This window comes from Marinovum sp. (genome assembly GCF_034669705.1).
Classification (GTDB): Bacteria; Pseudomonadota; Alphaproteobacteria; order Rhodobacterales; family Rhodobacteraceae; genus Marinovum.
The window spans coordinates 1-42,755 of record NZ_JAXMOR010000040.1 but is presented as its reverse complement, the minus strand read 5'-3'; the positions used below and the strand labels follow the sequence as shown (position 1 = coordinate 42,755).

41 protein-coding genes are annotated in these 42,755 nt (G+C 66.9%); 13 read left to right on the top strand and 28 right to left on the bottom strand.

Annotation, left to right across the window (positions count from 1 at the left end; translation table 11 throughout):
* The first annotated feature begins 400 nt into the window (after positions 1 to 400).
* Positions 401 to 3,625: a reductive dehalogenase gene (locus VOI27_RS20445; protein WP_323768024.1), complete on the top strand. Its 3,225-nt coding sequence runs from the start codon at positions 401 to 403 to the stop codon at positions 3,623 to 3,625.
* Between the two features lie 80 nt (positions 3,626 to 3,705).
* Positions 3,706 to 5,778, top strand: coding sequence for an FAD-binding protein (locus VOI27_RS20440; RefSeq protein WP_323768022.1), 2,073 nt, complete (start codon positions 3,706 to 3,708; stop codon positions 5,776 to 5,778).
* On the opposite strand, the gene VOI27_RS20435 is transcribed toward VOI27_RS20440, so the two are convergent.
* The 8 genes from VOI27_RS20435 to VOI27_RS20400 all read right to left on the bottom strand — a co-directional run bounded on the left by VOI27_RS20435 (position 5,760) and on the right by VOI27_RS20400 (position 14,582).
* Positions 5,760 to 6,764, bottom strand: a complete 1,005-nt coding sequence (locus VOI27_RS20435; protein ID WP_323768021.1) for a LacI family DNA-binding transcriptional regulator — start codon at positions 6,762 to 6,764, stop codon at positions 5,760 to 5,762. The genes VOI27_RS20440 and VOI27_RS20435 overlap by 19 nt on opposite strands.
* 67 nt (positions 6,765 to 6,831) lie before the next feature.
* Entirely contained in the window at positions 6,832 to 7,149 is a 318-nt protein-coding gene (locus tag VOI27_RS20430) for a Dabb family protein (RefSeq protein WP_323768019.1), read from the bottom strand.
* Positions 7,146 to 8,738, bottom strand: coding sequence for a GMC family oxidoreductase (locus tag VOI27_RS20425; protein WP_323768017.1), 1,593 nt, complete (start codon positions 8,736 to 8,738; stop codon positions 7,146 to 7,148). The genes VOI27_RS20430 and VOI27_RS20425 overlap by 4 nt, the downstream gene beginning before the upstream one ends.
* A 25-nt stretch (positions 8,739 to 8,763) precedes the next feature.
* Positions 8,764 to 10,257 (bottom strand): GMC family oxidoreductase, encoded by a 1,494-nt coding sequence (locus tag VOI27_RS20420; RefSeq protein WP_323768015.1) that lies wholly within the window; start codon positions 10,255 to 10,257, stop codon positions 8,764 to 8,766.
* Entirely contained in the window at positions 10,258 to 11,370 is a 1,113-nt protein-coding gene (locus VOI27_RS20415) for a sn-glycerol-3-phosphate ABC transporter ATP-binding protein UgpC (RefSeq protein WP_323768013.1), read from the bottom strand.
* A 103-nt stretch (positions 11,371 to 11,473) separates the two neighbouring features.
* A complete protein-coding gene (locus VOI27_RS20410; RefSeq protein ID WP_323768011.1) occupies positions 11,474 to 12,355 on the bottom strand; it encodes a carbohydrate ABC transporter permease in 882 nt (293 codons plus the stop codon).
* Positions 12,355 to 13,167 (bottom strand): sugar ABC transporter permease, encoded by an 813-nt coding sequence (locus VOI27_RS20405; protein WP_323768026.1) that lies wholly within the window; start codon positions 13,165 to 13,167, stop codon positions 12,355 to 12,357. Before VOI27_RS20405 ends, VOI27_RS20410 begins: the two co-directional genes overlap by 1 nt.
* A gap of 173 nt (positions 13,168 to 13,340) precedes the next feature.
* Positions 13,341 to 14,582: an ABC transporter substrate-binding protein gene (locus tag VOI27_RS20400; RefSeq protein WP_416374701.1), complete on the bottom strand. Its 1,242-nt coding sequence runs from the start codon at positions 14,580 to 14,582 to the stop codon at positions 13,341 to 13,343.
* 274 nt (positions 14,583 to 14,856) lie between these two features.
* Here VOI27_RS20400 and VOI27_RS20395 point away from each other — a divergent pair, with 274 nt between their 5' ends.
* Positions 14,857 to 15,879, top strand: coding sequence for a LacI family transcriptional regulator (locus VOI27_RS20395; protein WP_323768007.1), 1,023 nt, complete (start codon positions 14,857 to 14,859; stop codon positions 15,877 to 15,879).
* Between the two features lie 91 nt (positions 15,880 to 15,970).
* On the opposite strand, the gene VOI27_RS20390 is transcribed toward VOI27_RS20395, so the two are convergent.
* From VOI27_RS20390 to trmD, 11 genes are all read right to left on the bottom strand, one after another.
* Entirely contained in the window at positions 15,971 to 17,497 is a 1,527-nt protein-coding gene (locus VOI27_RS20390) for an aldehyde dehydrogenase family protein (protein ID WP_323768005.1), read from the bottom strand.
* A gap of 3 nt (positions 17,498 to 17,500) precedes the next feature.
* Positions 17,501 to 18,268: an enoyl-CoA hydratase/isomerase family protein gene (locus VOI27_RS20385; RefSeq protein WP_323768003.1), complete on the bottom strand. Its 768-nt coding sequence runs from the start codon at positions 18,266 to 18,268 to the stop codon at positions 17,501 to 17,503.
* Entirely contained in the window at positions 18,265 to 19,836 is a 1,572-nt protein-coding gene (locus VOI27_RS20380) for an acyl CoA:acetate/3-ketoacid CoA transferase (RefSeq protein ID WP_323768001.1), read from the bottom strand. Before VOI27_RS20380 ends, VOI27_RS20385 begins: the two co-directional genes overlap by 4 nt.
* Positions 19,833 to 20,834, bottom strand: a complete 1,002-nt coding sequence (locus VOI27_RS20375; protein ID WP_323767998.1) for a Gfo/Idh/MocA family oxidoreductase — start codon at positions 20,832 to 20,834, stop codon at positions 19,833 to 19,835. Before VOI27_RS20375 ends, VOI27_RS20380 begins: the two co-directional genes overlap by 4 nt.
* 86 nt (positions 20,835 to 20,920) lie before the next feature.
* A complete protein-coding gene (locus VOI27_RS20370) occupies positions 20,921 to 23,140 on the bottom strand; it encodes a hypothetical protein (RefSeq protein ID WP_323767996.1) in 2,220 nt (739 codons plus the stop codon).
* Between the two features lie 105 nt (positions 23,141 to 23,245).
* On the bottom strand, positions 23,246 to 24,031 hold the full coding sequence (locus tag VOI27_RS20365; protein WP_323767994.1) for a division plane positioning ATPase MipZ: 786 nt from the start codon (positions 24,029 to 24,031) through the stop codon (positions 23,246 to 23,248).
* Positions 24,032 to 24,230: 199 nt separating this feature from the next.
* On the bottom strand, positions 24,231 to 25,439 hold the full coding sequence (locus tag VOI27_RS20360; RefSeq protein ID WP_323767992.1) for a multidrug effflux MFS transporter: 1,209 nt from the start codon (positions 25,437 to 25,439) through the stop codon (positions 24,231 to 24,233).
* A gap of 100 nt (positions 25,440 to 25,539) precedes the next feature.
* Positions 25,540 to 25,761 (bottom strand): 50S ribosomal protein L31, encoded by a 222-nt coding sequence (gene rpmE, locus VOI27_RS20355; protein WP_048530142.1) that lies wholly within the window; start codon positions 25,759 to 25,761, stop codon positions 25,540 to 25,542.
* Positions 25,762 to 25,772: 11 nt separating this feature from the next.
* Positions 25,773 to 26,159, bottom strand: coding sequence for a 50S ribosomal protein L19 (gene rplS, locus VOI27_RS20350; RefSeq protein WP_323767989.1), 387 nt, complete (start codon positions 26,157 to 26,159; stop codon positions 25,773 to 25,775).
* A gap of 344 nt (positions 26,160 to 26,503) precedes the next feature.
* Complete coding sequence (locus tag VOI27_RS20345; protein ID WP_323767987.1) at positions 26,504 to 26,710, bottom strand: cold-shock protein; 207 nt, start codon at positions 26,708 to 26,710, stop codon at positions 26,504 to 26,506.
* Between the two features lie 208 nt (positions 26,711 to 26,918).
* Positions 26,919 to 27,719, bottom strand: a complete 801-nt coding sequence (gene trmD, locus VOI27_RS20340; RefSeq protein ID WP_323767985.1) for a tRNA (guanosine(37)-N1)-methyltransferase TrmD — start codon at positions 27,717 to 27,719, stop codon at positions 26,919 to 26,921.
* 81 nt (positions 27,720 to 27,800) lie between these two features.
* Between trmD and VOI27_RS20335 the strand changes: the two genes are divergently transcribed.
* Entirely contained in the window at positions 27,801 to 28,673 is an 873-nt protein-coding gene (locus VOI27_RS20335) for a hypothetical protein (protein WP_323767983.1), read from the top strand.
* Here VOI27_RS20335 and rimM read toward each other — a convergent pair.
* The 7 genes from rimM to VOI27_RS20300 all read right to left on the bottom strand — a co-directional run bounded on the left by rimM (position 28,670) and on the right by VOI27_RS20300 (position 33,824).
* On the bottom strand, positions 28,670 to 29,200 hold the full coding sequence (rimM, locus tag VOI27_RS20330) for a ribosome maturation factor RimM (RefSeq protein WP_323767981.1): 531 nt from the start codon (positions 29,198 to 29,200) through the stop codon (positions 28,670 to 28,672). The genes VOI27_RS20335 and rimM overlap by 4 nt on opposite strands.
* Positions 29,201 to 29,354: 154 nt before the next feature.
* Positions 29,355 to 29,984 (bottom strand): 5,6-dimethylbenzimidazole synthase, encoded by a 630-nt coding sequence (gene bluB, locus VOI27_RS20325; protein WP_323767979.1) that lies wholly within the window; start codon positions 29,982 to 29,984, stop codon positions 29,355 to 29,357.
* A gap of 17 nt (positions 29,985 to 30,001) precedes the next feature.
* Positions 30,002 to 30,367 carry a 30S ribosomal protein S16 gene (gene rpsP / locus VOI27_RS20320; protein ID WP_323767977.1) on the bottom strand — a complete coding sequence of 122 codons (366 nt, stop codon included), beginning with the start codon at positions 30,365 to 30,367 and terminating at the stop codon, positions 30,002 to 30,004.
* A 50-nt stretch (positions 30,368 to 30,417) separates the two neighbouring features.
* Positions 30,418 to 30,714, bottom strand: coding sequence for a chorismate mutase (locus tag VOI27_RS20315; protein ID WP_323767975.1), 297 nt, complete (start codon positions 30,712 to 30,714; stop codon positions 30,418 to 30,420).
* A 33-nt stretch (positions 30,715 to 30,747) separates the two neighbouring features.
* On the bottom strand, positions 30,748 to 31,299 hold the full coding sequence (locus VOI27_RS20310) for a GNAT family N-acetyltransferase (protein WP_323767973.1): 552 nt from the start codon (positions 31,297 to 31,299) through the stop codon (positions 30,748 to 30,750).
* Positions 31,300 to 31,302: 3 nt separating this feature from the next.
* Complete coding sequence (ffh, locus tag VOI27_RS20305; RefSeq protein ID WP_323767971.1) at positions 31,303 to 32,814, bottom strand: signal recognition particle protein; 1,512 nt, start codon at positions 32,812 to 32,814, stop codon at positions 31,303 to 31,305.
* Between the two features lie 461 nt (positions 32,815 to 33,275).
* The gene (locus VOI27_RS20300) at positions 33,276 to 33,824 is read right to left on the bottom strand and encodes an FMN-dependent NADH-azoreductase (protein WP_323767969.1); all 549 of its coding nucleotides are present in this window, start codon (positions 33,822 to 33,824) and stop codon (positions 33,276 to 33,278) included.
* Positions 33,825 to 33,941: 117 nt separating this feature from the next.
* On the opposite strand from VOI27_RS20300, the gene VOI27_RS20295 reads away from it, so the two are divergent.
* Together VOI27_RS20295 and VOI27_RS20290 are read left to right on the top strand one after the other, a co-directional pair.
* On the top strand, positions 33,942 to 34,838 hold the full coding sequence (locus VOI27_RS20295; protein ID WP_323767967.1) for a LysR family transcriptional regulator: 897 nt from the start codon (positions 33,942 to 33,944) through the stop codon (positions 34,836 to 34,838).
* Positions 34,831 to 35,733, top strand: a complete 903-nt coding sequence (locus VOI27_RS20290) for a DMT family transporter (protein ID WP_323767965.1) — start codon at positions 34,831 to 34,833, stop codon at positions 35,731 to 35,733. The genes VOI27_RS20295 and VOI27_RS20290 overlap by 8 nt, the downstream gene beginning before the upstream one ends.
* Before the next feature lies 1 nt (position 35,734).
* On the opposite strand, the gene VOI27_RS20285 is transcribed toward VOI27_RS20290, so the two are convergent.
* Positions 35,735 to 36,124, bottom strand: coding sequence for a metalloregulator ArsR/SmtB family transcription factor (locus VOI27_RS20285; RefSeq protein ID WP_323767963.1), 390 nt, complete (start codon positions 36,122 to 36,124; stop codon positions 35,735 to 35,737).
* A 236-nt stretch (positions 36,125 to 36,360) separates the two neighbouring features.
* Between VOI27_RS20285 and VOI27_RS20280 the strand changes: the two genes are divergently transcribed.
* From VOI27_RS20280 to VOI27_RS20260, 5 genes are all read left to right on the top strand, one after another.
* Complete coding sequence (locus tag VOI27_RS20280) at positions 36,361 to 36,702, top strand: AtpZ/AtpI family protein (RefSeq protein ID WP_323767961.1); 342 nt, start codon at positions 36,361 to 36,363, stop codon at positions 36,700 to 36,702.
* Positions 36,692 to 37,459: a F0F1 ATP synthase subunit A gene (locus VOI27_RS20275; RefSeq protein WP_323767959.1), complete on the top strand. Its 768-nt coding sequence runs from the start codon at positions 36,692 to 36,694 to the stop codon at positions 37,457 to 37,459. The genes VOI27_RS20280 and VOI27_RS20275 overlap by 11 nt, the downstream gene beginning before the upstream one ends.
* 129 nt (positions 37,460 to 37,588) lie before the next feature.
* Entirely contained in the window at positions 37,589 to 37,813 is a 225-nt protein-coding gene (locus VOI27_RS20270) for a F0F1 ATP synthase subunit C (protein ID WP_090027589.1), read from the top strand.
* Positions 37,814 to 37,897: 84 nt separating this feature from the next.
* Entirely contained in the window at positions 37,898 to 38,443 is a 546-nt protein-coding gene (locus tag VOI27_RS20265) for a F0F1 ATP synthase subunit B' (RefSeq protein ID WP_323767954.1), read from the top strand.
* Between the two features lie 3 nt (positions 38,444 to 38,446).
* Complete coding sequence (locus tag VOI27_RS20260) at positions 38,447 to 39,004, top strand: F0F1 ATP synthase subunit B (protein ID WP_323767952.1); 558 nt, start codon at positions 38,447 to 38,449, stop codon at positions 39,002 to 39,004.
* Between the two features lie 72 nt (positions 39,005 to 39,076).
* On the opposite strand, the gene VOI27_RS20255 is transcribed toward VOI27_RS20260, so the two are convergent.
* Positions 39,077 to 39,850 (bottom strand): FadR/GntR family transcriptional regulator, encoded by a 774-nt coding sequence (locus tag VOI27_RS20255; RefSeq protein ID WP_323767950.1) that lies wholly within the window; start codon positions 39,848 to 39,850, stop codon positions 39,077 to 39,079.
* Positions 39,851 to 40,098: 248 nt separating this feature from the next.
* Between VOI27_RS20255 and VOI27_RS20250 the strand changes: the two genes are divergently transcribed.
* Together VOI27_RS20250 and VOI27_RS20245 are read left to right on the top strand one after the other, a co-directional pair.
* Positions 40,099 to 40,389 (top strand): hypothetical protein, encoded by a 291-nt coding sequence (locus VOI27_RS20250; protein ID WP_323767948.1) that lies wholly within the window; start codon positions 40,099 to 40,101, stop codon positions 40,387 to 40,389.
* A 152-nt stretch (positions 40,390 to 40,541) separates the two neighbouring features.
* On the top strand, positions 40,542 to 42,755 hold a 2,214-nt coding region (locus VOI27_RS20245), incomplete at its 3' end, for a chromosome segregation SMC family protein (RefSeq protein ID WP_323767946.1).

Here is a 42,755-nt window from a genome sequence, read left to right as displayed (position 1 = left end):
TCAGGCTCATAACCTGAAGGTCGTAGGTTCAAATCCTACTCCCGCAACCAAATCTACACCACCAATCGCAGCCTACACAGGGTTACACACGCTCCACTGAAGCGTTTGCCGGACACCCTCCGCCGCGTCAGGCTCATAACCTGAAGGGCGGCGCGTCCCGCAGATTGTCCAGTGGACGAACCCGGCGCTGACCGCTCGGAGCCCAGGCGCAGGTTCAAATCCTACGCCCGCAACCGAACCTCACCCCCTTCCACCAGCTCCGATCGCGCCGAGACCCCACGAAACCGTCAGCAGTGTCGTGCACGCCCATACCTTGATCCTCCCATCGATCGGTGTTTCAAATCCCTGCCGGACCTGCCTGTGCGACCTCGCGCAAGCCCGGCGTGGCAGGGAGACCGCAATGACCGCCCAGATCTTCTCGACCCGCAGCCGGCCGTTCCATCTCGGGCCGTTTCCGCTGGAACGGCTCGCTCGGCGCGCGGGCAGGGCGGACCTCTCGGACATACCGCCGAGCCAACCGGTCGATTTCGACCGACGCAGCGCCCCGGCCTCGCTGGTCAACGCGATGCGCGATTACCAGGCGCTGCTCGACGTAATCCGCGGCGGTCTGACGCCCGGGATCAAGGCCGGCTGCCCGGACGATCCCGAAGAGCGCGCGCGCCACATCAAGTCCTTCGGCTACTTCCAGGACGCGCCGATGGTGGGGATCGGGCACTTCGATCCTTCGATGAAGCTCGAGACCCCCATTGCCAACCCCGACATCGACCGCCTTGCCAAAGACGTCATGACCCGGCAGGTCAGGTCGCTGGCGGCGGGGATCGACGTGATCATGGCCGATCTGCGCGAAAGCATTGCCGCCCCGCCGCAACCGGTCGACGGGCACAGCCATGCGATCGTCTTTCTCTACAACCACAACCGCGATCCCGCCCCGGACGAGCCCGGCCATCCCTGGATGCGCGATGCGCAAGCCCAGCGCGCCTGCCTGCTTGGTGCCGAGACGGCGGTGGTGATCGCCAGCTACCTGCGGATCCTGGGCTACGACGCCAAGGCCCATAGCGGGGCCGCCAGCGATGTCGATCTCAACGCGCTGGCGGTGGCGGCCGGGCTCGCGGTGGTCGAGGACGGGCGGTTGGTCAATCCCTTCGTCGGCACGCGCTTTGGCCTCGCCGCGATCACCACCAATTTCGAGATGGCCACCGATGCGCCGCTGGCGCCGATCAGCGCGCAGCCGGCGGACCTTACCCATGGGTTGGCCTGGCGGCTGGGCCGTGGCTCGGCCAAGAACGGCCGCACGCTCGACCCCTATGCCCAGCGACGCTACACCGACGGGCCGCATCCGTTTGAACAGCTCAAGCGCGTCGACACACCAACCACCTTTATCGACGAGGCCCGCGTGCCGCGCGTGCCGAAACGCACCGATATGTTCGCCCGCTCGCAGTTCGGCGACATGGGAAAGGCCAACCAGGAGGCGGCCACGGGGGGCTATTTCGCCCGCAAATCGCCGATCAGCCAGGCCACCCGCCGGCCGATGGGCGGCTTTCACCTGTTGCAGGACAGCCCCGGGGCCGAGACGGTAGACGACAGCGCCCGCGACGCCAGGACCAACCACGAGGCGATCAAGGCAATCGGTTATTTCCTCGGCGCCGATGCCATCGGCATCTCGCGTTGCCCGGAGTGGGCCTGGTATTCGCATGACGCCCTGGGCGAGCCGATCGTGCCCACCGAGGACAATGCCATCTGCCTGATCATCGATCAGGGCTTCGACACCACCGAAGGCTCTTCCGGCGATGACTGGATCGCGGTGGCGCAGTCGATGCGGGCCTATCTGCGGTTCTCGCTCTTGGGCGGGGTGATCGCCCAGCAGATCCGCAACCTCGGCTATTCGGCCAAGTCGCATACCTCGATGAGCAGCGAGGTGCTGCATCCGCCGCTCCTGCTACTGGCGGGGTTGGGCGAGGTCAGCCGGATCGGCGAGGTGATCGTCAACCCGTTCCTCGGGCCGCGGCTGAAATCCGGTGTGATCACCACCGACATGCGCCTGACCCACGACAAACCGGTCGATTTCGGCATGCAGGCCTTCTGCGAGGCCTGCAACAAATGCGCCCGCGAATGCCCTTCTGGCGCGATCACCGCGGGGCCGAAGCTGATGTTCAACGGCTACGAGATCTGGAAATCGGACAGCCAGAAATGCACCACCTACCGCATTACACAGAAGGGCGGGGCGATGTGCGGCCGCTGCATGAAGACCTGTCCTTGGAACATGGAAGGGCTGGCGCATGAAAAGCCGTTGCGCTGGATCGCCACCAACGTGCCGGCAATGGCCGGGGTGCTGGCCAAGGCCGATGACCTGGTGGGCAATGGCCGGATCAATCCCAGGAAACGCTGGTGGTGGGACCTGAAATGGTACCCTGATGGCCGCTGCGAGATGGTGGCGCCGGAAGAGACCAACATGCGCGAGCTGCAGACCGACCTGAAGCTCGACTACGCCGACCAGACCCTCGCGGTCTATCCTGCCAATCTCGCGCCGCACCCCTGGCCGTTTCCGTTTCCGATGGACCGTGAAAAGGGCATCGAGGCCTATCAGGCGATGATCACCGCCAACGAATACCAAGCCCGGCTCGACCGGGGCGAGACCGAGGGGCTGGCGCATGAATATACGCTCAGCGGTGCGGCGCCGGTGATCCGGGTCGAGGTGACGCGCGCCGAAAGGCTGACCGACGGGATCACCCGCTACGAACTGGCATCGCTTGACGGCGAACCGCTGCCGGAATGGACGGCGGGGGCGCATCTGGATGTGGTGGTGGCGCCGGAGTACTTCCGGCAGTATTCGCTCTGTGGCGACCCGGCCGACCGCACGCGCTATCAGATCGCGGTGCTGCGTGAGGCGGCGGGCCGTGGTGGGTCGGCGCTGATGCACCGGATCTTCACCGAAGGGCGCAAGGTCTTCATCTCGCGGCCGATCAACCATTTTCCGCTGGCGCCGGATGGGGTGAAACACCTGTTGCTGGGCGGCGGCATCGGCATCACGCCGATGATCGCCTTTGCCCATGAGACCCATGCCAAGGGCGTGGATTTCGCGCTGCACTATTCGGTCTCGCGCCGCGAGGAGGCCGGGTTCCTGAAGGATTTGCAAGCGGTTGACTGGGTGGACAAGGTGCAGCTGCATGTCTCGGATGAGGGCAGCCGCGCTGATCTCGACACCATTCTTGCCGGATACCGGCCGGGCTGGCACGTCTATACCTGCGGGCCGGAGCGCTACATGTCGGCGGTGATGTCGGCGGCCGAGCGACAAGGTTTCCCCGAGCAGGCCCGGCACCTGGAGTATTTCTCGGTGCCCGAACTGCCGGAGTACGAGAACCACGCCTTTACCCTGCGGCTGGCGCGGTCCGGTCGGGAATTTACCGTGCCGGCCGACCGCAGCGCCACCGATGTGCTGCAGGAAAACGGCGTGCAGATCGACGTCAAATGCGCGGACGGGATTTGCGGCGTGTGCAAATGCGGGCTGGTCTCGGGCGAGGCCGAGCATCGCGATTTCGTGCTGTCAAAGGCGCAGCGCGAAGGCGCAATCATCCTCTGCCAGAGCCGCGCGGCCCAGCCCGGCGGGGTGCTCGAGGTCGATCTCTAGACAGCTGCCGGCGCGACTTGACAGGGTTGGACCGTTCCAATAGGAGTGTGTGGAACGTTCCAAGACGGTGCCGATCCGCGATGACCCAGACCATTCCGCAAGCCATCCTCGACGCGCTGACCGATGTCGACATGCCGCGCCTGGCGCCAGAGCCGGGCTTTGCCGAGACCTGCATGCTGGCCGGTCACAGCATCCCGGTCCACCGGGCCGGGGCCATCGTGGTGGGCAGCGGCGCGGCGGGGCTGCGCGCGGCGGTGGAGCTGAAGCGGCGTGGCGGCGATGTCTGCATCGTCAGCCAGAGCGCCTGGGGCGGCACCTCGGCCTGTTCCGGCTCTGACAAGCAGACGCTGCACACCGCCAATACCGCCGACCAGGGCGATGATTTCAAGGCGATGGCGCGGGCGATCCGCGGGGGCGGCGCGATGGACGAGGACACCGCCTATATCGAGGCGGTGGGCTCGGTCCGCGCAATGGCCTCGCTGCAGTTTCTCGGGCTGCCGCTGCCGCAGGACGCGCTCGGCGGCACCCTGCGCTATCAGACCGATCACGACGAAACAGGCCGCGCCACGAGCTGCGGGCCACGCACCTCTCGGCTGATGGTCAAGGTGCTGGCGCAGGAGGCGCTGCGGCTGGGCATTTCGTTCTTCAACCAGACCACCGCCGTGCGCATCCTGAAACAGGCGGGCCGCGTCACCGGGTTTCTGGCCGTCCGGCCCAAGGACCGCTCGGAGGACAACCCCCTCGGCCTCGCGCTCTTTCGCTGCGAGGCGCTGGTGCTGGCGGCCGGGGGCCCGGGCGAGCTCTACCGCGACAGCGTCTTTCCCAACGGCTGTTTCGGCTCGCTGGGTCTGGCGCTCGAGGCCGGAATCACCTTGGTCAATATTACCGAGAGCCAGTTCGGCATCGGCACCCGGCGCGAGGGCTTTCCCTGGAACCTCTCGGGCACCTATGTGCAGGTCATCCCGCATATCTACTCCGTCGATGACGCGGGCAGGGAGCATCACTTCCTCACCGACTACTACCGCAGCACGCAGGAGCTGGCGTCGAACGTCTTTCGCAAGGGCTATCAATGGCCGTTCCACGCGTCGCGGATGCTGGACTTCCGCTCGAGCCTCGTCGACCTCGCGATCTTTCGCGAAACGCAGGCGGGGCGACGGGTGTTCATGGATTTCAACCGCAACCCGCTGCCGGTGCCGGGCGACGTGCCGTTCAGCCTCGACCGGCTCGATGATGACGTCAGCCGTTACCTGCGCAATGCCGGCGCCGATCACGCGCTGCCGATCGACCGCTTGCGCCACATGAACCCGCTCGCGATTGAACTGTACCGCCGCTACAAGGTCGACATCGCTGCCGATCCCTTGGAATTTGCGGTCAACAACCAGCATATGAACGGCGGCATCGCGGTCGATACCTGGGGGCGCAGCTCGCTTCATGGTGTCTATGCGGTGGGCGAGGCGGCGGGCACCCATGGCGCCACGCGGCCCGGCGGCTCGGCGCTGAATGCCGGGCAGGTGTTTGGCACGCGGGTGGCGGAGCACATCGCCGCCAGTGGCCGCGCCGTTGCGCCGCCTGAGGGCGCGGCCGAGGCAGACGGGGCGGTCGCTGAGATCGCCGCGTCGCTGCGGCCAGAGACCGGGGTGCCGTTGACAGCGCTGCGCGCCGAGGTGCAGGCGCGGATGAGTGACACGGCGGGCATTCTCTGCACCGGCGAAGAGGTCCGCGCGGCATTGCAGGCGGCGCGGGACCTGAACGCGCGGATCCGGGCGCAGGGCATCGGCTACAGCCGCGCCCCTGAGGTCGGCCGGGCACTGCAATGGCAGCAGATGGCGCTGACCTCGGAGGCGGTGCTGACGGCGCTCGATCACTATATTTCAAGCGGCGGCGGCTCTCGCGGCGCGCGGGCGATCTGCGATCCGGCGGGCACGGCGCTGCCGATGGCGGTGACCGGCCCGCTCGAGGAGGTGCGCTTTCGCCCGGAGCGCGAGGAGGACAAGGCGAGCCAGATCACCCTGCGGATGGAGGGCCGCGCGATGGTGCTGGCCACCCGGCCCAACCGCAGTTTCGACGAGGCCGCCAAGGCGGTGTTCGAGCGTGACTGGCCGGCCTGGCTGACCGGCGCGATCTTTGATCTGCCTCAGCCGCCGCTCGACTGACGGACCACCAGCTGCACCGGCGTCCGGGTTTCCTGTGGCGGCGGGGTGCCCTTGTCGAGCCAGCCGATCACCGTTTCGGCCGCCTGCGCGCCGATCCCGGCAATGTCGCAGCGCACCGAGCTGAGGGTCGGAAAGCATTGCGCCGCTTCGGAAATGTCATCGAAGCCGACGACGCGGACGTCGCGGCCCACCGTGACGCCGATCTCCTGAAACCCGGAGAGCATCCCCAGCGCCACCAGATCGTTGAAACAGACGGCGGCATCGACCTCGGGATAGGCCCCGGCCAGCATCCGCACCGCATCGCGGCCGAACGCGCGGCTCGACTGGCCGGTCAGCATCACCGGCGTCATGCCCGCCTCGGCCAGCACCTCGCGATAGCCGGCCTGGCGTTCCTCGGTCACCGCCCGCGCCTCAAGCCCGCCGACAAAGGCCACCTGACGCGCGCCGCTCGCCAGCAAGTGCCGCGTCGCCTCGGCGCTGCCCTTGGCGTAATCGGGGGCGGTGAAAGGGAAGAGGTCCAGCCGGTCATCGACCCGCCGCAGCATCTGCATTGCCGGCATGCCGGCCCGCGCAATGGCATCAAAGGTCGCCCCGGTCTCGCCATAGGCCGGGCAGAGGATCAGCGCCGAGACGCCATGTTCGATCATCGCGCCCACCATCTGCGCCTGCAGCCCGGCGTCCTCGTCGGTGTTGGCGATCACCGCGGAATAGCCCTTGTCGGCCAGCGCCATCTGCAGCGAGGTGGCGAACTCGGTAAAGAACGGATTGCGCAGGTCGTTGATCACCAGCCCGATCAGCCCGGCGTCTGACTTACGCATGTTGGCGGCCGAGCGGTTGTAGACATAGCCGATCCGCGCCATCGCCGCGCGCACCTGCTTGCGGGTTTCCTCGCGCACCGAGGCGCTGTTCTGCAGCACCAGGCTGACGGTCGATTTCGACACGCCCGCCTCGCGCGCCACGTCGATGATGGTCGGTCTGCGGGCCATGTCGCGGTTTCCTGCCTCGCCTCGGGTCAGCCTGACATAGGCCGCAGCGCCGCCAAAGGCCAGACCGTCAGGCGGTCCCGACGGCGAGGTCGAAACAGAGGATGCCGTCCTTGCCGCCCTGCGCGTGTTCGGTCAGCTTGGCGCCGGCGATCTGATGGTCGGGGTGGTCCTGATAGGCCTGCAACCCGTCCCAATCGGTGAAATCGGCAATGAAGCCATGCATGTAGCCGCGCTCCATCTGCTCGGGGCTCTCGCTCTTGCCGGCGGTGATGCCGAGGCAGGCGGGCAGCTTGTCCTCGATCTCCTTGAGCTCGTCAAAAAGCGCCGCGATCTTCGCTTCGCTCACCTCCGGCTTGAACCGGATCAGGACCACGTGTCGGATCATGTTTTCATCCCATTGTCTGATTTGATCATCTCTGCCGCTTTCTCGCCGATCATGATGGCGGCGGCGTTGGTGTTCGAGGATATCACCGTCGGCATGATCGAATTGTCGACCACCCGCAGCCCCTCAATGCCGTTGAACCTGAGCCGCGTATCGACCACCGCACCCGGGTCCACGCCCATCCGGCAGGTGCCGGCGCAATGGTGTGAGGTCTTGGAATGGGTGCAGATGAAGTCGAAATAGTCCTGATCGGTCCTGACCTCGGGGCCGGGCAGCCGCTCGGCCAGAATGAACTTGGCCAGCGGCGCCTGCGACAGGATCTCCTGCGTCAGCTTCAGCCCCCGGATCGACATCTCGCGGTCGAGAGGATCGGCGAGGTAATTCGGATCGATCAGCGGGGCGTGCGCCGGATCGGCGCTCTGCAACCGCACGGTGCCGCGCGACCGCGGGCGCAGGTAGCAGGAATTCAGCGTGACCCCGCCCTGCGGCATGGCGGCGACGCCATGTTCGATGCCGGTGCCGAGACCGAGGTGAAACTGGATATCGGGCGAGCGCGCGTTCGGGTCGGCGTACCAGAAGCCGCCGGTCTCGAACAGCGACGAGGCCACAGGCCCCTTGCGCCCGGCGACATATTGCAGCCCGGCCAGCGCCGCCCAGAGCGGCTTGGCATAGCGGTCATAGCTGTGCGGGCCGGAGAGTTCGCTGATGCAATAGAGGTCGAGGTGGTCCTGCAGGTTGGCGCCGATCTCGGGCTGATCCTGGATCACGTCGATGCCCAGAGCGGTCAGAGCCTCCGCCGGCCCCAGCCCCGAGAGCTGCAGCAGGCGCGGCGAGCCGATGGCGCCCGAACAGAGCAGCACCTCGCGCTCGGCCGTGAGCCGGGTGCCGTCCATCATCTCGACGCCCTTGGCGCGGCCGCGCTCGATCACCAGCCGCCGGACCTGCGCGCCAAGCTTGACCGTCAGGTTCTTGCGGTGGCGGTTCGGCGTGACATAGGCCATCGCCGCCGAAGACCGCCGCACGTTGCGCTGGGTCAGCTGGTAGTAGCAGACGCCGTCCTGCCGCGCGCCGTTGATATCCGTGTTTTGCGGGATGCCGAGCGCCGCGGCGGCCTCGAAATAGGCCTCGCAGATCGGCAGCGGCGCGCGCGGTTCGCTGACACCCAAGGGTCCGCCCTTGCCGTGGAATTCGTTCTCGTAGGTCTCGTTGTCCTCGGCCTTCTTGAAAAACGGCAGCACGTCGTCATAGCCCCAGCCGCTGCAGCCCATCTGCCGCCAGTCGTCGTAATCCTGCGGATTGCCGCGGGTGTAGATCTGCGCATTTATCGCCGAGCCGCCGCCGATCACCTTGGCTTGGGTGTAGCGGAACACCTTGTTCTGCATGTGTTTTTGCGGCACCGTCTCCCAGCCCCACGAGCCGATGCCCTTGGTCATCTTGGCGAAACCGGCGGGCAGGTGATAGAACGGATGCCGGTCGCTGCCGCCCGCCTCGAGCAGCAGAACCCGCGCCGAGGCGTCCTCTGACAGCCGCCCGGCAAGGACCGACCCGGCGGAACCGCCGCCGATAATGATGAAATCGTAGCCTTTGGACATGGGGTCTTTCCTGAGGTGAAGGGGATCAGGCCGCGAGGTCGTGCTGGCGCAGGTGCGCGCCGGCGCGCAGGGCCAGCGCCGCCACGGTCAGCGCCGGGTTCACCGCCGCCGAGGTCGGCAGCAACGCGGCATCGGTGATAAAGAGGTTGGGGTGGTCATGGCTGCGGCCGAAGCTGTCGGTGACGCTGCTGGCCGGGTCATCGCCCATCCGCGCGGTGCCGCATTGATGCGACGGAGTGCGCCGGTCAAAGGGCCGCGCGACCACCACCGGATAGCCCGCCCGGCGCAGCAGCCGCTTAAGCCGCGACACCAGCGCGTCATGCGCCTGCAGGTTCGAGCGCTGCCAGTCGAGCACGATCTGGCCGTCTTTCAGCGTCACCCGGCTCTCGGGGCTGGGGAGGTCTTCGGACATGGCATAGAGGTCGACCGAGCGCGCCGCGATCCAGTCGGCCAGCGGCCCCGGAAGCCGCGATGCGGCGCGCAGGATCGGCCCGGAGATCTTGCCCAGCAGCTGGATATTGCCAAGCGGTTCGCCGTCCGGTCCGCCTGTGAGGTAGAAGTCGTTCACCATCAGGGTCTTCTGATAGACCGAGGGGTTTTTGCGCAAAGGGTGCAGCGCCAGCACCGCCGAGCAGTTGTGGTTCATGAAATTGCGCCCGACCTGGTCCGAGCGGTTGGCCAGCCCGGTCGGAGAGCGCTCATCGGCCGAGGCCAGGAGCAGCGCCGCGCTCTGCACCGCCCCGGCGGCCAGCGCCACGATACGCGCCTCGATCACCTCGCCGCTTTCCAGCTCGACGCCGCGCAGCCGGTCGCCCGCGCCGCGCAGCAGGCGGCTGACCCGCGCGCCGGTGCGCAGCGTCACGTTGTCCCGCGCCAGCGCCCGGCTCAGCGCGGCGCTCTCGGCATCGCGCTTGCCGCCGTTGGTGTCGGGAAAGGCATCCCAGGGCGTTTTCGCCCGCGACAGCCAGCGCTCGAGATCGACCGCCAGAGGCAGCGGCGACGGGTGCAGGCCCTGCGCCGCCAGCCGGTCGCGCAGATCGGCGATGGCGGGTTCATGCGGCACCGGGCCATGGGGGTAGTCGCCGGACCGGGGCGGCTCGGTCGGGTCGCAGCCCGCCTTGCCACGCACGCCGTAGAGCTGTTCGGCCTCTGTGTAGAAGGGCTCGAGATCGGCATAGGAGATCGGCCAGCCCGGCGTGGTGCCACCGATGTGGCGCAGCGGGCGGAAATCCTCGGCGCGATAGCGGATCAGCGCGCCGCCGTAGAATTTCGAGTTGCCACCGACGTTGTAGTAGTTGCCGGGGTTGAAGGCGCGGCCCTGACCGTCGCGCCATTGCTCGTCGGGGCGATAGTGGCCGCGGGCAAAGATCGCCTCGGGGTCGCGGTCATGCACCGAAGGGCGCAGGCGTTCGCCGCGCTCGAGGATGAGGATGCGGCGGCCGGAGGGGGCCAGCGCCGCGGCCAGCGTGGCCCCGCCGATGCCCGATCCGACGATCACGATATCCGCCGCATCCGCCATTCACGACACCCGCTGTTCGGTCTCGGGGTCGAAGGCCACGGCCTTGTCCATGTTGATGGCAAAGGGGAAGGTCTGGCCGGCATGGACATCCACATCAGCGCGGAACCGGCCGGTGACCTCCTTGCCGCCCAACTGGGTGACGACAAAGGTGTCTGAGCCCGCCGGTTCGGTGACCTCGACATGGGCGTCGATCACCTGCACCGCACGGCTGTTGCGGTCGGCGCCGTCGCGGTCGGTGATCGCCTCGGGGCGCAGGCCCAGCACGATCTCGCGGCCGTCATGGCGCTCGAAGCCGCGACCTTCGGCAAAGGGCAGGCTGGCCTCCTGGCCGCCGGCCAGAGTCGCCTTGGCCACCGCGCGGCCGTTTTCCACCGCGATCCGCGCCGGAAAGAGGTTCATCGAGGGCGAGCCCATGAAGCCAGCCACGAACATGTTTGCCGGGTTGTCATAGACCTCTTTCGGGGTGCCAAGCTGCTGGACGTGGCCGCCGAACATCACCGCGATCCGGGTCGAGAGGGTCAGCGCCTCGATCTGGTCGTGGGTGACATAAACGATGGTGGTCTTCAGCTTCTGGTGCAGCTTCTTGATCTCGGTGCGCATGTCGACGCGCAGCTTGGCATCAAGGTTCGACAGCGGCTCGTCGAACAGGAAGACATCCGGATCGCGCACCAGCGCCCGTCCCATCGCCACCCGCTGGCGTTGTCCGCCCGAGAGCGCGCCGGGCTTGCGATCCAGCAGATGCTTGATCTGCAACAGGTCCGCCACCTGATTCATCGCCTTGTCGCGCTCGGGCTTGGGCACGCCGTGCATCTCGAGGCCGAAGACGATGTTCTGGCCGACATTCATGTTGGGGTAGAGCGCGTAGGACTGGAACACCATGGCGATATTGCGCTCGGCCGGGCGGACGCCCGCCATCGACCGCCCCTTGATGGCGATGTCACCGCTGGTGATCTCTTCCAGCCCGGCGATCATGTTCAGCAGCGTGGACTTGCCGCAGCCCGAGGGGCCGACGAGCACGAGGAACTCGCCTTCCTCGACCGAGATATTGGTCTCATGCAGGACCTTGACCGCGCCGTAGGACTTGGTGGCGTTTTTGATATCGAGAAATCCCATGGGATCATTCCTTTGTCATGCCGGCCGCGCGCAGGGGCGCTGCGGCGTTCGGTGTTTCAATGCCTCCATCGGAGGCCTTGATTTTACTGCGTAAAACCACGCCTTACCCTTTCACCGAACCAGCCATCAGCCCGCGGACGAAATACCGGCCGGCGACGACATAGACGAGGAGGGTGGGCAGGGCGGCCATGATGGCACCGGCGAAATGGACGTTGTATTCCTTTACCCCGGTCGAGCTCTGCACGAGGTTGTTCAGCGCCACGGTCATCGGCTGGCTGTCGAAATCCGAGAAGGAGGCGCCAAACAGGAAGTCGTTCCAAATGTTGGTGAACTGCCAGATCACGCAGACCACCGCGATGGGGCCTGACGAGGGCAGCATGATGCGGCGGAAGATGGTGAAGAACCCGGCGCCGTCGATCATTGCCGCGCGCACCAGCTCGGTCGGGAACTGCTGGTAGTAGTTGCGGAAATAGAGCGTCGAAAAGCCGATGCCGTAAACCAAGTGGACAAAGACCAGCCCCGGCACGGTGCCGGCCAGACCCGCGAGCCCCAGCATCCGCGCCATCGGGATCAGCACCATCTGGAACGGGATGAAGCAGCCGAAGAGCAATAGGCCAAAGAGGATGGTGTCCCCGCGGAACCGCCACTTGGTCAGCACATAGCCGTTGAGCGCGCCCAGCACGGTCGAGATCGCGACAGCCGGCACCACCATGACGATGGAGTTCCAGAAAAACGGCTTGAGGCCCGTCGCCTCGACACCGATCTGCGCCGTCGACCAGGCGCTTTTCCACGGTGCGGTGGTCCATTGGTCGGGCAGGGACATCATGCCGCCGGCCTGGATCTCGCTCAGCGGTTTCAAAGAGTTGACCACCATCACATAGAGCGGCAGCAGGTAATACAGGCAGAACAGCGCGAGCAGGGTATAGATCACAAAGCGCGAGCCGGCTCCGGTGCGCACCACGGTTGCGGTTGCATTGCTGGACATCACGACTTCTCCCTGAGTTCGGAGTAGATGTAGGGCACCATGATCGCCGCGATCGCCATCAGCATGATCGTGGCCGAGGCCGCGCCGATGCCCATCTGGTTGCGGGTGAAGGTGTAGGAATACATGAAGGTCGCCGGCAGCTCAGTGGCGGTGCCGGGGCCCCCGCCGGTGAGCGCGATGACCAGGTCGTAGGACTTGATCGCCATATGCGCCAGCACCACGAAGGCCGACATGAAGGCCGGGCGCAGCTGCGGGATGACGATGCGGCGATAGAGCGAGAAGTTCGAGGCACCGTCGATCTGCGCCGCCTTCAGCACCTCGTTGTCGATGCCGCGCAGCCCGGCGAGGAACATCGCCATGACAAAGCCCGAGGTCTGCCAGACCGCCGCGATGACGATGGTATAGATCGCCATGTCTCCGTCCTTGATCCAGTCGAAGGTAAAGCTTTCCCAGCCCCAGCTGCGCACCACCGCCTGTAGCCCGATGCCGGGATCGAGAAACCATTTCCACGCCGTGCCGGTGACGATGAACGACAGCGCCATCGGGTAGAGGTAGATGGTGCGGATGAAGCCCTCGGCGCGGATCTTCTGGTCGAGCAGGATCGCCAGCGTCAGCCCCAGCGCACAGCAGATCACGATGTAGAGCGAGCCGAAGACCAGCAGGTTGACGACCGCGGTGTCCCAGGCCCGGATGCGGAACAGCTTGGAGTAGTTCTCCCATCCCACGAGGTCATAGGAGGGCAGGATCCGGCTGTCGGTGAAGGACAGGTAGAAGGTGAAGATGATGAAGCCGTAGACGAAGATCAGCACCATCGCGAGGCTCGGGCTGAGGACGATCTTGGGCAGGGCGTCGCGCAGCCAGTCTCGGCCGCTGCGATTTGGGCGTGCGGAGACCTCACGCACTTCGGGCGCGATCTGAGTCATTGGATTTTCTCCCTTGGGACGGTTGGGAAAGCGCCAGGTGGCGCTTTCCCGAGAGGGGCCGGTTACTGCGAGATTTCGACTGCAGTGACCAGCTCTTCAACGGCGGTGTCGCTGTCGTACTCGCCGTTGAAATGCGCGGTGATGACGTCATACATCGCGTTCTTGACCGAGGCCGGGTTGGCGTGGCCGTGGCCCATCGAGCCATAGAGGTTGCCGCTGGAGGCGGCCGCCTTGAAGTCCTCATAGGCGCGCTGGCCACAGGCATCGAGCTCGCTGGCGTCAAGATCGGTCCTGGCCGGAACCGAGCCCTTGACCTTGTTGAAGGCGATCTGGAATTCCGGCGACATGATCGCCTTGGCGAGAGCCGCCTGCTCCTCGGAGACACCGTCGCCCTGGCTGAACATGGCGAACTGGTCAGAGTTGAAGGTCACCTGGTCCTGGCTGCCGGGGAAGCGGAAGCAGAGGAAATCCTCGCCCGGCACCTTGCCGGCGTTGAGGAACTCGCCCTTGGCCCAATCGCCCATCAGCTGGAAGGCGGCTTCCTTGTTGATCACCATGGCGGTGGCCAGGTTCCAGTCGCGGCCAGAGAAGTTGTCGTCGACATAGCCACGCAGGGTGCCCATGCGGTCGAAGACCTCTTTCATCTGGTCAGAGCCCAGCGCTTCCGGATCGAGATCGATCATCGACGCCTGATAGAACTCGGGTCCGCCGACCGACAGGACGACCGCGTCAAAGAAGGTGGCCTCCTGCCAGGCCTGGCCGCCATGCGCCAGCGCGGTGTAGCCCGCGTCCTGCGCCGCCTGCAGCGCGGCGGTGAAGTCTTCCCAGGTCTGCGGCTCTTCGAGTCCCAGCTCGTCCATGATCGCCTTGTTGGCCCAGACCCAGTTGGTCGAGTGCACGTTCACCGGCGCCGCGACCCACTGGCCCTCGTAGCTGGCAAACTTCTGCAGCGCTTCCGGCACGACCTCGCCCCAGTTGCCGTCTTCGGCGATCTCGTTGAGGTTGGCCAGCGCGCCTTCCTTGGCCCAGTCGGTGATGTCGAAGCCGAGCATCTGCACGGCGGTGGGCGCATTGCCCGAGGTCACCCGCGCCCGCAGCACGGTCATCGCCTGGGTGCCGCCGCCACCGGCGACCGGCATGTCCTGCCAGCCGATGTCCTGTCCGGCCAGATCGTCCTTGAGCACATTCAGCGCCGCGGCCTCGCCGCCAGAGGTCCACCAGTGCAGAACCTCGACGTCGGCGGCCAGCGCCGGCGTCGCGCCCAGTGTGACGGCCATGGCCGTCATCTTGAGTGTCTTTCTCATTGTCATCTTTGGTACTCCCTATTTTATGGCGCCCCTCCCGGGCTGCCGTATTCAAACGTTACAAATCGCTTTTCCGTCAAGCTTTAACTTTCGTCACCCCTTTCCAGATCCTCCAAGGAAATCATCCAACCTCCCGTAGCCCAATGACAAACCCGAATATCTCACGCCGCGGGAAATTTTATCGCGGAAGTTTACTGTTGAAACGTTTTAAAGTTGACGCATAGTCTCTCAGCAGCGCTGCCCGAGCGGGCGGCAGTCTCTCGAAGTGGACGCCATGAGCACCGGACCCCGATTCGACCGGCCCAAGCCGACGCTGCGCACCGTGGCCGAGCTGACCGGCTATGCGGTGGCCACGGTGTCGCGGGCGCTGTCGGGGGATCCCAAGATCGCCGCCCGGACCCGCGCCAAGATCGAAGCGGCAGCGCGGCAGGTGGGCTATGTGCCCGACCGCGCTGCGCGCCGGCTGCGCACCGGCCGCACCCAGGTGGTGACGCTGCTGCTCAACACCGACCACGAGTTCCTCGGCTTCACCCACGAGTTCCTGTCCGGCATCACCGAAGGACTGCGGGGCACCGGCTATTCGGTGACCGTGGTGCCCGACAGTCTCGGCCCCGACCGGCTGAGCCAGGTGCGCGCCATCCTGCGCAACCGGCTGGCCGACGGCGTGCTCTTTACCCGCACCGAGAGCTTCGATCCCCGCGTGCGGCTGCTGATGGAAGCGCGGTTTCCCTTCGTCAGCCATGGCCGCACCGAGTTTGCCGAGCCGCATGCCTGGGTCGATTACGACAACGAGGCCTTTGCCAGGCGGTCGGTCGAGCGGCTGATCCAACGCGGCCGCAAGCGGATCCTGCTGATCCCGCCGGCCGAGCCTTTCACCTTTGCCCAGCACGTCCGCTACGGCTTCGTCTCGGCCGCCCGCGCTGCCGGCATCGATTACGAGGTGGTCTCTTCGGTCACCATCGACAGCCCCGCAGCCGAGATCGCGGAAGCTCTGCGCCAGAGGCTGGCGCAGCCGGCCCCGCCCGACGGCTATGTCTGCGTCGGCGAGGCGATCGCGCTGACCACGCTCGGCGTACTGTCGGACGCCGGCGTGGTGCCGGGGCAGGGGGCCGACGTGATCGCCAAGCGCGCCTCGCCGATCTTTGACAACATCCGCCCGCGGATCGAGACCGTCTTCGAAGATTTGCACACCACCGGCCGGGTCATGACCGAGATGCTTCTGCGCCGCATGGACGGCGAGCCTGCCGCCGGTCTGCAGCATCTCTTTGCGCCCGGGCCCGCCAGCTGGGAGACCTAGGCCCGGCGCGGGGCCGGCAGATGTCGGTGTCGTGTGGTTCAGCATCAAGCTCTCCCTCCGGATCGGCGCCTTGCCTGGGGTCCGGTGCATCTCAGCCTGTCTTGACCCAAGGTGCCCGGCTGCGCCCGATGCGCATGACCAGAGATTTCACCTCGAGGAACTCCTCGAAACCGTAGCGGCCGATCTCGCGTCCCTGGCCGGATTGCTTCATCCCGCCAAAGGCAAGCTCGGGAAATCCGTCCATCCAGGTATTGGTCCAGACCGTGCCGGCCTGTGCCTTGCGGCAGAAGCTCAGGCAGGTGTGGACATCCTCGCTCCAGACGCCCGCAGACAGACCGTAGGCCGAGTCATTGGCCAGAGCAACAGCCTCGTCGAAGTCGCGGAAGGTGAGCACCGAGAGCACCGGGCCAAAGACCTCGGCCCGCGCGATCTCCATCTCAGGCGTGACCCCGCGCACCACCGTCGGCTGATAGAACTGCCGGCCGAGCCCTTCGACCTCCATCACCCCGCCGCCAAGCACCACCTCGGCGCCCTGTTCGCGGGCGGCCTGGACATAGCCGTCGATCTTCTGCTGGTGTTCGGCGGTGACGATGGCGCCAACCTGGGTGTCGGGGTGCATCGGGTTGCCGAAGACCACCCGCCGCGACAGCGCCACCACGCGCGCGACGAAGTCCTCGGCGATGTCCTCGTGCACGATGATCCGTGACGAGGAATTGCAGCACTGGCCGACGTTGAAGTAGACGCCGAAGGTCACCGCATCGGCGGCGCTTTCGAGATCGGCGTCGGGAAAGATCACCTGCGGGTTCTTTCCGCCAAGCTCCAGCGCCACCTTCTTGAGGCTGTCGCCGGCGGATTTGGTGATCAGCTTGCCCACCGCGGTGGAGCCGGTAAAGCTCACCATGTCGACGGAGGCGTGCGTGCTCATCAGGCTGCCCACCGGGTCGCCATGGCCCAGCACGATGTTGCAGACCCCGGCGGGCAGCCCGGCCTCGGCCAGAAGCGCGCCGAGCATGGCGGTGGTGGAGGGCGTCATTTCCGAGGGTTTGACGACACAGGTGCAGCCGGCGGCCAGCGCAAAGGGCAGCTTCTGGCTGAGAATCCAGAACGGAAAGTTCCACGGGGTGATCAGCGAGACCACGCCAATCGGCTCCTTCAGCACCACGCCGAGGATATCCTCGCCCAGCGTGTTGTGGCTGTCACCATGGCTGGCGCGGGCGAGGCTGGCGGCATAGCGCCAGAGATCGGCCGCACCGCCGCATTCGCCGCGCGACTGGCTGATCGGCTTGCCGCTTTCCAGCGTCTCGATCACCGCCAGCCGCTCTTCGTTCGCCTCGATCAGGTCGGCCACGCGGTTCAGCACCGTGGCCCGCTCCTTGCCAGTAAGCCCGCTCCAGCGCCCGTCGTCAAAGGCCCGGCGGGCGGCGGCGATGGCGAGGTTTGTCTCGATCTCGCCGCCAAGCGCCGCCTGGCTGACCACGATGCCGTGCGAGGGAGAGACGCGGTCCGAGCGGCGCCCGTCGGCGCTGTCGCAATAGCTGCCGTCGATGAAATGCCGCGCGGCATAGGGCGCCTCCGGCATGGCAACGGTCTGGTCGGTCTGGATGGTGAGGTCGCGCATGGTTCAGGTCCCCGGAAAATCTGCTGTGCGTTTGTCGCGGAAGGCGGCGACGCCCTCGGCCCTGTCGTCGCTGGCGGCAATGGCGGCGCTGCCCAGCGCCTCGACCATGGCGGCGCGGTCCTCGCCCTGAGCGGCGTGGATCATCGTCTTGGCAATCTCGACGGCGCGCGGCGAGAGGGTGACGGCCCGTTCGAGCAGCCGCAGCGCCGCGGCGCGCGGGTCATCATCGACCGCGGCGACAAAGCCGCAGGCCAGCGCCCGGTCGGATTTGATGCGGTGGCCAAACAGCGCCATCTCCTTGACCATCGGTTCCGGCATCAGCCGCAGCAACCGCTGGGTGCCCGACCAGCCCGGTACGATGCCGACCCCGGCCTCGGGCAGTGCCAGCGCCGCCGTGGGCGCCATCACCCGCAGGTCACAGGCTGCCGCCAGTTCCAGCCCGCCGCCGAAGGCATGGCCGGACAGCACCGCGATCGTCGGTTGCGACAGCCGCGCCAATCGGTCAAAGATTCGGTGGCCGTCGCGCACCCAGTGGCGCGAGAACTCGGCCGGGCTGAGATCGCCCCAGCCGTTGATATCGGCGCCGGTGCAGAATGCCCGTTCGCCCTCGGCGGTAAGCATCACCGCGGCGATGCCCCGGTCACGTTCGATCCGGTCGAGATGCGCAGCCAGCTGGTCGAGCATCTCGACGGTCAGCGCGTTCATCTTGGCCGGATTGTCGAGCCGCAGCTCGGCGACGCGGTCCTCCTGCGTGAAATGAACGCCGCTCATTGGCCCCACCCCATCGGCGCATCCGCCAGAAGCGACAGCGGCAGGGTGATCGCATCGGGAGCCACCTGCACCCGCCCGCCGGAGGCCGCGACGATATCGCGCTCGGGGTCGATGCCGGGCATGATCTCGGTGGCAACAAGGCCCTGATCGGTCAGCCGGATCACGCAACGCTCGGTGATATAGAGGATTTCCTGCCCCAGCTCGCGCGCACGCTTGCCGGAAAAGGTCACATGCTCGACCGCCTCCACCATCTTGGTGAACTTGCCCGGCGCGGCGATATGGATGCCCTGATCGGTCAGCTCGACCTTGGCGCCGGCCTCGAACCAGCCGGAAAACACGATTTTCCTCGCCCCCGAGGTGATGTCGACAAACCCGCCGCAGCCTGCGGTCAGATAGGGCTTCTTGCCGAGCTTGGAGACATTGACGTTGCCCTCCACATCGACCTCGAGAAACGACAGGAACGACACGTCGAATCCGCCGCCCTGGAAATAGATGAACTGCTGCGGCGAAGGCACGAAGGCATCGGCATTGGAGGCGCAGCCAAAGGCGAAGCCGGTCAGCGGCATGCCGCCCACCGCGCCCTGTTCGATGGTCCAGGTGACCGCTTCGGGCTGGCCTTCCTCGAGCAGGATGCGCGGCACCATGGCGCTGATGCCAAAGCCGAGGTTGGCCGACATGCCGGGCCGCAGCTCCATCGCGGCGCGCCGGGCGATGACCTTCTCGACACCATGCTCGGCGCGGGCAAAGCTCTCCCAGGGCCGCATCACCTGGCCGGAAATCGCCGGGTCATAGGGCGTCTCGCAGGTCTGTTTCTGATCCTCGTCGATCACCACAAGGTCGACCAGATGCCCCGGCACCCGCACGTCATGCGGCCGCAGCGAGCCGCGCTTGGTGACCCGGGACACCTGCGCAATCACCAGCCCGCCGTGGTTGCGCACGCAGATTGCCTGCTCGAGACCGCCCAGGTAGGCGCCCTCGTGTTCATAGGTCAGGTTGCCGTGCTCGTCGGCGGTGGTGGCGCGCAGGATGGCGACAGTGGGCACGATGTTGGGGAAATGCAGCCAGGTGTCGCCGTCGAATTCCACCCGCCGGACGATCGGTGCCGCGGCGCCGCGGTCGTTCATCGCGCAGCCTTCGCGCTGCGGATCGACAAAGGTCTCGAGCCCCACCTTGGTCAGCACGCCGGGCCGGTTCGCCGCCGCGTCGCGGGTCATGTCGAACAGGATGCCCGAGGGCACGTTGTATGCCGCGACGCGGTTCTCGACCACCATCTTCCAGATCTCCGGCATTGGTTTCGACGACGGGCCAGAGGGGTAGGACCCGCCGAGGATCCGCGCCAGCAGACCGTCCTTGGCGATATGGTCGACGCCCTTGACGCCATACATGTCGCCGGCGGCAATCGGGTGGATGGTGGTGAGGTCGCGGGGGTGGCCCTCGGTGTCGAACCGCGCGCCGATGGCTTCGAGCATGCGGTCCGGACAGCCCAGCGCCGAAGACGAGGACACAGTGACCACGGCGCCATCCGGGATCCGGGCGGCGGCCTGTTCGGGGGTGGTGATCTTGCTCATGTGGCGGCTCCGTACTCAAGGGTCTGGCACTGGCCGCTGTCAGCCGCCTGTCGCACCGCCAGAGCGATCATCAGCGACAGCAGCCCATCCCGGCCAGAGGCGCTCGGCGTCTTGCCAGTGCGGGCGGCTCGCATGAAACCGGCGACCGCGGTCTCGTAGAGGCTGGTTTTGTCGAAGGGCAGGGCGCTGCGACCGTCGGCAGTCACCAGTTCCAGCGCGCCCTCCGGCTCTTGCGCCATCACGCCCCGGGCGATCAGCGAGCCTTCGGTGCCATGCACCTCGAGCCCGGAGGTGGTGTAGGGGTGGGTAAAGCTCTCGTGACTGAACACCATGGCGCCAGAGGGCATGGACCAGACCGACATGGCGGAATCCTCGACCCCTTGCCCCATGCCGGAACTGGCAGACTGGGCCACCACCGAGATCGGATCCTCCTGCAACAGGAAGCGCACCGTATCGGCGTTGTGCACGGTGATGTCGGGGATCACCCCGCCACCGGCTCCGGGATTGTCGAGCCGCCAGCCGCGCAGATGCTCTGGCAGATGCACCGCGTGAAACACCCGCAGCGACAGGACGCGACCGAGCCGGCCCGCGGCGATGGTCTCGCGGATCGCCCGATGGCTGCCGGCATGGCGCAGGTGGTGATTGACCCCGAGTGCAACCCCGGCGGCCTCCGCCGCGGCGATCATCTCTCGGGCCTCGGCAAGGCTCAGCGCCAGCGGCTTTTCGCACAGCACATGTTTGCCGGCGGCGATGGCCGCCATGGCCTGGGCATGGTGCTTCTCGTTGGTCGAGGAGATATAGACCGCCTCCACGGCCTCATCCGCCAGCGCGGCGTCGAGATCGGTGCCGCTGTGCGGGATGTCATGCTCCTGCGCATAGCGCGCAGCGTGGTCGGCCGACCCGCTGACCACCCGGCGGACCGTGCCACCCTGGGCGCGCAGGGCACCGATCATGTATTGGCTGGCGATGGTACTGGCGCCGACAAGTGCCCAATTCACGCTCTGTCCTCCCTGCTTTGGAACGTTCCATCACTGTCTACTGGAACGTTCCATTGGGAGTCAAGCACTTTTCCCATGCGTCGCGTTCAGGGCGGGGACAGCGTGATCACCGCCCGTGTTGTGTTCAGCCTCAGTTTTCCGTCGCGGCCGGGCGGGCGCACGATCGCCAATGCGGCGCTCTGATCGATACTGACCACCGTCCCGGGCGCGACGTCATGCGGCAGGGGGCTGATCCCGACCAGCTCTGCACCGTTCACGTAAAGTCCGGTGGCATAGACGCTGGTCAGCGTGCCATCCGGCGCCGCGATATCCAGCCTGTCGCCGGCGTTGATGTCGTGCCATGGGTCGGTCAGGGGATCGATTGGCAGGGTCACCGCCCCGGTGCGCACCGGGCCCCGCGTCGTGGTGGCAAAGATCTGCCCCTCGGCATAGACCCCCTGCGTCGCATCGCGCAGCGGCGGTCCGGCCTGTCGCGCAACCGGGCCACCGAACGCCGGCCCCTCGAGCCGGCCATGAACGTGATGCTGCACATGGATCATGCCGTCATAGGCGTGGATGCGGCCCTGCCAGTGACCGTCGCCCCCAAGCGCATACAGCGCCTTTCGGGCGCCGCTCAGCCAGCATTCGCCCAGATCGACGCTCCCGCGGAATTGCCTCAGCCGGATTGCCTCCAGCGTGCCTGGCACCGCCTCGATGCTGTGGCCCTCGCAGGTCACGTCCAGGGTGCCATGTCGTTGAACGGCGATCGCGGTGCCGGGGTAGGTCTCGAACTTCGAGGTGCCGGTGCCCTTGTAGAGCACGCCGTAATATTCCGATCCGGGGTCCGGCGCGATATCGATTGCGGTCTGGTGGCCGACGGTGATCGGCGTGCTGTTGACCCGGCCGCGCTGGGCGGGGGTGGCATAGGCGTCGGAGACATCGCCGACACCGATCCAGTAGGGGTGGCTCACCCCGATATGCTCGGCCCGGCTGATCCGCGCCCCGGCAACAGCGGCCAGTTCCCAGCCCTTGACGAAGCCATGGGTGGCGCGGTCGATCGGACTGCGGATCTCCAGCGTCACCTTCTCGGGATGCCAGGTCTCGATCAGCGGATAGCTGGTTTTGTCGAGAAACTCGCGTCGGCCCGGCGGGCGATACCGCCCACCCCAATGCGCCAGGAACAGCATGTTGCTGGGGGTGTTGGTGCGGCCGAAGGTGCCGACCTCGAACACCGGGCTGTCGATCCAGCCCACCGCCGCCGTCAGGATCGAGGGATCGCTGTCGACGTAGCGGTCGTTCTCGTCACCGCGCACCGAGGCCGCCCGGCACAGCAGTGCCCGCAGCCTGACATTGCGCCGCCGCGGTTGGGGCCCTGCGGTGTAATATCCCGTGCTCGCCCCGGCCACGACGCCGTTCTGTCCGCGGTTGGCGGGTTTCGAGCCGTAGTAGCTGTAGCGTCCGATGATCCGGTCGCCCTCCCACGCGGCGTCCGTGGCCGCGAGGTTCAGGCCGATCTGAAAGGTCTGGAAATCGCTCCAGAGCACGCCGCTGTGGCTCCATCTTGCGGTGAGGTCGAACTGACGGCAGATGTCGATATACTGGCCGGCTTCGGGCCTATGGAGCACCGCGCCGCCCATCCCGTCAGGCGCCAGCCGCACCTCGTAGTCCGACGCCGGCAGCTCGTCATGCACCAGCTCGGCCAGTTCCGAGCCCCTGAGATCGCCGGCCTCCCTGAGGGCCTCAAAGACATCGGCGCGATAGATCGCAACACGGATATCCTCGGGGCGCTCGGCATGAAAGTCAAAGCGCCAGCTGTCCTGGCGGCCATCGGTCTTGCGCCGGCTGTAGCTCCTGACCAAGTAGTCGCCCTCGGCGCGGCACTGGCTTGTGCTGGAATGTGTGCCTGTGGCGCGGGCATAGCGGTCGGCCAGCAGGAAGCCGTTGATCGCGTTGCTGCCGCCCAGCCGCAGCGGGCCGTAGACGCCGGTGTTGGCCCCGTCGAGATCACCCTCAGACAGCAGCCGCCAGCGCAGGTCGGGCCTGGCGCCGAAATGTTCTGGTGCGGGCAGGGCGTCGGGCACCACATCGGCCATGTCGGGGATCCAGCGCGCGCCGGGCTGCCAGCGATAGGCGAACCCGCCGGCGACAAACCGCGCGCCGGCGCGCAGCCGTCCGCCCTCGGCCAGCCACCCCAGCGCCGCCGCGCGGTCGGCAAAGGCCAGATCCCCGCCCGCGGCGGCATGGGTCAGCGGCCCACCTGCAGCCCGGGTCGGGCGAAGGAAGGGCGCGGCTACGGCGGCGGTCAGGACATGGCGGCGGTTCAGCATCGGCAGCCTCTCAGCGGGGTCTCTCCGCCAGAGCTTGCCCGCACGGGCCCGTCGAAAGAACCCCGTGGCTGCCGGCCTCACCGTGACGTGAGCCGCGCGCCGCGCTCAGAAGGTGACCGTGACCCCCGGCAGGTTCAGCGATTTGATCAGCTCGCGCAGCTCCTGCCGGGCGGCGATGTTCGACATGTTCAGCTGCCGAACACCGGCATCCTTGAGGTCGAGCAGGGTCAGACCCCGGGGAAACAGCTCGCGAAAGACCACCCGCTCGGAAAACCCCGGCGCGACGCGAAAGCCGATCCGCTTCGACAGCTTGTCGACCGCCTGCACCATCTTCTGCTTGTTGACCATCTGCTGCGCGCCGACGCGGTTTCGCAGCACCACCCAGTCGATCGGCTTGCCGCCGGCCACCGCCCGCTCCTGCCGGGCCCGCCAGACCATCTCGGAATAGACCGACGGGCCGAGGATCTTGTCGCCCTCGGTGTCGACATGGGCCAGCAGGTCGAAATCGACAAAACTGTCGTTGAGCGGGGTGATCAGCGTATCGGCCAGCGAATGCGCCAGCTGGCTCAGCCGCGTGTGCGAGCCCGGGCAGTCGATGAGCACGAATTCGCAGACCGGCTCCAGCGCCTCGAGGGCGCCGTGGATCTTGGCCTCTTCCTCGCCCTCGGTGGCCGGCACGTCGTGATAGAGCGGCGTCGGCAGCTCCAGCCCGGCGGCGGCCATGTGGCTCACCCGGTTGTGCATGTAGCGGCCAAAGGTCTTCTGCCGCAGGTCGAGATCGACCACGCCGACGCTGTGCCCGATCCGCGCCAGCGCGGTGGCCACATGCATCGACACGGTGGATTTCCCCGCGCCGCCCTTTTCATTGCCGACAACGATCTTGTGCGCCATGGGGTCGCCTCTCTGCCCTGACACCTGCTCTTGTGATGGGCCGCTTATTCCCATCAACCCGGGTCACGTACAAGAGGCGCGCGGCGGATTTCGCGGCCCCGGTCTTCTTCTGTTCAGAAATACCCTCGGGGGGAAGGCCGCAGGCCTGTGGGGGGCAGAGCCCCCCGATCGGCGCGCCCGGCGCGCCGATCCCAATGCCTCAACCGCGCGCCCGCCCGCCGCGGGTCACCAGCACCGTCAGCACCGCCAGCGCCGCGCAGATCAGGATGGCAAGGATCAGCCGCTCCGGTGTGCCGTCGAACACCAGCCCGGTCAGACCGATCATCACGCCGCCGACCACCATCTGCAGCGTGCCGCCATAAGACGACGCGAGCCCGGCAATCGGCCCGTGCGGATCGAGCGCCAGCACCATCGAGGTCGGCACCACCAGCCCGAGGCAGGCATTGGACAGAGCCAGCCCGAGGATCAGCCCCAGAAGCGGCATGCCGTCAAGAAAGGCCCAGAGCCCGAGCACCGTGGCACAGCCGGCGAAGCCAAAGGTAGCCCAGATCACCACCCGTGCCGCACCGAAGCGCGCGCCCAGCGTGGCGGCGAATTGCGAGGCGGCGATGAAGCCCATGGCGTTGATCGCGAAAGCCAGGCTGAACTGCTGCGGGCTGAGGCCGTAGGCACCGGTAAAGACGAAGGGCGACATCGCCAGATAGACGAAGAAGCTCGCCATGCCGAAGCCGCCGACCAGCGTCAGCCCCATGAACACCGGATCACGCGTGAGCGTGGCAAGGCCCGCCCGCATCGAGGCGAAGTGCACCGGCTGGCGATCCGCCGGCGCCAGGGTCTCCGGCAGGGCGCGCAGGCTCAGAACCAGCGCCAATGCACCGGCCGCCGCCAGCACGCCGAAGATCATCCGCCAGCTGCCGACGCCCATGATCAGGCTGCCGGCGAGCGGCGCCAGCATCGGCGAGACCGACATCACCAGCATGATCATCGCCATCATCCGGGTCGCGGCCTCGCCGGTGTGGCGGTCGCGGATGATCGCGCGGGGCACCACCATCAGCACCGCCGCGCCCACCGCCTGCACCACCCGCGCGGCGATCAGCACGCCGATCGAGGGCGCCAGCGCGCAGGCCAGCGTGCCCAGCAGGAAGACGCCGAGCCCGGCATAGACCGGCGGCTTGCGCCCGGCGGCATCCGACCACGGGCCGTAGATCATCTGTGCCAGGCCGAAAGCGATGAAATAGGCGGTCAGCGTCGCCTGTGTCGCGGCCACCGAGGCTCCGAGATCGCGGGTGATGTCGGGCATCGCCGGCAGGAACATGTCCACCGCGAAGGGGCCGGGCACGACCAGCGCGCCAAGGATCAGGCCTTCGCGCCAGAAGCTGCGCGCGGGAGAGAGAGACAGGGTCGGCATGAGAAACTCACTTTCACGAAAAACGGCAGGCACAAAAGAAAATGGCTGCCCGCGGAGGTTCCGGGGGCAGCCACGAAAAACGCGTGGAATGCGCGGGTGTTTAGAACCCGAGGCCCTCGTATTTCTTTTTGAACTTCGAGACGCGGCCACCTTGGTCCATCAGGCGGGTGTTGCCGCCGGTCCAGGCCGGGTGCGCGCTGGGATCGATGTCCAGCGTCATGGTGTCGCCTTCCTTGCCCCAGGTGGTGCGCATCTGGACGACGGTACCATCGGTCATCTTGACGTCGATGACGTGGTAATCGGGATGGGTATCTTTCTTCATCTCGCCACTCCTTACGCTTCGGCGCCCGAAGACTTGGGCTTGTAGTTTGCGTCCTCGGCGATCCGGGCCGATTTGCCACGGCGCGAGCGCAGGTAGTACAGCTTGGCGCGGCGGACACGGCCACGGCGCACCACGGTGATGCTGTCGATATTGGTCGAGAACAGCGGGAACACACGTTCCACGCCTTCGCCAAAGGAAATCTTGCGGACGGTGAACGAACCGGCAATGCCCACGCCGTTCTTGCGGCTGATGCACACACCTTCGTAGTTCTGCACCCGGGTGCGCGTGCCCTCGGTCACCTTGTAGCCGACGCGAATGGTGTCGCCGGCCTTGAAATCGGGAATCTCCTTCCCGAGCGAGGCGATCTGTTCCGCCTCGAGTTCTGCGATCAGGTTCATCTGATCCACTCCTATGTCGCTCACGGTTTTGCCCGTGAAGGTGGTCGGCCTCAGAGCTCTCGGTCTTCTTCCGGGTCCGCATGTCGCGCCCGCCAGAGATCAGGTCGGCTTTGCTGTCGTCGCCTCCGCGCCTTGCCAAAGCGGCGCCTGTCAGCCCCGTCAGAAGCAGACGGGAATCGATCAGGAGCCGGCGCGGCGCGGGATGCGCGGGATAAATCAGAGAACGCCCCGCATTTCAAGCAAAAACGCCGCCGCCGTCAGGCGTGAAAGGCCGCGCCGGGGCAGGGGGCGGACACGAAAAAGGGCGCCACCGGGGCGCCCTGTTCCAAAACCTGTGAGGCAGCTCAGGCGAGCTGGATGTTCGACGCGCTTTCGCGGCCGTCACGGCCGGATTCGACGTCGAAAGTCACTTTCTGGTCGTCATTGAGCGTGGTCAGGCCCGCACGTTCGATCGCGGAGATATGGACGAAGATGTCCTTGCCGCCCGATTCAGGTGCGATGAAGCCGAAGCCTTTGGTAGAGTTGAACCATTTCACGGTGCCATTGGCCATCGTGAGATCTCCTATAATTTTCAACCTGTTCGCGGAAGTGCAACAGCGTGGCACGGTTGGCCAAGATCGAGTTCGCTGAGGTCCGGAAAGGGAAAGCAGGGGATCGACTGAGGTAAACGTAGCCCGCCCCTTGTGACAGGATGCGGACGTCTTGTCCATGGTTATTCTCGCGACGCCGCGTCACCCGGTCCGCGGCACCGCTGTGACCTCAGTCGTCCCCGGTCTGCCAGGCCTCCCAGAGATCGGGGCGGCGGGCGCGAGTGATTGCCTCGGCTTGCGCCTGTCGCCACTTGGCGATCTCGCCGTGATGGCCCGAGAGCAGCACGTCGGGAATCCGGTGGCCCTGCCATTCCGGCGGCTTGGTATATTGCGGATGTTCCAGCAAGCCGTTGGAAAAGCTCTCTTCCTCGGCGCTGGCCTCATTGCCCAGAACGCCGGGCAGCAATCGCACGGTGGCGTCGATCATCGCCTGCGCCGCCAGTTCGCCACCGGTCATGACAAAATCGCCCAACGAGACCTCGGTGATGCCGTAGTGGTCGATCACCCGCTGGTCGAGCCCCTCGAACCTGCCGCAGATGAAAATCGCGCCGGGGGTGGCGGCGAGGCCTCTGGCCATCGCCTGGTCAAACCGGCGGCCGCGCGGGCTGAGATAGATCAGCGGACCGGGTCCCTTGTGCAGGGCGTGCTCGATGGCCCGGCCCATGATGTCGGCGCGCAGCACCATGCCGGCGCCGCCACCGGCGGGGGTGTCATCGACATTGCGATGCTTGCCCTCGCCGAAATCGCGCAGATGCACGGTGTCGAGCTGCCACTTGCCGTCCTTCAGCGCCCGCCCGGTGAGCGAGCCGCCCAGCACCCCGGGGAACATCTCGGGGAACAGCGTGATCACGCTGGCACGCCAGACGTCGTGCAGGTCTGGCGCGTCGGTCATCAGCGGCTGCGGTTTCAGCGTCGCTCTGACGGCCTTGCGGCCATGCGATTTGCTCGGAGGGGTCTTTGGCTGTGTCATGCGCGCTCCTTAGCCTGCCAATCTGGCCCTGCAAAGACCCCGCGGCTTGCACCCCGCGGCAAATCCCGCATCACTGCCGCCATGATCCCCGCCGACCTGCCGCTCTCTGCCTGGGCCGCCCTGCGCCCCGCCATCCCGCCACCGGACGGCGCGGCGCTGGCTCCGAATGTCTGGCGGCTGGGGGACGAGGTGCTCAAGCGCTTTCCGCAGTCCGATCTGGCGCGGTTTCGCCGCATCGTGCGGGCGCATCGTCAGGCCGGCCGGATCTTCCGCGGCTGCAAGGGGCTGGCGGCACAGCGGCTGCTGGGGTTCGACGAGAATCACCGGGCGCTGCTGCTGGGCTTCGTGCCCGGGCGCTCGGGCCGGCAGGCGCTGGAGTGGGTGGCACCGGAAGCGATCCTCGCCGGCGCCGGTGCCTGGCTGCGGGTGTTCCACGCAGGGCGCGAGACGGGCGAGGGGCGTCTCGATCCGTTGGGCGCGCTGGCGCGGCTGCCGCGGCGGTTGGTCTGTGCCGAGGCCGAAGGTTATTCGGCGGCGCTGGGGGCGCTGCACCGGGAGGCCGAGCAACTGCAGGGGCGGCGCGTCAGGCGCGCCTGCCTGCATGGCGACATGACGCTCGCCAACCTGGTGTTTCACGCGGGCGGCGTCACCGGCATCGATTTCGAGAACCTGCGCCGGCACCCGGCCGAACGCGACATCGGCGAGCTTTGGGCCGATCTGCTGCTGCACGTCCCCGGCCTGCCATCCGCGGCAGGGCTGATGCCAGAGACCTGGGAGAGCGCCTTTGCCTTGGCCTACCCGGCCCTGACGCCGGAGGTCGCGGCGTTCTACACCCGCCACCGCCTGCTCAAGGTCTGGGCGGCGATCCCGCCGGACCCGTCCCGGCGCGGGCCGCGGCGCGACCGCCAGCTGCGCAATCTCGGCGCGCTGAGGGCGCGGGGCGGGCTGGGCTAAGGTTTGTCAGTCTGGGGCGTGTCGGGAAACAGCCCTTCCGGCGGGTCGGCGACGATCCGGCCGGCGCCGAGATCGACCGTCGGTACCGCGGCCAGGGTGAAGGGCAGCAGCACGGTGGATTTCAGCCCCGGCCCATGCACCTCGAGCAGATCGTCGGCGCCGTGGTTGTGTACCGCCTTGACCCGGCCGAGCATCACCCCGCCAGTGTCATAGACTTCCACCCCGATCAGGTCGGCGTGGTAATATTCGTCATCTGGCAGGTCGGGCAGCCGGTCGCGCGGGGCGAACAGCTGAACGCCGCGCAGGGCGTCGGCCTCTTCCTTGGTCAGCACCCCGGACAGCCGCGCCGCGAACCCGCCCTTGATCGGCCGGTCGAGCGTCACCTCGAAGGCGCGGCTGCCGTCCTCGGTGCTCAGCGGGCCGTAGCCGGCAACCGCTTCCGGCTCGGCGGTAAAGCTCTTGAGCCGCACCTCGCCGCGCACCCCGAAGGCCCCGGCAATCGCGCCCACGCAAACCTGATCAGACATCTTTATCTTTCCCTGCAAATTCCGGCGTCGGTCACCCGACCGCCCGCCATGGCACAGCGGTCATAGACCTGGCCACGTTCGTGAAGAACACCCAGCGTAAAGGCCACGAGCGAAAACAGGACCAGCCGGAAGATCGCAAAGACATGCACCCCCATCAGGCGTCACGCATGGGCAGGCCACCGCGGCGGCGCTCCCATCCGCTGGTTTCCAGCTCGGGCGTTTCGCTCTCCTGCTCGGGCCAGCCGATGCAGAGATAGCCGACCAGCGCCCAGTCCTGCGGCACCCCCAGGTCCCGCGCCAGTCGCGCCGGATCGAGGATCGAGACCCAGCCGACGCCAAGCCCGCGGGCGCGTGCATCGAGCCAGAACAGGGTGATCGCGCCGACGGTGGAATAGCGCCGCGTCTCCGGCATGGTCCGCGCCCCGAGCCCCGCGCCCTTGGCGGTCTCCTCGGCACAGAAAACCGCGATCTGCTCCGGCGCCTCGCGCAGGCCCGAGAGCTTCAGGCTGCTGTAAAGCCTCGCCCTCTCGCCATCGTAGCCGGCCAGCGCATCGGCATTGCAGGCCTCGAAATTCTCTTGCGCGGCCTGACGCGCCGCGGCGCTTCTGACCCGCACGATCCGCCAGGGCTCGCTCAACCCGACCGACGGGGCCAGCAGAAACGCGTCGAGGCACTGCCGCAGCAGTGCCTCGTCCACCGGATCGGGACGGAAGCGGCGTACGTCGCGCCGCCACCGCATCAGATCGGTCAATTGCGTCCGGAACGTCTCCGGGAAGCACGTCATGCGGACGGCCCCCGAGCTTATTCGTCGGTGGAGGCTTCGGCCGCTTCGGCTGCCTTGGCAGCTTTCTCCTCGGCGCGTTCCTGGGCTTTCTTGCCCGGCTCGGCCTTCTTCAGGTTGGCGCGCTCTTTCTTGTCGACGACGCCGGCGGCTTCAAGGAAGCGCGACACCCGGTCGGTGGTCTGCGCGCCCTGGCCCAGCCAGTATTGCACCCGCTCCATGTCGAGCTTGACGCGGTCTTCGCTGTCTTTCGGCAGCAGCGGGTTGTAGGTGCCCAGCTTTTCGATGTAGCGGCCGTCGCGCGGCATGCGGCTGTCGGCGACGACGATGCGGTAGAAGGGGCGTTTCTTGGAACCGCCGCGGGCGAGACGAAGTTTGATGGCCATTGGGTTAACTCCTTTGATGGCGTGTGGCAGCGATGGGCAGACTGCCCACCCTACGATTGCTGGCTTTTGTGGTGCTGAATGACTTCAGCGATGATGAAGTTCAGGAACTTCTTGGCAAATTCCGGGTCGAGATCGGCCTGGACTGCCAAATCCTCCAGACGCGCGATCTGTTTCGCTTCGCGGTCCGGGTCGGAGGGCGGGAGGTCGTGTTCAGCCTTGAGCTTGCCCACGGCCTGGGTGTGCTTGAACCGCTCGCCCAGAGTATAGACGAGGATCGCATCAAGCCGGTCGATGCTTTCGCGGTGGCCTTTGAGCAGCTCGGCGGCGCGGGTGACGGCGTCAGACAAGAGCGTATCCTTTCGGCGGAAACAGCGGATCGGTCATTGCGGCAGCTCTGCCGCGGGTGTGTAGGCAAACACCAGCGCACCCTCGAGCGCGCCGGTCTGAACGCCGCCCAGCTTCTGCACCAGCGCCTGGCTGGCGGTGTTTTCCGGCGCCACGTAGCTGACGATCTCCCGGGTGCCCAGCGCACGCAGATGGCCCAGCGCGGCCTCGGCCGCCTCAAGAGCAAAGCCCCGGCGCTGCGCCTCGGGGGCGATAAAGAACCCCAGTTCGATCGCCCGGTCGCCCGGCTCGACCCCGGCAAAGACAAAACCCACCGGCACGCCGCCATGGCAAACGGTGAACATGCCGTCGCCGCGCAACAGCCAGCCGGCGACGTAATTGGTGAACTGCGCCCAGATCGCCTCGACTTCGGGGGCCACGCCGAGAAATTTCGCCGAGGGCTGCGAGAACAGCCGCTCGAACAGCGCGAAATCCTCGACCTCCGGCGCGCGCAGCATCAGCCGCGCGGTCGCCAGCACCGGCAGGGTGGCGCGTGCGGCCACGGCGATGTCGGCACCGGGGCAGGGGAGGGAAACGGGCGAGAGCATCACTTACTTCTTCTTGCCGAAGCCGCTGAGGCCCGGCGGCAGCGCCGCGCCGCCGCCCATGCCGCCGAGGCCGCCGAGACCGCCCTTGGCGCCCATCTGCTTGGCCGCGGCTTCCAGCGCTTTCGGGTCCATGCCCTGCGCCATCTCGGGCGGCAGGCCGCCCTTGCCGCCGAACATGCCGCGCATCGCCTGCTTGAGCATGCCGCCTTTGCCCATCTTGCCCATCTTCTTCATCATGTCGCCCATCTGGCGCTGCATCTTCATCAGCTTGTTGAGGTCAGAGACCTCCATGCCGGCGCCCTTGGCGATGCGCTTCTTGCGGCTGGCCTGCATCAGCTTGGGATTGGCGCGCTCCTTCTTGGTCATCGAGTTGATCAGCGCGATCTGCTGGCGGATCACCTTGTCGTCAAAGCCCGACTCCTCGACCTGTTTGGCCATCTTGCCCATGCCGGGCATCATCGACATCATGCCCTCCATGCCGCCCATCTTGAGCATCTGCTCCATCTGCATCTTCAGGTCGTTGAAGTTAAACTGACCCTTCTGGAAGCGCTTCATCATGCGCTCGGCCTGTTCGATCTCGAGCGTTTCCTGCGCCTTCTCGACCAGCGCCACGATGTCGCCCATGCCGAGGATGCGGCCGGCGATGCGCTCGGGCTCGAAGGTCTCGAGCGCGTCCATCTTCTCGCCCAGACCGACGAACTTGATCGGCTTGCCGGTCACTGCGCGCATCGAGAGCGCCGCACCGCCACGGCCGTCGCCGTCCATCCGTGTGAGGACCACGCCGGAGATGCCGATCTTGCCGTCGAACTCTTCTGCGACTTCCACCGCGACCTGACCGGTCAGCCCGTCCACCACCAGCAGCGTCTCGCGCGGCTGAACGGCGTCACGGACGTCCTCGACCTCTTTCATCAGGACTTCGTCGATCTGCAGCCGGCCGGCCGTATCGAGCATGTAGACGTCATAGCCGCCCAGCATCGCCTGCTGTTTCGCCCGCTTGGCAATCTGCACCGCGCTCTCGCCCTTGACGATCGGGAGCGTGTCGACACCGACCTGCTTGCCCAGAACCGCCAGCTGGTCCATCGCCGCCGGGCGATAGATGTCGAGCGAGGCCATCAGCACCTTCTTGCCCTCGCGATCCTTGAGCCGCTTGGCCAGCTTGCCGGTGGTGGTCGTCTTGCCCGAGCCCTGCAGGCCGACCATCAGGATCGGGGCCGGGGCATTGTCGATCTTCAGCGTGCCGGGCTCGCCTTCGCCTTTCAGCACCTCGATCAGCTCGTCATGGACAATCTTGACGACCTGCTGGCCGGGGGTGACCGATTTGGTCACCGAGGCGCCGGTGGCCTTTTCCTCGACCGCCTTGATGAACTGCCGCGCGACGGGCAGCGAGACATCCGCTTCCAGCAGGGCCACGCGCACCTCGCGCAGGGCGGTCTTGACGTCATCGGCGCTCAGCGCGCCCTGTTTGGTCAGGCGGTCGAAGACGCCGGACAGGCGTTCTGACAGGTTCTCGAACATGCGGCTCTACAGCCTCCCGATCTGGTTCCTCTGTCAGCTCACATAAGGGCCGACCGCTCAAAGCACAAACGCTCCCACGGGCGCAGCGCGCTGGTGGGAGGCGATCCCGGGCAGGGCCCAAGGGACCGGAAGGCACAAGTCTTCCGGGTATCGCCGCGGGGAGTAGCCAAAACCCGCAAGAGAGTCAAGCGCGGCCGCGCGGTCCCTTGATCCAGCGCTTCTTGCGGCCTTCCTCTCGCCGAAAATAGTCTTGAGGGGAGGGCTGGAGGCCCGAGGGGCAAAGCCCCCCTTCTTCGCGGACACGCAGACACGCGGGCAACGCCACCCCCGAACCTGATGTGAGGACCAAAGCCCGCCACACCGAACATCAAGACCCATGGCCCTCGCAAAACAAGGCCGGGGGGCGCAGCCCCCCGGCCCGTCGACACGCGCAGGCGTGGCGAAACCCCGGCCCGGCGGCCTCAGGCGGCGGCGGCCTCGGCCAGTTCGGCGCCCTCGGTCACAAAGGTCACGTCGGTCAGCCCGACGAACCCCAGAATGTGACGCAGGTAGCCCGAGGCGAAGTCGTAGTCCGACCCCAGCGGCGTGCCGCCGGAGGCATAGGCCACGATCACCTTCTTGCCGCTGAGCAGCCCCTCGGGGCCCTCGGCGGTGTAGCGGAAGGTTACGCCGGCACGGGCGATCAGGTCGATCCAGGCCTTAAGCGCGGCGGGCACGGCGAAGTTGTAGACCGGCAGCCCTATCACGATGGTATCGGCCGCCTGCAATTCCGCCACCAGCGCGTCGGATTGCGCCAGGCGGGCCTTTTGCGCCTCGGTGCGGTCGGCTTCGGGCGTAAAGTTGGCACCGACCCAGGTCTCGTCGATCTGCGGCAGCGGCGTGTCGGCCAGGTCGCGGGTGATGACGCGGGCCGGTGCCAGGGTTTCGGTCAGGCTTTCGGTCAGCACACGGGTGGCCGAAGCGGTCTTGCGGGCGGATGCGTCGATGCGCAGGAGTGTCGTGGTGGTCATGGGAGTGTCTCCGGGTTTGATCTGCGCTAGACTTGGCCCTTGCATCCGCGAACTCAATTGCATCATATCAACAGGTCTTGTGAGTTCACGCACAGAAATAACCGGTGGGGTCGGTCGATGGACAATTGGGGAGAGGTGCGCACCGCCTTTCAGGTGGCATTGCACGGCACGGTCAGCGGCGCCGCCGAGGCCCTGGGCGTCCACCACGCCACGGTGATCCGCCATATCGACGCGCTCGAGGCGCAGCTCGGCGCCAAGCTGTTCCAGCGCCATGCCCGCGGCTATACCCCGACCGAGGCCGGCGAGGACCTGTTGCGGGTGGCGCAGGCCACCGAGGACCAATTCAACCAGCTGCAGGGCCGGATCAAGGGCCGCGGCGAGGGGGTCTCGGGCGAGCTGGTGGTGACCTCGCTGGTCGGCATGGCGGGGATGTTCGCGCCGGTGCTGGCCGAGTTCCAGCGCGACTATCCCAAGGTGGTGCTGCGCTACCTGACCGGCGACCGGCTGTTCCGGCTGGAATACGGCGAGGCGCATGTGGCGATCCGCGCCGGCTCGGCGCCCGAGCAGCCCGACAACGTGGTGCAGCCGTTCTTTCGCCATCCCTTCGCGCTCTATGCCGCGAAATCCTATATCGAGGCTCATGGCATGCCGGCGCAGGACGCCGACCTGGCCAAGCACCGCATCGTCTGCCATGACGACCTCAACAGCCGCGCGCCGATGTACCGCTGGCTGCGCCAGCAGGTGCCGGAAAGCGCCTGCTTCTTTCGCAGCACCGACCTGCGCGCCAATACCGAAGCCGTGGTCGCTGGCGCCGGCATCGGCTTTGTGCCGGTCTGGGAGGCGCATCGCCATGCCGACCTGGTGCAGGTCATGGCGCCGCGCGACGAATGGGCCTCGCAGCTCTGGCTGGTCACCCATGTCGACCTGCATCGCGCCGCCAAGGTGCAGGCCTTCCTGAAATACCTGAAATCCCACGCCACGCAGTGGGAAAAGACCTGCGCGCTGCATGACTGAGGCGACCCGCGGCCACTTGGCCATGCTTGCATTCTCGGCGCTGGTGGCGGGGTCCTTCTCGCTCGGCGGGCTGGTGGCCAACGAGATCGCGCCGGCAGCGCTGCAGGCGGCGCGGTTCCTGCTGGCCGCAATGCTGACCGGGGTGCTGGCCTCGGCCTCTGGCCAGATCCGACGCGCGCACCTGGCCGCGCCGTGGCGGTATTTCCTGCTGGCGGGCTTCTTCGGTACTTATTTCGTGCTGATGTTCGAGGGGCTCAAGACCGCCGCTCCGGTCAGCGCGGCGGCGGTCTTTACCCTGATCCCGATCATGGCGGCGGGCTTCGGCTATCTGCTGCTGCGCCAGATCCTGACGCCGCGCATCGCACTGGGGCTGTCAGTAGGGGCCTCGGGGGCGCTCTGGGTGATCTTCCAAGGCAGCTGGACGGCGTTTCTCAGGTTCGAGATCGGCCGCGGCGAGGCGATCTATTTCCTCGGCTGCATCTTCCATGCGATCTATGCGCCGCTGTTGGCCCGGCTCAACCGGGGCGAGCCGCCGGTGGTCTTTACCACCGGCATCCTGATCGCCGGCACGCTGCTGATGACCGCCTATGGATGGCGCGACCTGACCGCCACCGACTGGGCGGCGCTGCCGGCGCTGGTCTGGATCACGCTGGGCTACATTGCGGTCTTTGCCACGGTCGCCACCTTCATGCTGCTGCAGGTCGCCTCGCTGCGGCTGCCGGCCTCCAAGGTGATGGCCTATACCTATTTGACACCCTCCTGGGTGCTGCTGTGGGAGCTGGCACTTGGCCATGGCGCGCCGCTGCCGCTGGTGCTGGTGGGGGTGGGGCTGACGGTGCTGGCGCTGCTGATCCTGCTGCGGCAAGAGCCCGAGCGCCAGCCGCATCCGGCCTGAGCTACTCGCGGTCGGGCCGCTCTGACCGTTCTGGCCGCTCGGGCCGCTCGGGCAGTTCGGCGGCCAGAAAGCGCTCGAAGGCGTCGAGGTTGACCGGCTCGAACTGGCCAAAGCCCTGCATCCAGACGCTGGCGGCGCGCAGCGCGTCCGGTTCCAGCTTGCACCATTTCACCCGGCCGCGCTTTTCCTGGCTGACGAGGCCAGCGCGGGTCAGGATCACCAGATGCTTGGAGATCGCGGCGAGCGACATGTCAAACGGATGGGCGACATCGGTCACCGCCATGTCATCCTCGAGCAGCATCGACAGGATCGCGCGGCGGGTGGGATCGGCAAGCGCGGCGAAGACCGCGTCAAGGGAGGCTGTCGGTGTCACAGCCGCCGGGGTAGCCATTGCGCCGGGGCCGGTCAAGGGACCTGCCTATCCAAGATCAACCGATCAGTTGAATATCTCAATCGGGCGGGTTTGGCCGGGCCGGGGCCTGCGACGGTTTGACGAGCTTGACAGGAGGGTAAGAAAAAACGTTTTTCATCAATGAGTTGAGATTGGCCTCAACACCGATCACCGGATATTGACTCGCGGCCCCTGCGGCCTTAGCACAACGGCAAGGATTTACCACGGGGGACAGCTTGCCGGACCTTGAGCATCGCAAGCGGCTGGACGCGCTCGACGAGCGCATCGCCAAGCTCAAGGGCGGGGAGGCCAAACCCCACCAGGAAGAGCATTATTCGCAGGCCAACATGGGCTGGCGCATGGTGATCGAGCTTGTGGCCGGTCTGGGGATCGGCTTTGGCATCGGATTCGGGCTCGACAGCCTGTTCGGCACGCTGCCGATCTTTCTGGTGCTGTTTACATTGCTGGGCTTCGCCGCCGGGGTGCAGACGATGCTGCGCACGGCCAAGGAGTTCCAGCCAAAGGACCAATCGGCCGAAACGGCCGGAGAGCACGAGAGGGACAAAAATGGCGACTGAGGCGACTGACGCGCACGGCGCGGAAGAGGGCGGTCTGGTTTTCCACCCGATGGACCAATTCATCGTCGAGCCGCTGTTCGGCGGCACCGAGGTGGGCATGTTCACCATCACCAACGTGACGCTGTGGATGTTCCTCGCGGTTCTCGCGGTGGTGGCGCTGATGGTGCTGGGCACCTCGCGCCGCGCGATCATCCCTTCGCGAACCCAGTCGATCGGCGAGCTGGCCTATGGCTTCGTCTACAAGATGGTCGAGGATGTCGCCGGCAAGGACGCGCTGTCCTTCTTCCCCTACATCATGACGCTGTTCATGTTCATCGTCTTCGCCAACTTCCTCGGGCTGATTCCGATGTCCTTCACCACCACATCGCATTTCGCGGTCACCGTGGTGCTGGCGCTCTTGGTCTTCGTCACCGTCACGGTGGTGGGCTTTGTCAAGAACGGCTCCAAGTTTCTCGGCCTGTTCTGGGTCGCCTCGGCGCCGCTGGCGCTGCGCCCGATCCTGGCGATTATCGAGGTGATTTCCTACTTCGTGCGTCCGGTCAGCCACTCCATTCGTCTGGCAGGCAACCTGATGGCCGGCCACGCGGTGATCAAGGTCTTCGCGGGCTTCGCCGCCATCGCCATCGTGAGCCCGATCTCGATCATCGCCATCACCGCGATGTACGGTCTCGAAATCCTCGTGTCCTTCATCCAGGCCTATGTCTTCACCATCCTGACATGCGTCTACCTCAAGGACGCGCTGCATCCGTCGCATTAACCCGCGGTGGGTTGCAAACCCACCCTACGATCCCGGTGGGCTGACCCCCGCCAAACGAACACGGTCGGGGATGACCCCCGGCCCGACACACCCCTGAATTCCAACTTCCAATCGTAAGGAGATACCCCCATGGAAGGTCAACTCGCACATATCGGCGCAGGTCTCGCAGCTATCGGTTCCGGCGCTGCCGCAATCGGTGTGGGCAACGTCGCAGGCAACTTCCTTGCCGGCGCCCTGCGCAACCCCTCCGCTGCCGCGTCGCAGACCGCGACCCTCTTCATCGGCATCGCCTTTGCAGAAGCCCTGGGCATCTTCTCGTTCCTGGTCGCTCTGCTGCTGATGTTCGCCGTCTAAACCTCGCGGAAGACAGATCCTTACGCCTCGGTCGGGCGCTGATGCGCCCGGCCGCTGGTAACCGGACTTCCCAAGGAGGACGACATGGCAACAGTAACCACAGAGGCCGCAGTCGACGGGGCTGACGCCGCCGCAGCCGCTCCCGGCATGCCGCAGCTGAACTTCGATCACTGGGGCAACCAGATCTTCTGGCTCCTGATCACGCTGGCCGTGATCTATTTCGTCCTGTCCCGCGTCGCGCTGCCGCGCATCGCCGCGGTTCTGGCGGAACGTCAGGGAACCATCACCAATGACCTCGCCAAGGCCGAAGAGCTGAAGCGTCAGGCCGGTGAGGCCGAACAGGCCTATGACAAGGCGCTGGCGGATGCCCGTGCCGAGGCACAGACCATCATCGCCGAAGCCAAGGCCGAAATCTCCGCCGATCTCAAGGTTGCGACCGACAAGGCCGACGCCGAGATCGCCGCCCGCACCGCGGAATCGGAAGAGGCGATCGCCGAAATTCGCGCCAGCGCGCTCGACAATGTGAAAGAGGTTGCCCGCGACACCGCGGAAGCGCTCGTCACCGCGCTGGGGGGCCGTGCGGACAATGCCGCCATCGACGCGGCCGTGGCCGAACGGACGAAAGGGTAAGACATGCGCAAACTCCTGACAGTGGCGCTGATTGCCTCCGCAAGCCCGGCACTGGCCGCCACCGGCCCGTTCTTCTCGCTGCACAACACCGATTTCATCGTGTTGCTGGCCTTCCTGCTGTTCATCGCGGTCCTGATCTACTTCAAGGTGCCCTCGATGCTGGCAGGCATGCTCGACAAGCGGGCCGAAGGCATCCGCTCCGAGCTCGACGAAGCCCGCGCCATCCGCGAGGAAGCGCAGACCCTGCTGGCCTCCTACGAGCGCAAGCAGCAAGAGGTGAAGGACCAGTCGCAGCGCATCGTCGATCACGCCAAGGAAGAGGCGCGTGTCGCCGGTGACGCCGCCAAGAAGGACATCGAAGCCTCGATCGCCCGCCGCCTGGCCGGTGCCGAGGACCAGATCGCATCGGCCCGTGCCGCCGCGGTAAGGGAGGTGCGTGACCGTGCCGTGACGGTGGCCGTGGCCGCCGCGCGCGAGGTGATCGCCAAGCAGATGACCGAGGAAGACGCCAACCGACTGATCGACGAGTCGATCACCACGGTGGAAGCCAAGCTGCACTGAGCCGCACTTCCAACTGGCCAAGAGACTGCACCGCCCGGAGCCCAGCGCTTCGGGCGTTTTGCCGTTCCGGGGTCAGGGCCGGCGGCTCTGTTCGTGCTCGTAGCGTTGCCGGGCGATGGCCTCGTTGCGCGCCGCCTTGGCGTCGTCTCGCAGCGCCGTCTCGACATAATCGAGATGGGTCTCGATCGCCGCCCGTGCCGCCGCGCCCTCGCGCGCCTGCAGCGCCGTGTTGATGCGCTGGTGCTGCTCGAGCAGCATCTCGCGGGTCAGCCGCTGGCGGAACATGATCTGGCGGTTGTAGAACACCCCCTCGCGCAGCAACTGGTACATCGAGCGCATCATGTGCAGCATGATCACGTTGTGGCTGGCCTCGATGATCGACAGGTGAAACTCGGCATCGAGCGCCGCCTCGTCAGAGGGGTCGCGCTTGGCATGCGCCGCCACCATCTTGTCATAGACCGTCTGGATCACCTTGAGATCGGTGTCAGAGCCCAGCCGCGCCGCGCGCTCGGCCGCGAGGCCTTCCATGTCGCGGCGGAACGACAGGTAGTCAAAGACCGCGTCGTCATGGGTGGCAAAGAGCTGCACCAGCGCCGGCGAGAAGGCCGAGCCCAGCACATCGGCCACGAAGATGCCCGCGCCGGCCTTGCTGCTCAACAGCCCCTTGTCCTGCAACTCGGCAATCGCCTCGCGCAGCGAGGGCCGCGAGACGCCAAGCCGCTCCGAGAGCTCGCGCTCCGAGGGCAGCCGCTCGCCGGGACGCAGGATGCCGCGCAGGATGAGCTGCTCGATCTGGCGGGTCACTGCGGTCGAGAGCTTTTCGGTCTGGATGGGCTGAAACGGCATGAGGGCTCCGGTGGCAATTGGTCAATTTATATGACCACCGGTGGGGCAGGGGCAAGCAGGGGACCGAGACATTGCGCCTGTCTGCCGGGTTTGCTCGGCTTTGGGTAAGGGTTTGTTAACCGTGCGGCGGGTAGCCTTCGGGCATGGGTCGCGTTGCGTTGTTTCCTGTTCTGATCCTTTGCATGGGCTGCAACAGCCCGGGGCCGCGTCATCTTGGCGTGGCCCCTGTGCGCGTCGAAGAGCGCGGGATGCAGTTCGACATCCGGACCCGCGATGGTTATGCCGAGGCGATCCGCACCAACGCGCGTCTCGGCGTCAGGATGCGCGATGTGGCCAGCACTGGCGGCCGCGCCATCACGCGCGCCACCGGCTGCGCGGTGGTTTGGCTGCAGGGCGATCCGTCGGTGCTGCTGGCCGGCCTCGATTGCGGCGACGGGCAGGCGCCGCCACCGCAACCGCGCAGCCGCATGGTCTGTACCGGCACCGTCTCGGCGCCGTACCGCGACGGTGACAGCGACGTCATCTTCTCCTGCGGCTGACAACGCGCTGATTTCAGCCGATATCCTGTGGATAACCGCCGGCTTATCCCCACATCCTGTGGCGGGGCGTTGACAGACCACAACACCAAGGCACACACTGGCTGAAAATCGGAATCACCGGGGCAAACCCGGGCAATCGAGAGGCCAGAGCATTGCGCTTTTCCAAACTGCGTCTGACAGGCTTCAAAAGCTTTGTCGACCCGACCGACCTGTTGATTCAGGACGGACTGACCGGCGTGGTGGGGCCGAACGGCTGCGGCAAATCCAACCTGCTCGAGGCGCTGCGCTGGGTGATGGGCGAGACCCGTGCCAAGGCGATGCGCGGCGGCGGCATGGAAGACGTGATCTTCGCCGGCGCCTCGTCGCGGCCGGCGCGCAACTTCGCCGAGGTGGCGCTGCATCTCGACAATTCCGACCGTCTGGCGCCGGCCGGCTTCAACGACGCCGACGCGCTGGAGATCACCCGGCGGATCACCCGCGACGTGGGCTCGGCCTACAAGATCAACGCCAAGGACGTGCGCGCGCGCGACGTGCAGATGCTGTTTGCCGATGCCTCGACCGGCGCGCATTCGCCGGCGCTGGTGCGTCAGGGGCAGATCTCCGAGCTGATCAACGCCAAGCCCAAGAACCGCCGCCGCATCCTCGAAGAGGCGGCGGGCATCTCCGGCCTCTACCAGCGCCGCCACGAGGCGGAACTGAAGCTCAAGAACACCGAGGCCAACCTGCTGCGGGTCGACGACGTGATCGAACAGCTGGCGGCGCAGCTGTCGCAGCTGGCGCGGCAGGCGAAACAGGCGGCGCGCTACCGGGCGATCGGAGAGGACCTGCGCCAGGCCGAAGGGTTATTGCTCTATCGCCGCTGGCGCGAGGCCGATGAGGCCCGTCTCAGGGCCGAGGAGGTGCTGCGTGCCATGGTCACCACCGCCGCACAGGCCGAGACCGCCGCACGCCAGTCCGCCACCGCGCGTCAGGAGGCCGACGCCGCCCTGCCGCCGATGCGCGAGGAAGAGGCGATTGCGACGGCCGTGCTGCAGCGTTTGCAGGTGCAGCGCGACACTCTGGCCGATCAGGAGAGCGCCGCCCGCGACAAGATCGCCACGCTGGAGAACCGCATCTCGCAGCTGGCTCGCGACCTCGAGCGTGAGGCCGGGCTGAACCGCGATGCCGGCGAGACCATCGAGCGGTTGGAGTGGGAGGCCGAGGAGCTGGCCCGCGCCGGAGAGGGCCATGATGCCGCTATGGAAGAGGCCAGCGAGATGGCGCAGGAGGCCGCCGCGGTGTTGTCCGAGCGCGAGGGCGACCTGACCCGGCAGACCGAGGACGTGGCCCGTCTGGCCGCCCGCCACCAGTCGGCGCAGCGGCTGCTCGACGAGAGCCGCAAGCGTCAGGCCCGCAGCGAGGCCGAGGCGCAGAAGGCCCGCGCCGCTGTCGACGAGTCGCAGGCCCGGCTGGCGCAGGCCGCCGAGGACGAGGACGCCGCCCGCGCCGCCGAAGAGGCCGCCAAGGGTATGGCGCAGCGCGCCGATGACGCGCTGACCGCCGCAGACGAGGCCCGCGCCGAGGCGCAATCGCGCGAGGCCGAGGCGCGCGGCGAACGCTCCGAGGCCGAGGGCGAGGCCAATGCCCTGCGCGCCGAAGCCTCGGCGCTGGCCAAGCTGCTCGAGCGCGACACCGCCGAGGGCGGCCAGATCATGGACCGCTTGCAGGTCCAGCAGGGGTTCGAAAAGGCGCTCGGCGCCGCCCTGGCCGACGATCTGCGCGCCCCTGAAGTGCAGGCCGACGGCCCCTCGGGCTGGGCCAGCCTGCCGCAATACGACCTGCCGCCGGCGCTGCCGGAGGGGGTGACGCCGCTGTCGCTGCATGTCTCGGTGCCGGAGGTCCTGTCGCGGCGCATGGGCCAGATCGGTCTTGTCGGCGCCGATGACGGCAGTCGCCTGCAGCCGCGGCTGCAACCTGGCCAGAGGTTGGTCAGTCTCGAGGGCGATCTCTGGCGGTGGGACGGGTTTCGCGCCTGGGCCGAGGATGCGCCCACGGCCGCGGCGCTGCGGCTGGAACAGCTCAACCGGCTCGAGGAACTCAAGCAGGCGCTGGAACATGCCACCACCCGGATGGAGGCGGCGCGCGCCGCGCATGACGCGCTCACCTCCCGCCTGTCGGACCTGACCCGCGCCGATCGCGATGCCCGAGAGGCCCGGCGCGAGGCCGACCGCGCCTTCAACGACGCCAGCCGCGCGATGAACCGCGCCGAGGCCGAGAAGAACCTTGCCGAGGGCCGCCTTGAGAGCCTCGGGCTCGCGGTGCAGCGCCACGAGGAAGAGGCCGGTGCGGCCGCGCTGCAATTGCGCGAGGCCGAGCGCGGCGCAGCT

Excerpts from the sequence above, each read along its gene's own strand:
- trmD (WP_323767985.1), bottom strand. The coding sequence starts at position 27,719 with ATGACACAGCCAAAGACCCCTCCGAGCAAATCGCATGGCCGCAAGGCC.
- VOI27_RS20300 (WP_323767969.1), bottom strand. The coding sequence starts at position 33,824 with ATGACCACCACGACACTCCTGCGCATCGACGCATCCGCCCGCAAGACC.
- VOI27_RS20435 (WP_323768021.1), bottom strand. The coding sequence starts at position 6,764 with ATGGCCCGCAGACCGACCATCATCGACGTGGCGCGCGAGGCGGGCGTG.
- rpmE (WP_048530142.1), bottom strand. The coding sequence starts at position 25,761 with ATGAAGAAAGATACCCATCCCGATTACCACGTCATCGACGTCAAGATG.
- VOI27_RS20420 (WP_323768015.1), bottom strand. The coding sequence starts at position 10,257 with ATGGCGGATGCGGCGGATATCGTGATCGTCGGATCGGGCATCGGCGGG.
- VOI27_RS20445 (WP_323768024.1), top strand. The coding sequence starts at position 401 with ATGACCGCCCAGATCTTCTCGACCCGCAGCCGGCCGTTCCATCTCGGG.
- bluB (WP_323767979.1), bottom strand. The coding sequence starts at position 29,984 with ATGACGTGCTTCCCGGAGACGTTCCGGACGCAATTGACCGATCTGATG.
- VOI27_RS20285 (WP_323767963.1), bottom strand. The coding sequence starts at position 36,124 with ATGGCTACCCCGGCGGCTGTGACACCGACAGCCTCCCTTGACGCGGTC.
- rimM (WP_323767981.1), bottom strand. The coding sequence starts at position 29,200 with ATGTCTGATCAGGTTTGCGTGGGCGCGATTGCCGGGGCCTTCGGGGTG.
- VOI27_RS20260 (WP_323767952.1), top strand. The coding sequence starts at position 38,447 with ATGCGCAAACTCCTGACAGTGGCGCTGATTGCCTCCGCAAGCCCGGCA.
- VOI27_RS20290 (WP_323767965.1), top strand. The coding sequence starts at position 34,831 with ATGACTGAGGCGACCCGCGGCCACTTGGCCATGCTTGCATTCTCGGCG.
- VOI27_RS20380 (WP_323768001.1), bottom strand. The coding sequence starts at position 19,836 with ATGAGCAAGATCACCACCCCCGAACAGGCCGCCGCCCGGATCCCGGAT.
- VOI27_RS20250 (WP_323767948.1), top strand. The coding sequence starts at position 40,099 with ATGCAGTTCGACATCCGGACCCGCGATGGTTATGCCGAGGCGATCCGC.
- VOI27_RS20385 (WP_323768003.1), bottom strand. The coding sequence starts at position 18,268 with ATGAGCGGCGTTCATTTCACGCAGGAGGACCGCGTCGCCGAGCTGCGG.
- ffh (WP_323767971.1), bottom strand. The coding sequence starts at position 32,814 with ATGTTCGAGAACCTGTCAGAACGCCTGTCCGGCGTCTTCGACCGCCTG.
- VOI27_RS20310 (WP_323767973.1), bottom strand. The coding sequence starts at position 31,299 with ATGCTCTCGCCCGTTTCCCTCCCCTGCCCCGGTGCCGACATCGCCGTG.
- VOI27_RS20425 (WP_323768017.1), bottom strand. The coding sequence starts at position 8,738 with ATGTCCAAAGGCTACGATTTCATCATTATCGGCGGCGGTTCCGCCGGG.
- VOI27_RS20390 (WP_323768005.1), bottom strand. The coding sequence starts at position 17,497 with ATGCGCGACCTCACCATCCAGACCGACCAGACCGTTGCCATGCCGGAG.
- VOI27_RS20370 (WP_323767996.1), bottom strand. The coding sequence starts at position 23,140 with ATGCTGAACCGCCGCCATGTCCTGACCGCCGCCGTAGCCGCGCCCTTC.
- VOI27_RS20270 (WP_090027589.1), top strand. The coding sequence starts at position 37,589 with ATGGAAGGTCAACTCGCACATATCGGCGCAGGTCTCGCAGCTATCGGT.
- rpsP (WP_323767977.1), bottom strand. The coding sequence starts at position 30,367 with ATGGCCATCAAACTTCGTCTCGCCCGCGGCGGTTCCAAGAAACGCCCC.
- VOI27_RS20440 (WP_323768022.1), top strand. The coding sequence starts at position 3,706 with ATGACCCAGACCATTCCGCAAGCCATCCTCGACGCGCTGACCGATGTC.
- VOI27_RS20265 (WP_323767954.1), top strand. The coding sequence starts at position 37,898 with ATGGCAACAGTAACCACAGAGGCCGCAGTCGACGGGGCTGACGCCGCC.
- VOI27_RS20405 (WP_323768026.1), bottom strand. The coding sequence starts at position 13,167 with ATGGTGCTGATCTTCGTCTACGGCTTCATCATCTTCACCTTCTACCTG.
- VOI27_RS20275 (WP_323767959.1), top strand. The coding sequence starts at position 36,692 with ATGGCGACTGAGGCGACTGACGCGCACGGCGCGGAAGAGGGCGGTCTG.
- VOI27_RS20360 (WP_323767992.1), bottom strand. The coding sequence starts at position 25,439 with ATGCCGACCCTGTCTCTCTCTCCCGCGCGCAGCTTCTGGCGCGAAGGC.
- VOI27_RS20410 (WP_323768011.1), bottom strand. The coding sequence starts at position 12,355 with ATGTCCAGCAATGCAACCGCAACCGTGGTGCGCACCGGAGCCGGCTCG.
- VOI27_RS20430 (WP_323768019.1), bottom strand. The coding sequence starts at position 7,149 with ATGATCCGACACGTGGTCCTGATCCGGTTCAAGCCGGAGGTGAGCGAA.
- VOI27_RS20335 (WP_323767983.1), top strand. The coding sequence starts at position 27,801 with ATGATCCCCGCCGACCTGCCGCTCTCTGCCTGGGCCGCCCTGCGCCCC.
- VOI27_RS20395 (WP_323768007.1), top strand. The coding sequence starts at position 14,857 with ATGAGCACCGGACCCCGATTCGACCGGCCCAAGCCGACGCTGCGCACC.
- VOI27_RS20345 (WP_323767987.1), bottom strand. The coding sequence starts at position 26,710 with ATGGCCAATGGCACCGTGAAATGGTTCAACTCTACCAAAGGCTTCGGC.
- VOI27_RS20400 (WP_416374701.1), bottom strand. The coding sequence starts at position 14,582 with ATGAGAAAGACACTCAAGATGACGGCCATGGCCGTCACACTGGGCGCG.
- VOI27_RS20365 (WP_323767994.1), bottom strand. The coding sequence starts at position 24,031 with ATGGCGCACAAGATCGTTGTCGGCAATGAAAAGGGCGGCGCGGGGAAA.
- VOI27_RS20295 (WP_323767967.1), top strand. The coding sequence starts at position 33,942 with ATGGACAATTGGGGAGAGGTGCGCACCGCCTTTCAGGTGGCATTGCAC.
- VOI27_RS20255 (WP_323767950.1), bottom strand. The coding sequence starts at position 39,850 with ATGCCGTTTCAGCCCATCCAGACCGAAAAGCTCTCGACCGCAGTGACC.
- VOI27_RS20415 (WP_323768013.1), bottom strand. The coding sequence starts at position 11,370 with ATGGGATTTCTCGATATCAAAAACGCCACCAAGTCCTACGGCGCGGTC.
- rplS (WP_323767989.1), bottom strand. The coding sequence starts at position 26,159 with ATGAACCTGATCGCAGAACTCGAGGCGGAACAGATCGCCTCGCTCGGG.